The sequence below is a fragment of the Geodermatophilus sp. Leaf369 genome (assembly GCF_001424455.1).
GTDB lineage: Bacteria > Actinomycetota > Actinomycetes > Mycobacteriales > Geodermatophilaceae > Klenkia.
Genome location: NZ_LMQA01000003.1, coordinates 55,003 through 110,696 on the forward strand (window position 1 = coordinate 55,003; position 55,694 = coordinate 110,696).

Below are 55,694 nucleotides of genomic sequence, written 5' to 3' on the forward strand. Positions count from 1 at the left end.
AGTGGACACCTCACCCTTAGACCCCTGCAAGGGCCTAGATGACGCCCCAATAGCGTCTCAAAACTTGTTCCAAAAGAATGCGTCTCAGAAGCTCATAGCTCGCCGACTTGTGAGACGCTTGCCCTATGGCCACCTTGGGGTACCTCAGAGTCAGCACCGACCGGCAGTCGCTCGACCAGCAGCGGGACGCGCTGGAGGCCGCCGGGGTCGAGAAGTTCTTCGAGGACAAGATGTCCGGCAAGGTCGACGACCGCCCGGGGCTCCTCGCGATGCTCGACTACGCCCGGGACGGGGACACCGTGGTCGTGGTTGCCCTGGACCGGCTGGGCCGCTCGCTTGGCTCGATGATCCAGACCATCGATCAGATGCAGGCTGCGGGCATCACGCTCAAGTCGCTGCGCGAGAACGTGGACTTCTCCACCATCACCGGCACGCTCATCGCCCAGATCTTCTCGGCCCTGGCCGAGTACGAGCGCAAGCTCACCAACGAGCGCGCGGCAGCCGCCCGGACAGCAGCGGCAGCCCGGGGTCAGCACACCGGCCGCCCTCGGGCTCTCACCCCCGAGCAGGTCAAGACCGCCCAGCTCATGCGCAACAGCGGCGTGACGATCTCAGAGATCAGCAAGGCCGTCGGCGCCAGCCGGGCGACCATCTACCGGGTGCTCGACACCACCAAGACCCCCGCGTAGGCCCCGAGGGCCTACGTAGAGCCCTGACAACGGCCCGACCGGGGCCTCAGCGCTCCACGGTGGCTGCGTCGGCCCAGCGGGCGACCATGCTCAAGGCCGCAAGCTGCTCCAGGGCCTCGGCTTCGGTCAGCTCACCCTCTACGTGGGCGACCGGGTTCCGGACGGCTGAGAACCACCCTTGAGCCAGCAGGTGCGCGCCCCGCTGGATGCTCTCGGCGGTCGGAGTCCCGTCGTTGGGAGGCACACGCAAGCGCGGCTCAGCAGCGCTGCCAGCCTTCGGTGAGAACGCGGACTGCACCAACGTCGAGTCCTGGATGTCGGTCCGCCCGACCTTGTTCTGCATCTCAGCGTTGACCCGCTTCCCGGCGGCCCCGACCGCGTCCCGGTAGTGCCCGGTGCTCCAGAGGGAGCGGGCGCCGTCCCACACCCAGGAGTGCATGCTGGCCGCCGAGAGATCCGGGGCGTCGTCACCCAGGTTGGCCCGCACCTCGTCCTGACGGCGCAAGACAGCCTGAGCGCGCTGTGCAGCCTCGCGGTGCTGGATCCAACGATTGACGGTCTTGTTGTCGTCCGAGGGCACATCGACCCGCCACCTGGGGAGAACCCGATCCAAGATCTGCTCGACGACCTGGGCCTGCTCCACCATCGGGGCTTGCGGCCCCCGGGTGTAGAGATGGGCCGTCAGGTTCACGATGCCGGGTGTCGCGGCTGGCCGGTGAAGCTCGGTCAGCCGCAGGAACTCATCCAACTCCCCGATAGCCCACTCGACCTTGATCCCCGCCATGGCTGCTCCCCCGCTCGCCGAACACGAAGACCGGACGGTACCGAGCCGTACGACTCGCCGACCCCGCACACCCCTTGGACTGTCGGACTCCCGGGCCACGATGCCCCCATGACCACCCCTGCGATCGACCCCAACACCGTGCTCACCGGCGTCTGGCTCAAGCTCGGCCACGGGCGCAACGTGCTCGACATCCTGCTCAAGGAGATCGGCCGCGTGGTGGAAACAGGAAGCGCGTCTCCACCCCAGATCAACGGGGACGGCACGTACTCCGCCATCTACGCACCCACCCAGGAGCCCTACCCCGAGATGGGTCTCCTCCTGGGCGACTTCGCACACTGCGCCCGGTCGGCCCTAGACAACCTGGTGACCGTCCTGGTCCTGCGCAACGGTGGGCAGCCCATCAAGGACAACGCCTTCCCGATCTACACGAGGCGAGCGGACTGGAAGAAGAACGTCATCAAGCGCCACTCGCTCGGCGAGGGCCCGTTGGCCAACGTCAGCCAGGCCGACTACGACGCGATCGAGCAACTCCAGCCCTTCAACGACACGTCAGTGGCCGACCCCGAGGACAACCTGTTGGCGATCCTGAGCCGGGTCAACAACGCTGACAAGCACGCGATGTTGCACACCGCCGTTGCCTACTCGGCACCCGTCGACCAGAAGGTGCTGCGGGTCAGCCCGCCCACCCCGGTGGAGATCATCTGGAGCCGGGAGCCGTTCGAGGCCCTGGTGCCGGGGACCGAACAGACCCGCTATCGGTTCGTCGGCCCTGCGCCCCAGGGCGACTGGGTGGTCCTCATCAACTGGCCCATGATCGTGCAGTTCACCGACCACCTGGGCCGAGCCGTCCCCTACTTCAAGCTGACCGCCATCTACAACGCCGTCGGCGAGACCATCGACACGTGCCTCGGACGTAAGACCGACGAGGGAACCGCCCCGAGCCAGTAGCCCGGGGCGGTCCGTGTCCGGTCAGCCCTTGGCGAGCCGCTTGAGACCGCGCTCGACACCGGCGAGCGTGAGGCCGCAGCCGACGAAGTTCTCGTCGTCACCGGCTTCGCGGTAGAGGACCCAGGCCCCCGACACATCCACGACGCCGTACGTGCCCTTGTTGGGCTCCCAGCGGGAGGTCACGATGCGCAGGCCCTGCTTGCGCGCCAGACGGCGCAACCGTGCGAGACGCTGCGCGTCTGCGATCTCCTTGTTTCGACGCCGGATCAACCTGACCAGCCCGGGGAAGGCTCCCTCGGGGATCTCGAAGTACCCGTTCTTGTGCTGCTGTGTGCTCATGTGGGGCTCCTTGCGACAGGTCCCCACGCCTCCTTAGGCGCGGGGTGTCTGCCCAGCCCTGATTACACGCATACGCATGAACAAGATGATGCAGAGCCTGTCAAGACGAACGGATTGACCTGCGTCAACCCTTCACCCGCAGCTCAGTGATCAACCGCTCGATGATCGCCTGGAGGTCGACCGGCGCCGGGGAGTCGCTACCCGACTGCCGACCCGGGATGGCCGGCACGGCCCCGAAGGCCCGGGACGCGAACGCCTTGCGCACCTCGGAGACGTCGGCCGTCGTCATCGGCGCCGCGAAGGCGTCCACGGTCTTGAGCTGGACCTCCAGCGACTTGGCCCACTGCGCCACGTGCCGGTGGCGCCCGCCCTCACGGGCCAAGTACGCAGCCAGCCCGAAGCCGGGGAGCGCGATGATCGCGCGCGAGATCAGCTCGGTGACCGCGACGTCGGTGTGCGGCACGAAGAAGGCGACGATCACGATGAACGCGACGACAACAGCGATGGCCGCCCCCAGGAACAGGTCGGCGCGCTTGGACTCGTTCTTAGCCAGCTCTGAGAAATGGGTCGCCAGCCCAAGCGAGCCAGACACGCCAGCAGCCTCGCGCTGCGTCTCCAGCGTGGCCTGGGCCGCCTCAACGGCGGCGTCCAAGGTGGTCTCCTTCACCCGCACCCGAGCTGCGACGCGTCGAAGGTCCTCTTCCTCCGCGATCCGCCGCCCCGTGTCGAGAAGAGCCTGGGCGTCGACGAAGAATCTTTCCCGGTTAGGTACGTCCCCGAGACCGCTCCAAGCGTTCGCGGTGGCCTTGGCCAACTCCTGCGCAGACGTGATCAGGTCGTCGGCGAAGGACTCGATGTCGAGGCTTTCCGGATCGAGTTCTTGCCGCATCAGGCTCAAGAACTCCCGCCACAGGATGACGGTGCGGTCTCCCTCGCCCGCCACCGTCAACGCCTCGTCAACACGCTTGGCGACGTACGCGCTGCGGTCCGCGCCCGTGGTGACATTGCTGGCTTCCGGCCACCAGAGGCCACGAAGCTTTGACACGACATCAAGCACCCTCTCGAGGGGCGCGTCAGTGGGGAGGCCAGGTGGCCCCACAGCGACGCTCTCCCAGAGCTTCCGGATGCTGCGGTGGAGCTCAGTGATCTCCCGGACGTACTCCGCCATGACTCCCCCGTGCTCCCCAATGAAGGGGCAGCCTCCCACGAGGTGGGTCCCACTCAGGGGTAGTTGAGCTCCTCGGCAGGCCCAGGCAAGACCTCCGGCTTGTCCTCCAGGAAGACCCCGGGTGGCCATGAGCAGCCACGCAGCTGCCGAACAGGCGGCGACGCCACATGGTGGGCGGGAAATGCCGCACATCGCGCACGATGTCTGAGGCTAGTGATCGCGTACTGAGGGCCCGCTGGGCGTCGTGAGGATCTCGGCGTCCTCGATGATCCGGGCCACTACGCTCAAGGCTGTCAACTTCTCGAGAGCCTCCTGCTCCGCCCACTCGCCCGTCTCGTGGGTCGCCGGGTTTCTGATGTACCCGTACACCCCCTGGGCCAGGTTGCCCGCCCCCTGCTGCAACCCCTTGTCGAACTTGTTCGACATGTCCGCTGCGACCCGAAGTCGAGTCTTGCCCGGTGCAGGCGCATCGACGCCGAACGCGTCTTGCATCAGCTGCTGGTCGTTGATGTCGGTCCGGTTCAAGCGTGCCTGGGTCTGCGCGGAGATGGCACCGGCCGCAGCACTGACGGCCTGTCGATGGTGACCGCTGTTCCACAGGGACCCCGCCGAGTCCCACACCCACGGATGCAGTCGCGTGGCGCTCAGAGTGGGCCCGGGCGTCTGGACCGACGCGATCAGCTGTCGGTCCCGGAGCTTGCCGAATGCGCGCATGCAGTACGGCCGGTAATCGAGGTAGGCCTGACCCGGGTGCCCACCCCACGAGCTGGGATCTGCCCTGTAGGGCAACTCCTCCAGAGACTCCAGGATGGCCTCCACGAGCGGAGCCCGTGTCATCAGCTCCTCAAGGGCATCCTCGATCTCGGACTCGGCACCCTCGTGCTGCTCAATCATGTGGATGGTGGCCGCGAACTTCTCAATCACATCCCGCATCGACCGCACACGCTGCGCATCCACTGCCGACTGCGATCGAGACCTCGGCACGCGTCTCGGCATCTACCCGCCCCCCCCGACCCCATGTAAACGCGATGACCGGACGGTACCGAGTCAGTCGACACACCTACGGAGACCCCACGGCCTGTCGATGCCTAAGGTCACGATGCCCCAGTGGACCCCGATCTTCCCTACTGGCTGGTCATCACGGCTAGCGCCCTAGGAGGTGCAGGGCTCACCGGACTCGTCACGGCAGCCACCAAGGTGGTTGACCTCCGTCATCGGCACGACGACACCAAGCGGGACCACTACGTCGCCTTGCTAGATGCCCTCGACGCCTGGCACCGGGCCACGGTGCCTGCAGCGATCGCCGCCTCCCACGGCCTGGTCCCGGAACCAGACGGGGGCTTCGACGCCGAGGACGAAGTGCACTTCAAGCTCCTCCGAGACAATGCCTCGGAGATGGCCCAGGCCGTGGAGCCCTTCTTCACTGAGGCCCGCTTGGCCTTCCAGCGTGTTTCCTTGTTCGCCCCGTTCGACGTACTCGACGCGGCCCAGGCCTTCTACAAGGCGCTAGAGCGCGACTACATGCAGCTGTTCGCCAACGTCATCCGGCCACCGGTCGAAATCTTTATGCCGACTTGGCCGGAGGACGCGTGGCGGAGATACCAGAACACGGTCCGTGGGGACCTTGGCTTCAAGGTCAGCCGCCGGGTGGACCGAAGCGGGCACCGCAGTCGACGGGAGCCGCTCACTGGGGCCAGCTAGTCGACCGAGCAGCCTACTTCTCCGGCCTTGCCTTCATCTCAACGAGCAACCGCTCTAAGACAGCCTGCACGCTGACTGGCATCGCAGCCTCTTCCTTGGCCCCGTTGCCCGAGGCCAGCATTGGGACCTCCCCGAAGGCACGGTTGGCCAGGATCATCCGGACGGATGCCGCCTCGGTGGCATCCAGAGGCTTCGTGAACAAGTCCACGGTGAGGAGCTGCACGCGAAGCGTCCCCGCCCACTGGGCGGCCTTGCGGTGCCGGGCGGACTCGGCCGCCAGGTACGCAGCTACCGCGAAGAGCGGGACTGAGAAGGCGCCTCGTTGTATCACTTCAGCAGTGGTCCGATCCCCGGGGATGAGGCGGGCCAGAGCGACGACAGTGCCCACGATGATGAGTCCTGCCAGGACGCGAAGGATCTCGGCCTGTCTGCGTTCGGATGAGCGGTACTTCTCGAAGTGCTGTGCCAGCTCGCCGGTCGCGATTTCGCCAGCATTAACCCGCGTGGCGTCTCGAACCTGCTGCACCTCCGCAGCCGCTTGACTGATCGAGCGCCGCTGCAGCTCCGTGTCGAACGCATCGCGTAGCTGTAGGAGACCGAGGCGTGCCGCCTGAAGGCGCTCAGAGTCAAAAACATCAGGCAGGCTGGAGTAGGCGTCGTGCAGCACGCCCGCGAGCTGACGTCCCAGATCTAACAGTGCGACAGCGATCCGCTCGGAGTCCGAGCCGGACGTCCCATCAGCGGCCGCAACCACCTCGTACAGCTGGCCCCATCGGACGACAGCGACGTCCGTAATCGACCTCATCTGCGCAGGCGAAAGATAGTCCGCCCACTCTTCGGACGTACCGAGCACGAGGTCGCCGCGAGGTGTCCACTCGACCAGCTGCATCCACAGGGGGAGCATCCGGTTGACGAGCTTCCACGCGCCGTCAGGAAGCGCATCGGCACCGTCGACCATTCTTCGATCGACCCGCACCACACTTGCTTCCAAGGCCTCCAAGGACGCCACGTCTTCCCCCAGTCCGCGATGAGGGGTCAGCCAACCACGGGGTGGGTCTCGCTCAGGGGTAGCTGAGCACCTCGGGCGTCTCCCCCGGCTGCAGGTCCGCCAGCCGCTTGACCACGAGCCGGTCTGGGGTGCGCCCCGGCAGCACCGTGACCCACAGGAAAGCCTTCACCAGCTCCTGCCGCTGACGCAGCTCCAGAGCGTCGAACCTCTCCCCCAGCACCCGGGTGACGTCGGCCGCGTCCATGAGGGAGACCCGGCCATCGGCCCGGCCCCACAGCTTGGCGTGCAGGTCGGCCACCAGGAAGGCGTGCGCCGACTGCGCTCGCAGGTCGCGGAGCTGGGTGTCCACGTCGTCCTGCTCGGCGGTCAGCTTCGCGATGGCGTCCCGGGTCATGGCCCTCGGGATGGCGACGTCGGCCAGGTCGTCACCCAGCTCGACCAGCCGAGCCCGGATCTGACCCCGCCGGGTCTCCAGCAGCGCCTGGAGCCGCGCAGGTGACCCGTCCGCGACGTTTCCGACGGCGGACGTCGCCGCGTCCCGGACTGCCCGCACCAGCTCATCACGCACCAGGGCATCCAGCTCGCGACACCGGGCGGTGGTGTGCCGCCCGGGCGCCCCGGTGACCTTGGTCAGGTTGCAGCGGTAGGTCGGGTGGTCACCTGAGGCTGTCTTGATGTTGCCCGTCCTCATCGTCTCCCCGCAGACGCAGCGCGCGATGCCGGACAGCAGCCACACCGGGTCGCTGAGGGGCACCAGCCGCCGCGTGGAGTCGTGCAGCCGGGCGTGCACCGCCTCCCAGGTCTCGACGTCGACCAGGGCGTCCCAGCCGCCCACGACGCCCTCACGGATGCGCCCGTGACCGTCGCTGTACCGGCCGCAGTTGTTCACCCGCAGCAGCACCTGCTGGACGTTCCTGGCCCCCCACCGGTTGCCACGCGAGGTCTTGATCCCACGGTCGTTCCACCGCCGGGCGACTGATCCGAGCGAGCCTCCGGCGACGACGTGTGCGTACGCCCAGGTCACCTCCGGCCCCTCTACCGGGTGTGCCTTGGTGCGGTCCTTCTTCTGCTTTAAGTACCCGAAGGGCCGCACACCGCCGCCCACGAGCTTGCCCGCCTCCCTGGCCGCCCGGATCCCCGACGCCTGCCGCTCGGACTTCCGGCGCACCTCCTGACGGGCCATGGCGGCCCTCAGGGTGGCCAGGAACTCCCCGGCGGCATCGGCGGGGTTCACGATGCCGTCACGCACCGTGTGCCAGGTGACGTCGGCTCCCAAGCAGGCCACCACCAGCCGCTGCTGGTCACCGACCCCACGGTGGAACCGGGACTCCTCCACGGCGAGCAGCACGTCGTACTGGCCCGCCTCCACGTCGGTGAGGAGCTGCTCCCACCCCGGCCGGGTCTTGCCCGAGGTGGCTGAGATCCCGTCGTCCTCGTAGATGGCCCCCGGCACCACCTCGTAGCCCTGACGCTCCGCCAGCTCCCGGCACTCCGCGAGCTGCCCACCGACCTTGTCGGTGCCCTTCACCGCCCGGGAGATCCGCACGTAGATCGCTGCGCGCCTGGGCGTCGGGGTGCTCATTGCCTGAGAGTAGCCAATCTGTGCCGGAGGGGCGCGCACCCCGGCGGCCACTCGCTGACCAGCAGCCCGTCCTGCAGGACCCGGTCGAACAGGGTGGCGTGCCCGGCCGGGTACGGCCGGTCCACCCCGCAGGCGAGCACCACGACGGTGGGGCCGCCGGCGGCCAGGGCGCCCCGGTGGGCGGCGGCGTCGATGCCGAACGCCCCGCCGGAAACCGTCGTCCAGCCGCGGGCGGTGAGCCCGTGGGCGAGGTCGGCAGCGACGTGCTCGCCGTAGGCGGTGCTCGCCCGCGACCCCACCAGGGCCACCGCCCGGTCCACCGTCAGGTCCAGCCGGGCCGCACCGCGTACCCAGAGGCCCAGTGGTGGCACGAGGGCCGTGGTCCGGTCCCCGGTGTGCCCCTGCGCCGCGGCGAGGGTGAGGCAGTGCAGCTCGTCGGCGGGCCACTCGTCGTCCTCGGGGACCACCAGCCGTGCTCCGAGGCGGTCGGCGCGGTCGAGGTCGGCGCCGCTGCGGTCCTCCCCGGCCCGCGTGCCGACCAGCGCCTGCAGCCGGGGCGGCGCGGCCTCCCCGTGCAGGGCGGTCGCGGCGGCCACCGGGCCGACCTGCTCCACCCAGTGCCAGAGCTCGAGGCTGCCGGGCTCGACGGCCCGGGTCAGCCAGGCCCGGGCCCGGCGGACGTCCCGCACCGCGTCACCGTCGACGCTCACGCCGCCACCCGCTGCAGCCGCAGCCCGAGTGCCTCGGCCACCTCGTCGGGGCCGGGCACGGTGCGCCCGGCCAGGTCGGCGAGCGTCCAGGCCACCCGGGTCACCCGGTCGAAGCCCCGGACCGACAGGGCGCCGCGTTCCAGCGCCCGCTCGGCCAGCGCGAGGGCGGCCCGGGGCACCGGCCAGCGCTCGCGCAGCAGCCGACCGGGCACCTGCCCGGTGGTGCTGAGCCCGGTGCCGGCCATCCGCGCCGCGGCAGCGGCCCGGGCGGTACGCACCCGGGCCGCCACGACCGCGGTGGACTCGTCGGCGGTGTCGGCGTCCAGCCAGCCGGCCCGCAGCACCGCCGGCAGCTCCACCCGCAGGTCGATCCGGTCCAGCAGCGGCCCGGAGAGCCGGGACTGGTAGCGGCGGCGTTCCAGCGAGCTGCAGGTGCAGGCGGTGTCACCCGCGGCGCTGGCGCACGGGCAGGGGTTGGCGGCCAGCACGAGCTGGGTCCGGCAGGGGAAGGTGGCCGAGCCGTGTGCCCGGTGCACGGTCACCGAGCCCCGCTCCAGCGGCTGGCGCAGGGTGTCCAGCACGACCCGGGGGAACTCCGGTGCCTCGTCGAGGAACAGCACCCCGCCGTGGGCCCGGCTCAGCGCACCGGGCCGGATCTGCCCGGAGCCCCCGCCGACCAGGGAGGCCGCGGACGCGGTGTGGTGCGGGGCGACGAAGGGCGGCCGGGTGACCAACGGGGCGCCGGGAGCCAGGGTGCCGGCCACCGAGGCGACCGCGGTGACCTCGGTCGCGGCGGTCTCGTCCAGCAGCGGGAGCAGGCCGGGCAGGCGCTCGGCCAGCATGGTCTTGCCCGCACCGGGTGGACCGGACAGGTACAGGTGGTGCCCACCGGCAGCGGCGACCTCCACCGCCCGCCGACCCGTCACCTGGCCCACGACGTCGGCGAGGTCGGGCCCCGGTGCCGGGACGTCGCCCGGGCCGCGGACGTGCCGGGGCAGCCGGTCCCCGGTGAGGTGCCCGAGCACCGCGGCCAGGTCGCTGGCGCCGACGACCTCGACCCCGGCCACCAGCGCCGCCTCGTCGGCGTTGACCTGGGCCACGACCACCCGGGTGTGCCCGGCGCGCCGGGCGGCCAGCACCGCCGGCAACACGCCCCGCACCCCGCGGACGCTGCCGTCCAGCCCGAGCTCACCGAGGAACACCAGGCCTTCGGCCACCCCCTCGGGCACCGTGCCGGCCGCGGCCAGCACGGCGACCGCGATGGCCAGGTCGAACCCGCTGCCCTGCTTGGGCATCGACGCCGGGCTCAGGCCGATGGTCACCCGGCGCTGGGGGAAGTCGTGACCGGTGTTGCCCAGCGCGGCCCGGACCCGGTCGAGCGACTGCCGGACCACCGCGTCGGGCAGGCCGACGAGCACCACGCCCGGCAGGCCCGACGCCAGGTCCACCTCGACCTCGACGAGCGCCCCGGTCACCCCGGCCAGCCCCACCGACCACGTGCGTGCCAGCATCAGAACGCCGCGCGCAGGTGGGTGACCCGGGCCGGCCGGCCCCGGGTGACGAGCACGGCGACGACGTCGAACCGGATGTCGCGGGCGTGCTCGTCGTGGGCGGCGAGCCAGGCCCGGGCGAGCAGGCGCAGCCGTTGCTGCTTCACGACCGTCACCGCGGCGGCGGGCACCCCGTAGCCGGTGCCGCGGCGGGCCTTGACCTCGCAGAAGACCAGCGCGTCGCCGTCCCGGGCGACGACGTCGAGCTCACCGCGCCGGGACCGCCAGTTGCGGTCCAGCACGGTGAGCCCGGCGTCGGTCAGGTAGCGGACCGCGATCTGCTCACCCAGGGCACCGAGCCCGGCTCGGGTGTCGGCGGGTGGGGGTCGGGAGTCGGTGGCGGCCACGTCGACGACCGTCGCCCGTCCGGGCACCGCGTGGGGTGTCCGGACCAGGTCTGTGGACAGCCGCCCCCGGTGTGGACGACGGCGGGCACGGCGGCCGCCGGTGTGCTCCTCCGGGTCAGGTGATGGTCGGGGTGTCGGGCAGCTCGAGGTCGGGCTTGTCGAGCTCCTCGACGTTGACGTCCTTGAACGTCACCACGCGGACGTTCTTGACGAACCGGGCCGGGCGGTACATGTCCCACACCCAGGCGTCGGACAGCTTCAGCTCGAAGTAGACCTCACCGGCGGCGTCACGGACCTGCAGGTCCACGCTGTTGGCCAGGTAGAACCGTCGCTCGGTCTCCACGACGTAGGAGAACTGGCGGACGATGTCCTTGTACTCGCGATAGAGCTGCAGCTCCATCTCGGTCTCGTACTTCTCGAGGTCCTCGGTGCTCATCGCAGGGTCTCCACGGGCGTCGGGGACGGGGGCACGGCGCCATCATCGTCCATCCCCGCACCGGCGGGCACCGCAGCACCGCGGGCGGCGTGCGCGTCGCGGGCGCGGGCGACGTTGACGAAGCGGGACCGGTGCTCGGGGCAGGGCCCGTGCCGGTCCAGCGCGGCGGTGTGCAGGTCGGTGGTGTAGCCCTTGTGGACGTCGAAGTCGTAGGCGGGGAACCGGTGGTGCAGGTCGACCATCATCCGGTCCCGGGTGACCTTGGCCAGCACCGATGCCGCCGCCACGCAGGCCGCCACCCGGTCGCCCTTCCACACCGCGAGGGTGGGCTGGGCCAGCCCTGCCACCGGGAAGCCGTCGGTGAGCACGTAGTCCGGGGTCACCGACAGCGTGGACACCGAGCGGCGCAGCGCCTCGATGTTGGTGACGTGCATCCCCCGCTCGTCGAGCTCGGCGACGTCGATGACGACCACCGACCAGGCGACCGCGCGGGCGACGACCTCGGCGTAGACCCGTTCGCGGGTGGCCGGGGTGAGCAGCTTGGAGTCCGCCAGGCCCGGCACCCTGCCCCGGCGGCCGGCGGGGAGCACGCAGGCGGCGGCGACGAGCGGGCCGGCGCAGGCACCGCGGCCGGCCTCGTCGGCCCCGGCGATGGTGGTGAACCCGCGTCGGCGCAGCGAGCCCTCCATCGACCACAGCGCATCGGGGCGGTCGGAGGCGGCGTTCCGGCGGGTGGGTGTCGCGGTCGGTGCGGCCATCGCCGCCGACCCTACGTCGCCGGCAGGAGCCGGTGGGCAGACCCCGGACGTGCCACGAGCCGGCCCCTGGGGAACGGGGCCGGCTCGTGGACTGGGTGCGTGCGGGTCGCCGAGGAGGCGGACGGCCCGTGCGCACGGTCAGGTGGTCAGACGGCGGCGGGTGCGTCCACGTCGGCGGTGGAGAGGACGTGGCTGCCGCACGCGCAGCCCGGGTTGCGGGCCGAGAGCACCAGGGAGACCGCGTGGGCCCGGTCGCGGGCACCCAGCTTGCGCAGGATGGCCTTGACGTGGGACTTCACGGTGTCCTCGCTGATGAACAGGTTGCGCCCGATGGCGCGGTTGCTCTGGCCCTGGATGAGCTCGTCGAGCACGTCGGACTCCCGGCGCGTCAGCGGCACCGAGGGGGTGAGCTCCTTGACCGCAGGCACCGAGGCGGCCTCGGTGCGGCGGATCTGCGGGTCGACGACGGTGCGGCCGGCACGGGCGGCGAGCACGGCCCAGCCGAGCAGGGTGGGCGAGGTGTTCATGAGCAGGTAGCCCCGGACGCCGGCGGCGAGCGCCTCGTTGACGACCGCCGGGTCCTCCGAGGTGGCCAGCGCGACGATGGCGACGCGGGGGAAGCGGCGACGCAGGTCGCGGCAGGCGTTGAGGGTGGCGGCCCGGCCGGCACCCAGTTCCACGACGACGGCGTCGGGGCGGGCGGACTCGACCAGGGTCAGGGCCCGGCGGGGCTCCCCCGGTGTCCCGACCGCCTGCATGCCGGCCGTCTCGTTGATCATGCTGATCAGCCCTCGGCGCAGGACCGGGGCGTCAGCGAGGAGGAGCACGCGGGTGACGCCGCGGGTGGTGCTGACCGTGGGGCTGGACATTGTCTTACTCTCCGTTCGAAGCCGGTGACTCTCAGCTTTCTCATCGACCGGGTGAACGAAGTACTTGAACAACTTCCGCACATGACTTTGCGCGACGCGCCCAGATCATGCCGAACGACATGTCGACACGGTCCGGTGAGGCTGTCTGCGACACGGTGTGTCGGCTGGACAGCGCCCCCTCATTCCTCCCGGAGACGACCGGGTCGGGTGCGCGGAGCCGGCCGGATGCGCCGCCAGCCGGTGCCCGGGGGACGACGGGACGGGCCGCTCGCCCGGGCCCGCCGGGACCGTCGCCGGCGCCGGGCCGCGGTGACCGGGACGGCCCCGACCAGCCCCAGCAGCAGCGGGGCCACGGCGACGACGTCGGCCTGCACGCCCTGGACGGCGGGCCCGGCAGCCTGCTGCTGCGGCTGGATGTCCGGGCTGTCCAGCAGCGAGATCCGGTCCAACGGCCAGACGATCACCGAGGCCTTGCCGATGACGTCGTCCACTGCGACGGTGCCGGCGTACTGGTCCCCGACGTGCACGCGGGAGTCCGCCGAGGCCGACCGGTGGTCGCCCATCACCCACAGCCGGCCCTCGGGCACGGTCACCGGGCCGAAGGCGCGGGACTCCAACGGGGTGTTCTCGTATATGTAGGGCTCGTCGAGCGGCTCGCCGTCCACGGTGATCCGGCCCTGCTCGTCGCAGCACTGCACGGTCTGTCCGCCGGTGGCGATGACCCGCTTGACGTAGTCGTCTTCGCTCGGCGGCGCCACGCCGATCGCCCGCCCCAGGAACAGCAGGGCCGAGGTGACCGGGTTGCTGGGCTCGGCGACCTGCACCTCGGGGGTCCAGGTGTCCGGGCCCTGGAAGACCACGATGTCCCCGGGCTGCGGGTCGGAGAACCAGTACGGGGGCTTGGTCACCAGCACGCGGTCACCGGTGCACCCGGTGCAGCCGTGCAGCGTGGTCTCCATGGAGCCCGAGGGGATGAAGAAGGCCTGCACGAGGAACGTCTTCACCAGCAGCGCGAGCACGAAGGCCACGACCAGGAGCACGGGCAGCTCTCGCAGGAGCGAGCCCTTCTTCTTCTCGGCGTCCCGGTCGCGGCGTCGGGCCCGGCGGGAGAAGCGGCCGACGGCCACGGCATCGCCGCTCTGGTCCCCGCCCTCGGCCCGGTGGGCGGCGCCGGACTCGTCGGCGTCGGCGGGCCCCGTGGGCCGGTCGGTGCTCATCGGCGTCAGCGTACGTTCCGCGCCCGGAGGCCCCGGAGACGCAGCACGGCCCGGCTGCGTGTCGCAGCCGGGCCGTGCTGGTGGAGCTGGGGAGTGCGTCAGCGGGAGACGACGTCCCGCTTCTCCTTGATCTTGGCGGCCTTGCCGCGCAGGTCGCGGAGGTAGTACAGCTTCGCCCGGCGGACGTCACCGCGGGTGAGGACCTCGATCTGCTCGACCACGGGGGTGTGCACCGGGAAGGTGCGCTCCACGCCGACGCCGAAGCTGACCTTGCGCACGGTGAAGGTCTCGCGGATGCCGCCACCCTGGCGACGGATGACCGCGCCCTGGAAGACCTGGATGCGCGAGCGGGTGCCCTCGATGACCCGCACGTGCACCTTCACGGTGTCCCCGGGGCGGAAGTCGGGGATGTCGTTGCGCAACGACTCGGCGTCGAGGGCGTCCAGGGTGTTCATCGCAGCAGTCCTCAGTCCTAGCGGTGTCGGTACTCGGGCTGCGCTCACGCGGTGGGCGCAGCAGTCCCGGCGGGTGTCCTGCCGGGAGGCCGCGCTCGATGTCCGAGCGGCGGCAGCAGCCCCCTACTGTGCCACAGCAGGGATCCCGGTGACGCACCGGCTCTGTGATCTCAGGCGTCGACGACCCGGGGCGGCCCGGACCAGGGTTCGGTGAGCAGCTGGGGCAGCAGGCCGGCGAGCTCCCGCGGGGCGAAGGCGACGTCCCCGGCAGCCACCTCGTCGGCCGACCACCAGCGGTGCGGCTCGTCGCCGAGCAGCTCCAGTGCCGTCCGGCCGCCGGCGTCGACCTCGTGGACGACGTCCCGGAGCACGAAGAACGTCTCCCGGCTGTCGATCTCGCGACCGCCGAACTCCCCGACGTGCCGACGGAGCCAGACCGGCCCCTCGAGGACGGCGGGGTCGACGACGAGTCCGACCTCCTCGGCGAGCTCCCGGGCCGCGGCGACCCTCAGGGACTCCCCGTCCTCCACTCCCCCGCCGGGGGTGTACCAGAACAGCACGTCGCCGGGCGGGGTGTCCGGGCCGGTCAGCCGGGCGCCCAGGAGCAGCACCCGGTGGTCCGGGGAGAGCACGAGCACCCGGGCGGTCGGCCGGACCCAGCTCACGCGTCGGCGTCCAGCGCCGCCCGGTCGGCGGGGGTCAGCTCCACCGCGGCCAGCAGGTCCGGACGGCGGTCGGCGGTCCGGCGCAGCGACTCGGCCCGCCGCCAGCGGGCGATGGCGGCGTGGTCGCCGGACAGCAGCACGGGCGGCACGTCGTGGCCCTCCCAGGAGGCGGGCCGGGTGTAGCTGGGGCCCTCGAGGAGGCCGTCGGCGTGCGAGTCGAACTCGACGGACTCGGCGTTGCCGACCACCCCGGGGATCAGCCGGGTGACGGCCTCGACCATGACCAGGACGGCGGACTCACCGCCGGCGAGCACGTAATCCCCGATCGAGACCTCGGAGACCGGGCCGTCGTCGGCGGCGCGGTCGGCGACCCGCTGGTCGATGCCCTCGTACCGGCCGCAGGCGAAGACCAGCCCGGGCTCGGTGGCCCACTGCGCGGCGACGGCCTGGGTGAAGGGCCGGCCGGCCGGCGTCGGGACGACGAGCCGGGTGCCCGGGGGGCGCACCTCGGCCAGCGCGCGGCCCCACGGCTCGGGGCGCAGGACCATGCCGGGCCCCCCGCCGTACGGGGAGTCGTCGACGGTGCGGTGCACGTCGTCGGTCCACCGGCGCAGGTCGTGCACGCCGACGGAGACCAGCCCGCGGGCGGCGGCCTTGCCCAGCAGCGACTGCCCCAGCGGGGCGAGGTACTCGGGGAAGATCGTGACCACGTCGACCCGGAAGGGGGCGCTCACAGCTCGAGCAGGCCCTCGGGCGGGGTGATCACCGCGTGGCCGGCGGCGACGTCCACGGTCGGCACGATCGCCGCGACGAACGGGACGAGCAGCTCCGAGGCCCCGGGACGCCGGACGACGAGCAGCTCGGTGCCCTCGTGCCGCACCCCGGTGACGGTGCCGACGACGGTGCCGTCGGTGAGCTGGACGGTGAGACCGACCAGCTGGTGGTCGTAGAAGGAGTCGGGGTCCTCGAGCTCGGGGAGGTCGGCGACCTCGACCACGAGCAGGGTGTTGCGGACGGCGTCGGCGGCCTCGCGGTCGGTCAGCTCGACGCCGTCGGGTCCGGCCAGCCGGAGCAGCAGCGTGCCGGAGTGCCAGCGCAGGCCGGTGACGGTCAGCGGGCCGCGCTCGGCCGGCTCGGTCCGCAGCGTCGTCCCGGCGGCGAACCGCAGGTCCGGGTCGTCGGTGCGCACGTCGACGGTGACCTCACCACGGACACCGTGGGGTCGGCCGATGCGGCCGACCACCACGGTGTCCGGGGGTGCGCTGTGAGGCTGGGAGCCCGTCGGACGCGGGGTGGTGCTCAGCGCCCGTCGGTGTCGACGACGTCGACCCGCAGGCCGCGCCCCCCGACACCGGTCATGACCTGGCGGAGGGCCTTGGCGGTGCGTCCGCCGCGGCCGATGACCTTGCCGAGGTCCTCGGGGGCGACCCGGACCTCGAGGGTCTTGCCACGACGACCGTTGACCAGGTCGACCGCGACGTCGTCGGGGTTGTCGACGATGCCCTTGACCAGGTGCTCGAGCGCTTCTTCGAGCACGACTTACTCGGCGGCAGGCGTCTCGGCGGCGGTGTCGCCGGCGGGCGCGGTGTCGTCAGCGGGCTTCTCGTCGGCCTTGGGAGCGGCCTTCTTCTTCGGGGTGGTCGCACCGGCGGCCGGCTCGTCGGCGGCAGCGCGGGCGGCCTCCTCGTAAGCGGCCTTCTTGTCCGGCTTGGGCTCGGCGACGCGCATGGGGGCCGGAGCCGGCTCGCCCTTGAACTTCTGCCAGTCACCGGTCACCCGCAGGATGGCGGCGACGGCCTCGGTCGGTTGGGCGCCGACACCGAGCCAGTAGGCGGCGCGCTCGGCGTCGACCTCGATGAAGGAGGGGTCCTCCTTGGGGTGGTACTTGCCGATGGTCTCGATGGACCGGCCGTCCCGCTTGGTGCGGGCGTCGGCGACGACGATGCGGTAGTAGGGCGCGCGCATCTTGCCGAGACGCATGAGCTTGATCTTGGTGGCCACGGTGTGTGGTGTGCTCCTCGTACGAGATCGTGGGTGCCCGCCCGGAGGACGCGTGGGGATACGCCTGGGCGGTGCGATGGACACGGACGACGACGGTGAGAGGGCCGCCTGCCGACGTGTTCGACCGCTCATCATGCCAGACGACGAGGGAGCCCCGGGTCGCCCGCCCCCAGGCCCACGGCACCCCCGGCGTCGATCAGCTCCGACGAGCAGCGTGCGTCCTCAGCCACCGGGGTCGGTGGAGGAGGACGCACGGTGGTCGTCCCAGCTGATCGACGCCGGGGTGGGCGGGGCGGTTACGCCCGGACGGCGGCCAGCACCGCGGCGGCGGCACCGTCCACCGGGATCTCCTGGCGGTCCCCGGTGGCCCGGTCGCGCAGCTCGAGGACGCCGTCGACCAGGCCGCGGCCGACGGTGACGATGGTCGGCATCCCGAGCAGCTCGGCGTCCTTGAACTTCACGCCGGGGCTGACCTTCGGCCGGTCGTCGTACAGCACGGTGAGCCCGGCGGCGACGAGCTCCTCGGACAACGCCTGGGCGGCCTCGAAGACCGCGGCGTCCTTGCCGGTGGCGACCACGTGCACGTCGGCCGGGGCGATCGCCCGCGGCCAGACCAGGCCGAGCTCGTCGTGCAGCGACTCGGCGATGGCGGCGACGGCGCGGGAGACCCCGATGCCGTAGGAGCCCATCGTGACGGTGACGAGCTTGCCGTTCTCGTCGAGGACCTTGAGGTCGAGGGCCTCGGCGTACTTGCGGCCGAGCTGGAACACGTGGCCCATCTCGACGCCGCGGGCGAGCTCCAGCGGGCCGGAGCCGTCGGGCGCGGGGTCGCCGGCGCGCACCTCGGCGGCCTCGACGACGCCGTCCCAGGTGAAGTCCCGGCCGGCGACGAGGTCGAACACGTGCTTGCCGGCCTCGTTGGCGCCGGTGATCCAGGCGGTGCCCGGGACGACGCGGGGGTCGACCAGGTACCGGATGCCCGAGGCGGAGTCGCTGCCCAGCACCTGCGGCCCGATGTAGCCCTTGACCAGTGCCGGGTTGCCGGCGAAGTCGGTGAAGGGCTCGACCTCGGCGGGGGCGACCTGGGCCTCCAGGCGCTTGGTGTCGACGTCCCGGTCACCGGGCAGGCCGATGACGACGGGCTCGAGGGTGCCGTCGGGGTGCCGCAGGGTCACCACGACGTTCTTCAGGGTGTGCGCCGCGGTGTACCCGGCGTCGGGGAACCGCTCGGTCGCCACGGCCACCAGGGTGTCGATGGTCGGGGTGTCGGGGGTGTCCTCGACGTGCGCGGCCGGCAGGCCCTCGAGCGGGACGGAGTCGGGGACGACGGTGGTGACCGCCTCGACGTTGGCCGCGTAGCCGCCGGCCGAGCGGACGAAGGTGTCCTCACCGACCGGGGTCGGGTGCAGGAACTCCTCGGAGCGGGAGCCGCCCATCGCCCCCGAGGTGGCCGACACGATCACGACCTCCAGGCCCAGCCGGTCGAACACCCGGGTGTAGGCCTCGCGGTGCGCGGCGTAGGAGCGCTCCAGCCCGGCGTCGGAGACGTCGAAGCTGTAGCTGTCCTTCATCACGAACTCGCGGGTGCGGAACAGCCCGGCCCGGGGCCGCGCCTCGTCCCGGTACTTGGTCTGGATCTGGTACAGCGAGACCGGGAGGTCCTTGTAGGAGCCGTAGAGGTCCTTCACCAGGAGGGTGAACATCTCCTCGTGGGTGGGCCCGAGGAGGAAGTCCGCGCCCTTGCGGTCCTGCAGCCGGAAGAGGTTGTCGCCGTACTCGGTCCAGCGGCCGGTGCGCTCGTAGGGCTCGCGGGGCAGCAGCGCCGGGAAGTGGACCTCCTGGGCGCCCATCGCGTCCATCTCCTCGCGGACGATCCGCTCCACGTTGCGGAACACCCGCCAGCCCAGCGGCAGCCAGGTGAAGCCACCGGGCGCCGAGCGGCGGATGTATCCGCCGCGGGCCAGCAGCCGGTGGCTGGGCACCTCGGCGTCGGCGGGGTCGTCGCGCAGCGTGCGCAGGAACAGGGAGGACATCCGGAGGAGCACGACCGGAGTCTCCCAGGCGCCCCCGAACGGGTTTCGATCAGGCGACGACGCGGCCGCGCAGCACGGTCAGCTGCGGTCGCTGCAGCACGTCGAGGTCGGCGCGCGGGTCGGCGTCGTAGACGACCAGGTCGGCGGGGGCGCCCTCGACCAGGCCCGGCAGGCCCAGCCACTCCCGGGCCGCCCAGGAACCGGCGGCCAGCGCGGCCTCGGCGGGCAGGCCCGCGGTCTGCAGCGCCCGGATCTCGTCGGCGATGACCCCGTGGTCGATGCCGCCCCCGGCGTCGGTGCCGGCGAACACCGGCACCCCCGCCTCGTACGCGGCCCGCACGACGGCGCCGGACGAGGCGTACAGCCGCCGCATCGTGGAGGCGTAGGCGGGGAACTTGGCCTGCCCGGCCTCGGCGAAGCCGGGGAAGTTCTCCACGTTCACCAGCGTGGGGACGACGGCGGTGCCGCGGGCCGCCATCTCGGCGACCAGGTCCTCGGTGAGGCCGGTGCCGTGCTCGATGCAGTCGATGCCCGCGGCGATCAGGTCGGGCAGCGCGTCGGTGCCGAAGGCGTGCGCGGTGACCCGGGCGCCCTCCTCGTGGGCGGCGGCGATCGCGGCGACGAGCGCCTCGGCCGGCCACAGCGGGCCCAGGTCGCCGGCGCCGCGGTCGATCCAGTCCCCCACCAGCTTGACCCAGCCGTCCCCGGCGCGGGCCTGGGTGCGCACCTCGGCGACCAGGTCCGCCGGCTCCACCTCGACGCCGAGCCCGGGGAGGTAGCGGCGGGGGCGGGCGACGTGGCGGCCGGCCCGCAGGATGCGCGGGAGGTCCTCGTCGTCGTCCAGGGCCCGGGTGTCGACCGGGGACCCGCAGTCGCGCAGCAGCAGCACCCCGGCGTCCCGCTCGGTGACCGCCTGGGCCCGGGCGTCGGCCAGGTCGGTCAGGTGCCCGCCCCCGCGCGCGATGCCGACGTGGCAGTGCGCGTCGACCAGGCCGGGCAGCACGAACCCGCCGCGGGAGACCGTCTCGGCCCCGGGGACGCGCTCGAACGTGATCCGACCGTCCCGCACCCACAGGTCGCGCTGCTCGCCCTCGGGCAGCAGCACCCCCGACAGGTGCAGCACGGCGGTCAGCGGTCCTTGAACTGGCTGAAGTCCAGCTTGCTGAGGTCCGGCACGCCCTGGCCCGGGGGCAGCCCGGGGATGCCGCCCGGCAGACCCCCGCCCGCCCCGCCGCCGCCGATCGCCCGGCGGGCGGGGGCCTTCTTGCCCTTCTTGCCCTTGCGGGCCGCCGCCTGCTGCTGGCGACCACGGGCCTTCTTCGACATCGGGCCCATGCCGGGCATGCCCATGCTGCCGGCCATCTGGCCCATCATCTTCTGGGCCTGGACGAAGCGCTCCAGCAGCGAGTTCACCTCGGTGACCGTGACCCCGGAGCCGTTGGCGATCCGGACCCGGCGCGAGGCGTTGATGATCTTCGGGGTGACCCGCTCCCCCGGGGTCATCGACCGGATGATCGCCGCGGTGCGGTCGAGGTCGCGGTCGTCGACCTGCTTGAGCTGCTCCTTCATCGCCCCGGCCCCGGGCAGCATGCCCAGCAGGTTGGCGATCGGGCCCATCTTGCGGATGGCCAGCATCTGCTCGAGGAAGTCCTCGAGGGTGAAGCCCTCGCGGCTGGCCAGCTTGCCGGCCATGGCCTCGGCCTGGTCGGCGTCGAAGGCCTGTTCGGCCTGCTCGATGAGGGTGAGGACGTCGCCCATGCCGAGGATGCGCGAGGCCATCCGCTCGGGGTGGAAGACGTCGAAGTCGGTGAGCTTCTCACCGGTCGAGGCGAACATGATCGGCTGGCCGGTCACGCCCCGGACGCTCAGCGCGGCACCACCGCGGGCGTCGCCGTCGAGCTTGGTGAGCACGACGCCGGAGAACCCGACGCCCTCCTGGAAGGCGATCGCGGTGGTGACGGCGTCCTGGCCGATCATCGCGTCGACGACGAACAGCGTCTCGTCGGGCTGGACGGCGTCCCGGATGCCGGCGGCCTGGGCCATCAGCTCGGCGTCGATGCCCAGGCGACCGGCGGTGTCGACGACGACGACGTCGTGCATGGTGCGGCGGGCGTGCTCGATGGACTCCCGGGCCACGGCGACCGGATCACCGACGCCGTTGCCCGGCTGCGGGGCGTAGACGTCCACCCCGGCCTGCCCCGCGACGATGGACAGCTGGTTCACCGCGTTGGGGCGCTGCAGGTCGCAGGCCACCAGCAGCGGGGTGTGGCCCTGGGCCTTGAGCCAGCGGCCCAGCTTGCCGGCCAGGGTGGTCTTGCCGGCGCCCTGGAGGCCGGCCAGCATGATCACCGTCGGGGAGTTCTTGGCGTAGCGGATCCGCCGGGTCTCCCCGCCGAGGACGCCGACGAGCTCCTCGTTGACGATCTTGATGATCTGCTGGGCCGGGTTCAGCGCCTGGCTGACCTCGGCGCCGCGGGCCCGGTCCTTGACCGAGGTGATGAACGTGCGGACCACCGGCAGCGCGACGTCGGCCTCGAGCAGCGCGATCCGGATCTCCCGGGCGGTGGCGTCGATGTCGGCGTCGGAGAGCCGGCCCTTGCCACGCAGCCCGGTGAAGACCGCTTCGAGCCGGTCGGAGAGGGTCTCGAACACAACACGTCCTCACGCAGGTGGATCAGGGGTGGGCGGGCCGACTCGCGGCGCGACCGGTGCCCAGCGTATCGACCGCGGGGCGCGCTCAGCGGGGCACGGGATCCGGGGCGACCCCGGCCGCGGCGGCGAGCAGGGCCTGCTCGGCCCGGGAGCGCTGGTCGGCGTCCACCGGGGTGCCGGAGGGGTCGGCCAGGTAGAACGCGTCCACCGCGTCGGCCCCGAGCGTCTCCACGGTCGCCGAGGTGACGTCCAGCCCCTCGGCGGCCAGGGCCGCGGTGAGCCGGTAGAGCAACCCGGCCCGGTCGGCGGCGCGCACCTCCACCAGGCTCGCCGCGGCGCCGGTGGCCTCGGCGTCGAACCAGGCCACCCGCGGCGGGGCGCCCCGCTTCCCGTCCTGGCTGTAGTCCTTCTCCCGCTGCGCCAGCCGGTCGGCCAACGGCAGGCTGCCCTCGAGGGCCGCGCGCACCGAGTCAGCCAGGATCTCGGGCACCGGGGCCCGCCCGAACCGCGGCCGGACGGCGAAGACCGCCGTGGTGTGCCCGCCCTCGACGGTCACCCGGGCGGCCCGGACGTCGAGCTGGTTGAGCGCCAGCACCCCCGAGCACAGGCTGAACAGGCCCGGCCGGTCCGGCGCCCCGAAGGTGACCTGCTGCCCGTCGGGCACGTCCTCGATGCCGACGGTGACCGGCTGGGTCTGCCCGGGGATGGCCGGGGCGGGGGCGGTGGCCTGCGGGTCGCTGGGCTCCAGCACCGGCTCGGGCACGGTGGTGCTGCCCAGCCGTGCCGCCACCCGGCCGACCAGGGCGGCGACCAGGTGGGCCTTCCACGGCGACCAGGCCGACGTCGAGGTGGCCGCACCGTCGGCCTGGGCCAGGGCGTGCAGCAGCTGCAGCAGCGCGGGGTCGGCGCCGATGGCGTCCACCACCCGGTCGATGGTCGCCGGGTCGTCGATGTCGCGGTGGGTGGCCACGTCGGGCAGCAGCAGGTGGCAGCGCACCATCGCCACCAGCACGTCGACGTCGTCGGGGGTGAAGCCCATCCGGGTCGCGGTCTCCCGGATCACGACCACGCCGACGTCGGTGTGGTCACCCGGCCAGCCCTTGCCGATGTCGTGCAGCAGCGCACCGACCAGCAGCAGGTCGGGCCGGTCGACGTCGCGGGTCAGCTCGGCGGCGGCCGCCGCGGCCTCCACGAGGTGCCGGTCGACGGTGAACCGGTGCCAGGGGTGGCGCTGGGGCAGGGACCGCACCCGGTCCCACTCCGGCAGCATCCGGGACAGCAGCCCCTCCTGGTCCAGCTGCTCGATCACCGGGACGGCGCTGCGCCCGCTGGCCAGCAGCCGCAGGAAGGACCAGCGCACCTCCGAGGGCCAGGGCTCGGGCAACGGCGGGGCGTGCACGGCGAGCACCTTGAGCGTGTACGGGGAGAGCAGCAGGTCCGCGCGCGCGGCGGCGGCGGCCCCGCGGAGCACCAGCCCGGCGTCCACGGCGGGGCGGGCGTCCCGGGCCAGCACCACCTCGTCGCCCTGCCGGACGACGCCCTCGGCCAGCGGCTCGCGGCGGACCCGGCGGTAGCGGGTGCGCGGACGCCGGACCAGGGCGGCCTCGACCCGGCGCCAGGTCTCGTCGGCGACGAAGGCCAGCCGTCGTCCGGCCAGGCTGACCTGCCGGAGCAGCACGTCGTCGTCGGCGAGACCCAGGGCCTCGGCGACCCCGCGCTGCTCCTGGCGCACCAGCACGTCCGAGGCGCGGCGGGTGCGCCGGCGCAGCTCGTCGCGGACGTCGACCAGGAACGCGTAGGCCTCCCCCGCGTCGGCGGGGGGCTCGTCGACCAGCTGGGCGGTGGACAGCGCGCGGAGCACCTGCCCCTCGCGCAGGCCGCCGTAGGCCTCCTTGAGGTCGGGCTCGAGCAGGAAGCCCAGCTCCCCCACGGTGCGCACCCGGCCGCGGCGGATGTCGCGGAGCTCGGGCAGCAGCCGGGCGGCGTGCTGCCGCCAGCCGGCCAGCGTGGCGGTGCGCAGCCGGGCCGACAGCTCGGCGTCCCCCGCGACGTGCCGGACGTCGAGCAGCCCCAGCCCGGCCTTCACGTCGGTGCCGGCGACCTGCACGGCCTCGGCGACGGTGCGCACGGAGTGGTCCAGCTTGTGGCCGGCGTCCCAGACGGGGTACCAGAGCGCATCGGCGACGGCGCCGATCTCGGCGCGCCCGTCGTGCACCAGGACGAGGTCGAGGTCGCCGTACGGGGCGGGCTCGCGGCGCCCCAGGCTGCCGACGGCGACGAGGGAGACCCCGGTGCCGGCCGGCGCGGGGGTCTGGCCGCGGCGGGCCTTCGGTGCCGGTGCGCCGGCCAGGGCGGCGGCGAGCAGCTCGCCCAGCCAGGTGTCGAGGGCGGCGACCCGCTCGGGGCGGCCGAGCTCGGCCAGCGTCACGGGGTCCGGGGAGTCGGGCACGCAGGGCACCTTCCACGAGGGCGGCGACGGCGCCGCGGTCGGGTGGGGGGAGGGCGGGAACGGCGTCGGCCGGGGTGGTGGGCGGACCCACCACCCCGGCCGACGTCGACGGGGCGGGAACGACTACAGGGCGTCGGCCCCGCGCTCGCCGGTACGGACCCGGACGATCTCGTCGATCGTGGTCACCCACACCTTGCCGTCACCGATCTGGCCGGTGCTGGCGGACTCGACGACCGCGTCCACCACCCGGGCGGCGTCGGTCTCGCCGACGACGACCTCGATGCGCACCTTGGGGACGAAGTCCACCTGGTACTCCGCACCGCGGTAGACCTCGGTGTGCCCGCGCTGCCGGCCGAAGCCCTGCACCTCGGAGACGGTGAGGCCGGCGATGCCGATCAGCTCGAGGGCGTTCTTGACGTCGTCGAGCTTGAACGGCTTGACGATCGCGGTGATCAGCTTCATGAGTGGGAACCCTCCACGGTCTTGGCCGTCGTCGCCTGGTGCAGGGCCGAACCGCTGCCGCCGCTCAGGCTGGTGAAGTCGTAGCCGGACTCGGCGTGCACGACGTTGTCGATGCCGGCGACCTCGTCCTCCTCGGTGATCCGGAAGCCCATCGTCTTCTCGATGATCAGGCCGATCACGTAGGTGAGGACGAAGGAGACCACGAGGACGGCGAGGGCGCCGACGACCTGGCGCCACAGCTGGTCGACGCTGCCGCCGAAGACCAGCGACTCGACACCGGCGGGGGCGTCGGGGTCGGCGACGAAGCCGATGGCAATGGTGCCCCAGAGGCCGCCGACGAGGTGCACGCCGACGACGTCGAGGGAGTCGTCGTAGCCGAAGCGGTACTTCAGGCCGACGGCCAGGGCGCAGAGCACACCGGCCAGGACGCCGATGATGATCGCCCCGATCGGCGAGACCGCGGAACAGGCCGGGGTGATCGCGACCAGACCGGCGACGACGCCGGAGGCGCCACCGAGGGAGGTCGAGTGGCCGTCGCGGATCTTCTCCGTCAGCAGCCAGCCCAGGACGGCGGCACCGGTGGCGACCAGGGTGTTGACCCAGACCACCGCGGCGGTGTTGTTGGCGGCCAGGGCGGAGCCGGCGTTGAAGCCGAACCAGCCGAACCACAGCAGCCCGGCGCCGATCATGACCAGCGGCAGGTTGTGCGGGCGCATGGCCTCCCGGCCGAAGCCGCGACGCTTGCCCAGCACCAGGGCCAGGGCGAGGCCAGCGGCACCGGCGTTGATGTGCACCGCGGTGCCACCGGCGAAGTCGACGGCGGCGAGGTTGTTGGCGATCCAGCCACCGACGTGGGTGACCGTGCCGTCCTCGTCGGTCAGGGTGAAGTCGAAGACCCAGTGCGCGATCGGGAAGTAGACGACGGTCGCCCAGACGCCGGCGAACACCATCCAGGCACCGAACTTGGCGCGGTCGGCGATGGCACCGGAGATCAGCGCGACGGTGATGATCGCGAAGACGGCCTGGAAGCCGACGAACGCCATGACCGGGTAGCCGCCGGCGTCGGTGGTGACGTCCTCCATGAGGCCCGCGAGCCCGAAGAACTCGGTGGGGTCACCCAGCAGGCCGGCGCCGACGTCGTTGCCGAAGGCGAACGAGTAGCCGTAGAGCACCCAGAGCACGCTGATCAGCGCTGCGGCTCCGAAGCTCATCATCATCATGTTGAGGACGCTCTTCGCGCGGACCATGCCGCCGTAGAAGAGCGCGAGTCCTGGGGTCATCAGCAGCACGAGGGCCGCGCTGGTGAGGATCCAGGCTGTGTCGCCGGTGTTGACCACGGCAACCTCCTGATCAGGGGTCGTCGGCCATCGGCCGCGTCGGGAGCCCGGGAGGGCGGGGGGTGGTGTGAGGGACACCGTGCCGAGGTCGTGTTCCGACGACGGTCCGCACGTGTTTCGGGACCGTGAACACCGGTCCGCGTGTCGGCCCCCGGTGTTCCGGTCGTGTTGCCGACCACCCGGGTGTGTCGACCGCCACCCACCCGGCTGTGCGTGGGGCCCTTGTTGCGAACCCTGTGCAGATGCGAGTGCGTCGCACTACGCTCCCGCCGTGACCACGGCCACCGCACACCCCGCCCCCACCGACGCGCCGACGCGGTTCACCCGGGAGGACCGCCGCAGCATCGCGGCGATGTCCGGCGTCGTCCTCGTGCTGCACGTGGTCGGCTGCGGCGTGCTGCTGCTGGCCGTGGTGCCGCGTGGCTTCGAGCTCGGCGGCGGCTCGGTGCTCGGGGTGGGCGTCGGCCTCACCGCCTACCTGCTCGGCGTCCGGCACGCCTTCGACGCCGACCACATCGCCTCGATCGACAACACCACCCGCAAGCTCGTGGGCGAGGGCCGCTCGGCGGTCAGCACCGGGTTCTGGTTCTCCCTGGGCCACTCCACCGTCGTCGTGGTGGCCTCGGCCCTGCTGGCGCTCGGGGTGCGCTCGGTCGCCGGTGTCGTGACGAACGGCGAGTCGGGCACCGCGCAGACCCTCGGCCTGGTCGGCACGCTGGTCGCCGGCACCTTCCTGCTCGTCATCGGCGCGATGAACCTGGTCTCGGTGGTGGGCATCGCGCGGGTGTTCCGCCGGATGCGCACCGGGGACTACGACGAGGCCCAGCTCGAGCACCACCTGCACACCCGTGGGTTCCTGGCGCGCCTGCTGGGCCGGGTGACGCGGCGGGTGACCAAGCCGTGGCACCTCTACCCGGTGGGCCTGCTCATGGGCCTGGGCTTCGACACCGCCACCCAGGTGGCCCTGCTCGTGCTCGCGGCGGGATCGGCGGCGTTCGTGCTGCCCTGGTACGCGATCCTCGTCCTGCCGGTGCTCTTCATGGCCGGCATGAGCCTGTTCGACACCGCCGACGGCGTGCTGATGACCCGGGCCTACGGCTGGGCGATGGTCCGCCCGGTGCGGAAGGTCTACTACAACCTCACGGTCACCGTGCTGTCGGTGGTCATCGCCCTGGTGGTCGGCCTGCTGGTCCTCGCCGGGCTGGTCGTGGAGCGCGTGGGCGTCGAGACCGGCCCGCTGGCCTGGATCGCCTCGCTGGACCTGGAGTACGTCGGCTTCGCCATCGTCGGGCTGTTCGTGCTCACCTGGCTGATCGCCCTGGCGATCTGGCGCTTCGGGCGCATCGAGGAGCGCTGGGAGCGCAGCGCCGCCCCGTCGCCGGCGAGCTAGTTCCCCACCAGGGCCTCGGCGAAGGCGCGCGGCTCGAAGGGCGCCAGGTCGTCGGCGCCCTCGCCCAGCCCGATCAGCTTCACCGGGATGCCGAGCTCGCGCTGCACCGCGACCACGATGCCGCCCTTGGCGGTGCCGTCGAGCTTGGTGAGCACGATGCCGGTGACGGTGACCGCCTCGGTGAACACCCGGGCCTGGACGACGCCGTTCTGACCGGTGGTGGCGTCGAGCACCAGCAGCACCTCGTCGACCGGGCTCTGCTTCTCCACGACCCGCTTGACCTTGCCCAGCTCGTCCATCAGGCCGCTCTTGGTGTGCAGTCGCCCGGCGGTGTCGACCAGCACGGCGTCGACGCCGGCGTCCCGGCCGGTCTTCACGGCCTCGAAGGCCACCGACGCCGGGTCGCCGCCCTCGCGGCCGCGCACGGTGGGGACGCCGACCCGCTCGCCCCAGGTCTCGAGCTGGTCGGCGGCCGCGGCCCGGAAGGTGTCGGCGGCACCGAGGACGACGCTCTTGCCGTCGCCCACCAGGACGCGGGCGATCTTGCCGCAGGTGGTGGTCTTGCCGGCGCCGTTCACGCCCACCACGAGCAGGACGGCGGGGCGGTCGGTGACCGTGTCGGTGGCCAGCGTGCGGTCCATGTCCGGGCCGAGGACGGCGGTCAGCTCGCGCACCAGCAGCTCGCGCAGCGCGCCGCCGTCGCCGGTGGCCAGCACGAGGGACTGGGTGCGCAGCCGGTCGACGATCTGGGTGGTGGCGGCCAGGCCGACGTCGGCGGCCAGCAGGGTCTCCTCGACCTCCTCCCAGTCGTCCTCGGTCAGCTTCTCCCGGGCCAGCACGGTGAGCAGGCCGCGGCCCAGCGAGGACTGCGAGCGGGCCAGCCGGGAGCGCAGCCGGACGAGCCGGCCGGCCGAGGGGGGCGGGGTGTCGAAGACCAGACCGGGCTCGGGCTCGGCCGGGGGCAGGTCGGCCGGCGGGAGCAGGTCGTCGTCCACCGGCGGTGCCGTGGTGGGACGGGGAGGTGCGGTCGTGACCGCGGTCGAGCCGGTACCGGGACGCGGGCGGGTCAGCGTGGTGCCGGACGCGGCGTCGTCGTCGAGCCGGGCGGTGCGGCGGCCCCGGCCGACGAGCAGGCCCACCCCGGCCAGCAGGGCGATGACGACGATCGCGACGGCGATCAGCACGAACTCCATGACAGGAGTCTCCCAGCCGGGCCTGGGCGGGACACGGGACGGTGCGGGAGGGTGGAGGGCGTGCCGGAATCCGCTCGCCTGCTGCTCGGCCCGCTGCTGCGCCACGTCGACCCGGTGTCGGCGACCGTCTGGGTGGAGACCACGGCCCCGTGCACGGTCCGGGTGCTCAACGCCCAGGCGCGCACCTTCTGCGTGGCCGGTCACCACTACGCCCTGGTCGTGATCGAGGGACTGGAGCCCGGGAGCACGACGCCCTACGACGTGAGCCTGGACGGCGTGCCGGTGTGGCCGCCGCGGCACAGCTCGTTCCCGCCGAGCCGGATCCGCACCCCCGGCCGGCCGGGCCCCTTCCGGATCGCCTTCGGCTCCTGCCGCTACGCCTCACCGGCCGCCGTCGACGTGCGGGACGGGATCGCCCCGGACGCGCTGGACTCCTACGCCGTGCAGCTCGCCGATCTGCCCGAGGACCAGTGGCCCGACGCCCTGGTGCTCCTCGGCGACCAGGTCTACGCCGACGAGACCACCCCGGCCACGCAGGCCTGGCTGGCCCGGCGCCGCGACCTGTCGGAGGCGCCCGGGGTCCAGGTCGCGGACTTCGAGGAGTACACCCGGCTGTACCGGGAGTCCTGGGGCGACCCCGAGGTCCGGTGGCTGCTCTCCACGATCCCGTCCTCGATGATCTTCGACGACCACGAGATGATCGACGACTGGAACACCTCGGCCGCCTGGCGCGACTCCGTGGTCGACCAGCCGTGGTGGCGCACCCGGATCACCGGCGGGCTGACCAGCTACTTCGTCTACCAGCACCTGGGCAACCTCAGCCCGGCCGAGCTGGCCGACAACGCGACCTGGCAGGCGATGCAGGGGCAGGAGGACGCCGAGCCGCTGCTCCGGGAGATGGCCGAGGGCGCCGACGGCGACCCGACCGCCTTCCGCTGGAGCTACGTGCGGCACTGGGACCACGTCCGGCTGGTGATGGTGGACAGCCGGGCCGGCCGGGTGCTGGCCGAGACCGACCGGCAGATCCTCGACGACGTCGAGTTCGGCTGGGTGGAGTCCGCGCTGGCCCGGGCCTCGGCCGACGGGGTGGACCACGTGCTGGTCGGCACGTCGCTGCCCTGGTTGCTCCCGCACGCCATCCACGACATCGAGCGGTGGGACGAGACCCTGGCCCTCCGGCACCACCGCCGTCCCCTGGGCCGGGCCGCGGAGAAGCTGCGCCAGGCCGCCGACCTCGAGCACTGGGCCGCGTTCGGCGCCTCCTTCGAGCGGCTGGGCGCCGCGCTGGTGGCCCTGGCCCGCGGCGAGCACGGGAAGCCGCCGGCGACCGCGCTGGTGCTGTCCGGCGACGTGCACCACGCCTACGCCGCCGAGCTCACGCGGCCCGGTGACCTGACCAGCCGGGTGCACCAGCTGACGGTCTCCCCGCTGCACAACAAGGCACCGCACGCCATCGAGATCGGCTTCCGCGTGGGCTGGAGCCGCTGGGCCCGCGCGCTGACCGGCTCGATCACCCGGCTGGCCCGGGTGCCGCGGACCGGCCTGGTCTGGGAGAAGCAGGCCGGTCCGTTCTTCGGCAACGAGCTCGGCGAACTGGTGCTCGACGGCGCCGACGCCCGGTTCCGGCTCTGGGCCACCAGCCGGGACGACGACGGCACCCCCCGGTTCACCCGGGTGCTGGACACCGAGCTGTCCTGAGTCAGGCCCTCGGGTCGGCCAGCACGTCGCGCCAGGAGTGCTGCGGCTGGTAACCCAGCATCGTGCGGGCCTTCTCGATCGAGTAGAAGGTCTCGTGCGGGCCCATCTCGCGGCGCAGCTCGACACCCTCGTAGAACTGCGCCCGGAGCTCGTCGGTGGTCGCGGCCACCGAGGTGTCGGCGTTGGCGACGTTGAACACCTGGTAGCCCAGCCCGTCGGTCTGCAGGCACCGCTCGACCACCTGACCGAGGTCCCGGGTGTCGATGTAGGCGAACACGTTGCGCCGCCGCAGCGCGGGGTCGGTGAGGAAGTCGGGGAACAGCTCCTCGTACTCGTGCGGCTCGATGACGTTGTTGATCCGCAGGCCGTAGACGTCGGCCCCGGTGCGGGCCTGGAAGGACCGTGCGGTCACCTCCCCGGCGACCTTGCTCATCGCGTAGGAGTCCTCGGGCACGGTCGGGTGCTCCTCGTCGACCGGCACGTACAGCGGCTTCCGCTCGCCCTGGGCGAAGCAGATGCCGTACGTGGTCTCCGAGGAGGCGAAGACCACCTTCGGGATGCCGAGGCGGGTGGCGGCCTCCAGCACGTTGTAGGTGCTCAGGGTGTTGGTGGCGTAGGTGGTGCCGTCGGCGGCGAGCATGATCGCCGGTACGGCGGCGAAGTGGACGACGGCGTCGTAGGCGGGCACGGCCGGCAGGTCCAGCTCGGCCGGTCGCGCCACGCCCGCCAGCGCGGAGTACGTCTGGCCGAGGTCGGTGAGGTCGACGCGCAGGTCGACGATGCCGTCGTGGCGCAGCGGGGTGAGGTCGGCGTTGGTGACGTCGTGGCCCTGCTCGGCGAGGTACGGGGCCACGTGGTGGCCGGCCTTGCCGGTGCCACCGGTGAAGAAGATGCGCATGGCCCCATGGTCGGGGATGGGAGTCTGGTCGGCATGGACGGAGCCGACGGCAGGACCGCTCTGCGGCTGGTCACCTTCAACACCCACCACGGCGTCGGGGACGACGGCCGGCACGACCTGGCCCGGATCGCTGCGCTGCTGCACGACACCGACGCCGACGTGATCTGCCTGCAGGAGGTCGACCGGCACTTCGGTGACCGGAGCAAGACCGTCGACCAGGCCGCCGTGCTCGCCGAGGGGCTGGGGCGGTCCCTGGCCTGGGGCCCGGCGATCGACCGGGACGGGCCCACCCGGGACGCGCCCCGCCGGCAGTACGGCAACGCCGTGCTGTCCCGGCTGCCGATGGTCGACGACTCGGTGCACCGCCTGCCCGGGGACGGCGAACCGCGGGCCGCGGTGCGCGCGGTGCTCGGCGTGGGCGACCGGACGCTGACCGTGGTGGCCACCCACCTGTCCAGCGGCTCCATGCGCGAGCGGGCCGCGCAGGCCACCGCGCTGGTCGACCTGCTGCCCGGGCCAGGCTCGGCGTCCCTGGTGGTCGGCGACCTGAACGCGACGGCCGGCGCCCCCGAGCTCGTGCCGCTGCGCACCCGGCTCGCCGACGCCTGGCAGCAGGCCGGCAGCCGGGGCGACCAGGCCCGGGGCTGGCAGCTCTGGAAGCGCGACCAGGGCCTGACCCACCCCGCCCGCCGTCCCCGGGTGCGGATCGACCAGGTCTGGGTCTCCCCCGAGGTGCGGGTCACCGCGGCCCGGGTGCTCGACGGCTCGGCGTGCTCGGACCACCATCCCCTGCAGGTCGACGTCGTCGTCGGCTGACCCACCACTCCCCCGCGAGGTGCCCGTGCCCCCGTTCCACCCCGACCTGCAGCAGGTCCGGTTCCTCCCCCAGCTCTCCCTCGGCACCCGCAGCCTGCGGGTGATGCGGTTCCTCGGGCGGCTGGCCCGGCCCGACGGCAGCGTGCCGGTGGTCCCGGTGTCCCCCGACGTGTCGGTGCGGCTGTTCCGCCCCGCCGGGCCCGGCCCGTTCCCGGCCCTGCTGTGGGTGCACGGCGGCGGGCTGGTGTCGGGCACGGCCGCGATGGACGACGCGTTCTGCCGCCGGGTGAGCGAGGAGCTCGGCGCCGTGGTCGCCTCGGTGGAGTACCGGCTGGCCCCCGAGCACCCCTTCCCCACCCCGCTGGAGGACTGCTGGACGGCGCTGACCTGGCTGGCCGGCCGGGCCGACGTCGACCCCGCCCGGGTGGCCGTGGGCGGCGCGAGCGCCGGGGGCAACCTGGCCGCCGGCACCGTCCTGCTGGCCCGGGAGCGCGGCCTGGACCTGGTGTTCCAGCTGCTGGTCTACCCGATGCTCGACGACCGGACGACGGCGCACGCCGACCCGTCGGCGGTGCGGGTGTGGACCCCGGGCTCCAACCGCTTCGGCTGGTCGTCCTACCTGGGTGACACGACGGAGGTCTCCCCGCTGGCCGCCCCGGCCCGCGCCGAGGACCTGACCGGTCAGCCCCCGGCCTGGATCGGGGTCGGCACGCACGACCTCTTCCACGCCGAGGACGTCGAGCACGCCCGCCGGCTCCGGGCCGCCGGCGTCGAGGTCGAGCTGCTCGAGGTGCCCGGGGCCTACCACGGCTTCGACGCCGTCCAGGGCGCCACGGCGGTCTCCCGGGAGTTCCGGGACGCCCAGGTGGCCGCCCTGCGCCGGGCGCTGGTGGGCTGACTCAGCCCGCCGGGCGCAGGCGCTGGCTGATCACCCCGGTGATGCCGTCGCCGCGCATGGACACCCCGTAGAGGGCGTCGGCGATCTCCATCGTGCGCTTCTGGTGGGTGATGACGATGAGCTGCGAGGTGTCCCGCAGCTGCTCGACCAGGGTGAGCAGCCGGCCCAGGTTGACGTCGTCCAGGGCGGCCTCGACCTCGTCGAGCACGTAGAACGGCGAGGGGCGGGCCCGGAAGATCGCGACGAGCAGGGCGATCGCGGTCAGCGACCGCTCTCCCCCGGACAGCAGCGACAGCCGCTTGACCTTCTTGCCCGGCGGGCGGGCCTCGACCTCCACGCCGGTGGTGAGCAGGTCGTCGGGGTCGGTGAGGAAGATCCGGCCCTCCCCGCCGGGGAAGAGGGTCTGGAAGACCTGCTCGAACTCCCGGGCGGTGTCGGCGAAGGCGCTGGCGAACACCTCGTGGATCCGGTCGTCGACCTCGCGGACGACGGTGAGCAGGTCGCGGCGGGTGGCCTTGAGGTCCTCCAGCTGGGTGGCGAGGAAGGTGTGCCGCTCCTCCAGCGCCGCGAACTCCTCCAGCGCCAGCGGGTTGACCCGGCCGAGGGTGGCCAGGTCCCGTTCGGCGCGGGCCGCCCGGGCCTCCTGCTCCGCCCGCACGTAGCGCACCGGCTCCGGCGCCGCCTCCCCCGCCGCCTCGGCGGCGGCCAGCTGGGCGGGCGTGGGCGGCACCGGTGCGGCCGGTCCGTACTCGGCGACGAGGGTGTCCAGGCCGATGCCGTGCTCCTCGACGGCGCGGGCCTCCAGCGTCTCGATCCGCAGCCGCTGCTCGGCCCGGGCCACCTCGTCGCGGTGCACCTCGTCGGTGAGCCGGTCCAGCTCGGCGGTGTGCTCCCGCACCCGCGTCCGGACGACGAGCAGCTCGGCCTCCCGCCCGGTCCGGGCCGCGGCGAGGGCGTCGCGCTCGGCGACGGCGAGCTCGAGCGACCCGGCCAGCACGGTCAGCGCCGCCTCCGCCCCGGCCCGCACCTCGGCGGCGACCCGCGCCCCGGCGGCCCGGGCCACCCGGGCGGCCTCGGCCCGCTCACGCGCGGCCCGTTCCTGCCGGGCCTGCCGGCGCAGCGACTCGGCGCGTCCGTGCAGCGACCGGGCGCGCTCCTCGGCGGTGCGCACCCCCAACCGGGCCTCGGTCTCGGTGTGCGCCACGGTGGCGACCTCGGTGCGCAGCCGGTCCCGCTCGCCGGGGTCGGGTTCGTCGGCGACCGGGGCCGCCTCGGCCCCGGCCAGTCGCTCCGTGGCGGTGGCCAGGGCACTGCCCGCCTGATCCAGCGCCTCCTCGGCCCGTACCCGGGCGGCGTCGGCGCGCTCCGCCTCGGCGGCGGCGGACCGGACGTCGGCGGCCAGCCCGGCGAGCTCCCGGCCGCGGGCGGCCTGCTCGCGCTCGGCATCCCGCCGGCGCACCGCGGCCGCGGCGACGGCCTCGCCGGCGGTCTGCTGGGCCTCCCGGGCCCGGGCCAGCGCCTCCGCCAGCTCGGCGGCGCGCGCGGTGGCGGTGCCCAGCTCGCCGTCGGCGGCGTCCACCCGGGCCCGGACCTCCAGCCCGGACGGCGCGTCGGGCTGGCCCCCGCTCGCCCGGTCGGCGCCGAGCAGGTCACCCGTGGCGGTGACCGCCCGGACGTCGGGGGCGGCCCGCACCAGGGCGACGGCCGCGGTGAGGTCGGCGACCACGGCCACCCGGTCCAGGGCCCGGTCCACGGCCGGGGCGAGGTCGGCCGGGGCGTCGAGGAGGTCACGCGCCCACCGGGCGCCCTCGGGCAGGGTCGGCCACCCCGACCGGTCGAGCGCCGGCCCCTGACCGGCCACCAGCAGGCGCACCCGTCCGGCCCGGTCGGCCGCCAGGTGCTGCAGGGCGTCCGCAGCCGCCCGCGGACCGGTGACCACCAGCGCGTCGGCCCACCCGGCGAGCGCGGCGGCCACCGCGACCTCGTCCCCGGGGTGCACCGCCAGCCGGTCGGTCACGGGGCCGGCGACCCCGCCGAGGGCGCCGTCGGCGGCGGCGGCCAGCACCGCGGCGGCCCCGTCGACCGGGGTGAGCCCGAGGGCCAGGGCGTCGCGGCGGGCCCGCGCGGCCCCGCGCTCGCGTTCGGCGGTGCGCTCGGCCGCGGCCAGCTCGGTGACCGCCCGGGTGGCCTCGGCCTGGGCGGCCACGGCGGTGTCGTGGTCGGCCACGGCAGCACCCAGGTCGGTGTCCTCGACGCCCGCGTCGGGGTCGACGGCGGCGAGCCGGTCGGCAGCGGCCTCGGCCCGGGACGACGCCTCGACCGCGGCGGCGGTGAGCCGCTCGACCTCGGCCTCCCCCGCTGCGGTCCGCGACCGGGCGGCGGCGACCTGCCCGGAGAGCCGGGCGATGCCCTCGCGACGGTCGGCGAGCGCCCGGGCCGCGGCGACCAGGGCGCGCTCGGCCGCGCTCAGGGCGCCGTCCAGCTCGGCGCGGGCGGCGACGGCGGCGGCCAGCCGGGCCCGTTCGGCGGCGAGCTGACCGGCGAGCTCGGCCTCGGTGGCCTCCACCCGCGCGGCCTCGTCCTCCAGCTGGTCGGGGTCGCGGCCCGAGCCCGCGGGCACCACGGCGGCGGAGAGGTGCCGGTGCCGCTCGGAGGCCAGCCCCGCCGTGCTGCGGAACCGCTCGCCCAGGGTGGACAGCCGGAACCAGGTGTCCTGGGCCGCGGCCAGCGCGGGGGCGTCCGCGGCGAGGGCGGACTCCAACCCGGCCTGCGCCGTCGTGCTCGCGGTCAGCTCCGCCTCCACCCGGGTCCGGCGCTCCCGGGCGGCGGTCTCGTCGGCCACGTCGGCGTCCAGCGCGGTGCGCAGGGCCACCAGGTCGTCGGCCAGCAACCGGAGCCGGGCGTCCCGGAGGTCGGACTGCACCCCGGCGGCCCGGCGGGCCACCTCGGCCTGCCGGCCCAGTGGCTTCAGCTGGCGACGCAGCTCGGTGGTGAGGTCGGCGAGCCGGTCCAGGTTGGCCGCCATCGCGGTCAGCTTGCGGAGCGCCTTCTCCTTGCGCTTGCGGTGCTTGAGGACCCCGGCGGCCTCCTCGATGAACCCGCGGCGGTCCTCAGGGCGCCCGGACAGCACCGCGTCGAGCTGGCCCTGCCCGACGATGACGTGCATCTCCCGGCCGATCCCGGAGTCGCTGAGCAGCTCCTGGACGTCGAGCAGCCGCACCTTGTCGCCGTTGATCTCGTACTCGCTCTCCCCGGAGCGGTACATGCGGCGGGTGATCGACACCTCGGTGTAGTCGATCGGCAGGGCGCCGTCGGCGTTGTCGATCGTCAGCGTCACCTCGGCGCGGCCCAGCGCGGCGCGGCCGGCGGTGCCGGCGAAGATGACGTCCTCCATCGTGCCGCCGCGCAGGCTCTTGGCACCCTGCTCGCCGAGCACCCAGGCGATGGCGTCGACGACGTTGGACTTGCCCGACCCGTTGGGGCCCACCACGGCGGTGATGCCGGGTTCCAGGCGCATCGTCGTGGCCGACGCGAAGGACTTGAAGCCCTTGAGCGTCAGCGCCGACAGATGCACAGCTCAGGAGGCTACCGAGAGAGCGCGGGCTCCTCGGCCGCCATGGCCAGCAGCTCGCGGGCGATCACCGCGTCGCGCTCGGCCCGCAGCTGCGCGACCTCGACCTCGAGCCGGGCCACGCGGGAGCGGAGCACCGCGATCTCCTCGGCGACCCGGAGGTCCCGGGGGGCGACGACGTGTCCGAACAGGGCCTTGGCCATGGCGCAGCGGCCTCTTTCGTGCGAAGTGGTCCCGCAGCGGCCTCGGAGCGGGGGCGCGGGTGGGTCAGGCCAGAGTGACAGCCCCCGGGAGCCGCCGTCAATGTAAGGACCCCCTCGTCCCCCACACCACGCTCCGCGCGCCGCGGGCCCCTACGAGGGGGCCGGTCTCACCCCGTCCGGAAGCCGGACTCGCTCTGCGGGTCCTCGTCGACGACGTCCGCACCGGTGGGCCGGCCGGCCGCGTCCGGTCCGGTGAGCCCGCGCAGGACGGCCAGCACGTCGTCGTCCGGACCCTCGAGGACGACCTCGACCCGCCCGTCGGCCAGGTTGGTCGCCGAGCCGCCCAGGCCGCGCTCCTGGGCCCGGCCGCGCACGAACCAGCGGTAGCCGACGCCCTGCACGTCCCCGGAGACCAGGGCGCGCACCCGACGGGTCATCTCCGGGCCCTCGGCCGCGGCTGGCACACCGGGCAGCTGTAGCTGGAGCGGTTCATGAAGGACTCCCGGCGGATCGGGGTGCCGCACCGCGGGCACGGCCGGTCGAGCTGCCCGTACACCGCCAGGGAGCGGGAGAAGTACCCGCTCTGCCCGTTGACGTCGACGTAGAGGGAGTCGAAGGAGGTGCCGCCCTGGGCCAGGGACTGGGTGAGCACGTCGCGGACGCCCTCAAGCAGGGCGGCGACCTGGGCCCGGGTGAGCTTGTCGGTGGGCCGGGCGCCGTGCAGCTGCGCCCGCCACAGCGACTCGTCGGCGTAGATGTTGCCCACCCCGCCGATGAGGGTCTGGTCCAGCAGCGCCCGCTTGACCTCGGTCTTGCGCCGGCGGATGGCCGCGGTGAAGGCCTCGGTGTCGAAGTCGGGCTCCAACGGGTCGATCGCGATGTGCGCCAGCCGGGTCGGGACGTCGTCCGGGTCCGGGGTGTCCTCCACGGCGAGCCCGCCGAAGGTGCGCTGGTCGACGAAGCGCAGCTCGCGACCGCCGTCGGTGAACACGAACCGGGCCCGCAGGTGCTTCTCGCTGGGCTCCTCGGGGAGCTCCACAAGCAGCTGGCCGCTCATCCCGAGGTGCGCGACCAGAGCGCGCCCGACCGGTGCGCCGTCGCGCTGCAGCGGCAGCCACAGGTACTTGCCCCGCCGGTGCGCCGCGGCCACCGTGGCCCCGGTCAACGCGGCGGTGAAGTCACCGACGCCCTCCAGGTGCCGACGCACCGCCCGCGGGTGGTGGACCTCCACCGAGGCGATCGTGCGCCCGGCGACCCACCGGGCCAGACCGCGCCGGACGACCTCGACCTCGGGCAGCTCGGGCACGGCTCAGCCCTGCGTGACCGCGGAGAGGGCACGCCAGGCGTCCTCGGCGGCCATCTGCTCGGCGGCCTTCTTGGTCCGCCCGTCGCCCGCCCCGCGCACCTGGCCGGCGAGCAGCACGGCGGCGGTGAAGCTCTTGGCGTGGTCGGGGCCGTCGGACTCGACCTCGTAGACCGGTGCCCCCAGGCCCTGGGCGCTGCCCAGCTCCTGCAGGCTGGTCTTCCAGTCCAGCCCCGCGCCGCGGGTGGAGGACTCCACCAGCAGCGGGTCGAACAGCCGGTGCACGATCGCACCGGCCGCGTCCAGGCCCAGCCCCACGTGCACGGCACCCAGCAGGGCCTCCAGCGCGTCGGCCAGGATCGAGTCCTTCTCCCGGCCACCGGTGCTGGTCTCCCCGCGCCCGAGCAGCAGGTGCGGGCCGACCCCGCCGTCCCCCAGGGAGCGGGCGACCCCCGCCAGGGAGGTCATGTTCACGACCGAGGCACGCAGCTTGGCCAGCTGTCCCTCGGGGAGGTCGGGCTGGCTGCGGTAGAGCTCGTCGGTGACGACGAGGCCGAGCACCGAGTCGCCCAGGAACTCCAGCCGCTCGTTGGTGGGCAGCCCGCCGTGCTCGTAGGCGAACGAGCGGTGGGTCAGCGCCAACGCCAACAGGCCGCCGGGCAGCGTGACGCCCAGGGCGTCACGCAGCCAGTCGGCGGCCCGTGCGGCGTGCTCGGCGCCACCAGGGGTGGTCGGTCCGGTCACGACGGGGTCGTGCTGGGGTGCTCGGTGGTCCGTGGTCAGACCGCGATGACCTGACGGCCGTCGTACTGGCCGCAGGTCGGGCACGCGATGTGCGGGGGCTTGAGCTCGCCGCACGCGCGGTTCGGGCAGGGCGCCAGCGTGGGGGCCGTGGCCTTCCACTGCGAGCGACGCGAGTGGGTGTTCGAGCGCGACAAGCGCCTCTTCGGGACAGCCACGGTCAGTTCTCCTTCGATGGGGTGAAACGGTCGGCGAGCCCGGCCCAACGTGGGTCGAGCACCTCGTGCGAGTGGTCCGCCGGGAGGTCGTCGAGCCGCAGGCCGCAGTCGACGCACAGACCCGAGCAGTCCGGGGTGCAGGTGGGCGAGAGCGGCAGCGTCAGGACGACGGTGTCCCGGACGAGCGGCGCGAGGTCGAGGAAGTCACCGTCGATCCGGCGCACCTCGTCCTCCTCGCTGGTGGCTTCGGTGGTGCTGCCCTCGTAGGCGTAGAGCTCCTGCACGTCGAGGGTCAGCGTGTCCTCGATCGGCTCGAGGCAGCGCGCGCACTGGCCGGTGACCGGGGCGACGACCTCGCCGGTGACGAGCACGCCCTCCATGACCGACTCCAGCCGCAGGTGCAGCTCGACGAGGGCGTCCTCGGGCACGCCGATCATCTCGACGCCCCAGCCCTCGCGGGCCGGCACCGAGCGCTCGAGCTCGCGCATGCTGCCCGGGCGGCGGCCGAGCTCGCGGAGGTCGACCTTCCACGGGTCGGCGGCAGGGCGCCGGTCCGTGGACGCGGCGCCTCGGCGGTGCGAGGAGGCAGCAGGCATGAGGTCACTCGTCGATCGGGGGCAGGGGGTGGAGCTCGGGTCACCGCGCACGGCACAGCCGTGGTGTGCGGGAGCAGCCCAGGTTACCCCAGCACGGACGACGGGGGCAGCGAGGGAGGTCAGGGCTGGCGCAGCTGGTTCCTGGCCGCGTCGACCGAGCGGACCATGTGGCCCAGGGTGGTGCCGAAGTCGGCCAGCCGGCTGTCGACGTACTCGTCGACCTCGGCGCGCATCCGGGACACCTCGGCCGCGGTCTGCTCGCCCAGCTCGTCCGAACGCGCGACCGCACCGCGGTAGACCTCGGTCTCGGCGACCAGCCGGTCGTGCTCGGCCTGCCCGGCGGCCATCAGGGCGGCGGCCTGGCGCTGGGCGTCGGCCAGCAGCGCGGCGTGCCGGGCCTCGCCGTCGGCGATCACCCGCTCGGCCTCGGCGTCGGCCCGGGCGAGGAGGTCCTCCACCTGGGCCTGGGCCTCGGTGATCAGGTCGTCGCGCTGCCGGCGGGCGGTGCCGACCAGCTCGTCGTGCTGCCGGCGCGCGGTGGCGACGGTCTGCTCGCTCTCGGCCCGGGTGCGCCCGGTGAGCCGCTCGGCCTCGGCCTGGGCCTGCTCCAGGATCTCGGTGCGCTGCTCGACGATCGTGCCGGCCTGCTGGACCTCCTCGGGGAGGCCCTCGCGCAGGTCGTCGAGCAGGTCGAGCAGGTGGTCCCGCGGGACCATGCAGGAGCTGGACATCGGGACGCTGCGGGCGTTCTCGATCACCGAGGCGAGCTCGTCGACCACCTCGTAGAGCCGGTACACGACCTCGGTCACGAGCTCTCCTTCTCGGTGCGCTTCTGGACCAGACGCGCGTTCACGGCCGGGGGCACCAGGTGCGAGACGTCGCCACCGAAGGCGGCGATCTGCTTGACCAGGCTGGAGGACAGGTGCCCCACCTGGGGGGCGGTCGGCACGAAGAGGGTCTCCACGCCGGCCAGCTCGCGGTTCATCTGCGCCATCTGCAGCTCGTACTCGAAGTCACCGACGGCCCGCAGGCCCTTGACGACCACCGGCACGTCGTTGCGCTGACACCAGTGCACGAGCAGCCCGGAGAACGAGGTGACGACGACGTTGGGCAGCTCGGCGGTCGCCTCGCGCAGCAGCGCCATCCGCTCCTCGACGTCGAAGAGCCCCGCCTTGCCCGGGTTCACCAGCACCGCGACGACCAGCTCGTCGTAGAGCGCGGAGGCCCGGCCGATGACGTCGACGTGCCCGTTGGTGACCGGGTCGAACGACCCGGGGCACACCGCCCGCCTCATGCTGCTCACGGAGCGCGACCGTACCGGAGCACGGCCTCCCCGTAGCGGCGTTCGCGCAGTCCCAGCAGGGGTGTCGGCCACTCCCAGTCGCGGTCCCGGGAGGAGCGCTCCACCACGACGACGGCCTCGGGGGCCAGCCACCCCTGGTCGTGCAGCGCCAGCAGCACGCCCTGCACCACCGGGGTCTCCACCGCGTACGGCGGGTCGGCGACGACGACGTCGAAGGGCGCGTCGGCCGGCCGGCCCACCACGGCGGGCACCGAGCCGACCACCACCCGGGCCCCCGGCAGGCCGAGCGCGGCCACGTTGGCCCGCAGCACCGGCACCACCTTCGGCCCGGACTCCACGAACACCGCATCGGCCGCCCCGCGCGACAGCGCCTCCAGCCCGATCGCCCCGGAGCCGGCGTAGAGGTCGAGCACCCGGGCCCCCTCGAGCTCGGTGAGCGTGGCCAGGGAGTTGAACATCGCCTCCCGGGCCCGGTCGCCGGTGGGGCGCACCCCGCTGGCCGGCACCTGCAGCCGGCGCCCGCGCGCGGCCCCGGCGATCACCCGGGTCACGCCCGCTCCAGCCAGTCGGCGCGGTCGGCGTTGAGCTCGGCGACCGCGGCGGCGAGCTCGGGGTGCGCGGCGACGCCGAGGTCGGCCTCCAGGATCGCCGCGGCCTCGACCCGGGCGGTGGCGATGAGCTCCTCGTCCTCGAGCAGGGAGAGCAGCCGCACCGTGGTCCGGGAGCCGGACTGGGCCGCGCCGAGCACGTCGCCCTCCCGCCGGGTCTGCAGGTCCAGCCGGGCGAGCTCGAACCCGTCGGTGGTCGCGGCGACCTGGGCCAGCCGGGTGCCGGTCGACGACGACGTCGGTGCCTCGCTGACCAGCAGGCACAACCCCGGGTGCTTCCCGCGGGCGACCCGGCCACGGAGCTGGTGCAGCTGGCTGACCCCGAACCGGTCGGCGTCCATCACGACCATCACGGTGGCGTTGGGCACGTCGACGCCGACCTCGACCACGGTGGTGGCCACCAGCACGTCCACCTCGCGGGCGGCGAAGGCCCGCATCCGGGCCTCCTTGTCCTCGGCCGACATCCGGCCGTGCAGCACCTCGACCCGCAGTCCGGCGAGCGGGCCGGCGCGCAGCTCGCGGGCCACGTCGAGCACCGCCAGCGGCGGCCGCTTCTCGTCGCCGTCCTCCGGCGGGGCGCCGTCCTCGCCGTCGGGGCCCTCGAGGTCGGCGGCGGCGTCGGGCTCCTCGCCGATCCGCGGGCACACCACGTAGGCCTGCCGGCCGGCGGCGACCTCTTCGCGCACCCGCTCCCACGCCCGCCCCAGCCAGGCCGGCTTCTCCCGCACCGGGACGACGGAGGAGGACACCCCGCCCCGACCGGCCGGGAGCTGGCGCAGCGTGAGGGTCTCCAGGTCGCCGTAGACGGTCATCGCCACGGTGCGCGGGATCGGGGTCGCGGTCATCACCAGCACGTGCGGGGCACGCTGGCCCTTGGCGCGCAGGGCGTCGCGCTGCTCGACGCCGAAGCGGTGCTGCTCGTCGACCACCACCAGGCCGAGGTCGGCGAAGTCCACGCCCTCCGACAGCAGCGCGTGCGTGCCCACGACGATCCCGGCGCTGCCGTCGGCGACCGCGGCGCGGGCGGTGCGCCGGGCGGCGGCCTTCAGCGACCCGGTGAGCAGGGTGACCCGGGTGCCGGCCGGGTCACCGTCGAGCTCCCCGGCCCGGCCCAGCGGCCCGAGCAGTGCGGCGATCCCCCGGGCGTGCTGGGCGGCGAGCACCTCGGTGGGGGCCAGCAGCGCGGCCTGTCCCCCGGCGTCGACGACCTGGGCCATGGCCCGCAGCGCGACCACGGTCTTGCCCGAGCCGACCTCGCCCTGGAGCAGGCGGTGCATCGGCTGCTCCCGGCCGATCTCGGCCGCCAGCGCCTCACCCACCTCGCGCTGGCCGTCGGTGAGCTCGAAGGGCAGCGCGGCGTCCACCGCGTCGGCCAGCGCCCCGCCACGCCGGGGCCGGGCGATGCCCGGTTCCAGGGCCGCGGCCCGGCGGCGGGCGGCCAGGGTCACCTGCAGGACCAGCGCCTCGTCCCACTTGAGCCGCTCGTCGGCGCGGACGACGTCCTCGTCGGTCTCGGGGTGGTGCTTGTCCCAGATCGCCCGGTCCTGGTCGATCAGCCCGTACCGGGCCCGCAGCTCGGCCGGCAGCGGGTCGTCGGTCAGCAGCTCGGTGAGCTGCTCCCGGGTCTCGAAGACCAGCCGCAGCGCCTTCTGCACCACCCAGCTGGAGACGTTCTTGCTGGCCGGGTAGATGGGCAGCATGGCCGTGGCCCACCGGTCGGCGTCGGTGGCCTCGTCGAGCACCTGGCAGTCGGGGTGGCTGAACTGCAGCTGCCCGTTCCACATCGACACCGTGCCGGCGAACAACCCCCAGGCGCCGACGGCGAGGTGGGCGTGCTTGTGGTTGAAGAACACCAGCCGCATCGAGCCCGCACCGTCGCCGACGGTGATCTCGGTGATGGTGCCGCGCTTCTGCTTCATCGCCCGGGTGCTCGAGGTGCGCACCTGGCCCAGCACGGTGACCCGGTCCCCCACCTGCAGGTCGGTCAGCTTCGTCATCTCCCCGCGCCGGGCGTACCGGGCCGGGTAGTGCCGCAGCAGGTCGCGCACGGTGCGCAGGCCCAGCTGCTCGGCCATCGCCTTGGCGGTGCGGGCGCCGACCACGCGGTCCAGCGGGGTCCCCAGGCTCAGCACGTCACTCCACCCCGATCAGCAGCGGGCGCGAGCCCGGGGCACCGGGGTGCCGGACCACCTCGACGGTGGGGTGGTGGGCGGCCAGGTGGGCGGCGGCCGCGTCGCCCAGCCGTCCGCCGACCAGGGACACCAGCTCCCCGCCGCCGGCCAGCAGCCGGTCGAGCAGGTCGCACGCCACCGTCACCAGCGCGGGGCCGATCACGACCACCTCGCCCTCGACCATGCCCAGCGCGTCGCCGGGGTGGCAGCGACCGGCCAGGGTGAGCGCCTCGGTCTCGGCGACGGTCACCTCGGCCCAGCGGGTCGCCGCGGCCGCCTCGGCCATGCCGATGACGTCGTCGGCGAACCGGCGCTGCGGGTCGGCGACGGCGACCGCGGCCAGCCCCTGCAGCGGCGACCGGGTCGGGACGACGGCGACGTCGCGGCCCTCCTCCCGGGCCCGGGCCGCGGCCCGTCCGGCGACCGGTGCCACCGCCCGGTCGTTGGGCAGCACCACGACGTCGGCGGCGCCGGTGCCGAGCACGGCGTCCAGCAGGGCCTCCTCGTCCAGCGGGCCCGCCCCGACCGGGACGACGACCACGCCCTCGGCGGTGAACAGCTCGGCCAGTCCGTCGGCCACCCACCCGGCCGGGACGACGGCGACGGTGGCCCGGGCGCCGGGGAGCGGGGCGGCGACCGACACCGGGGCCAGCGGGGTCACCGCGATGCGGTGCGGCCGGCCGGCCCGGATGCCGGCCTCGACGGCGGCGCCCACGTCGGAGACGTGGACGTGGACGTTCCACTGCCGGCCCTCGGGGGTGTCCACCCCGACCACGACGAGACAGTCGCCCAGCCAGCCGAGCTCGGTGCGCAACCGGTCGACGGCACGCTCGCTGGAGTCGGCCAGCAGGAACTGCACCTCGCTGCCGGGGCCGGCGTGCGGGTGGTGCGGGGCCTCGCGGGTGCCGGCCTGGGCGCGGCGGGCGCCCTCCCCGGCGACCAGGGGTGCCCGGTCGGGCTCCACCCCGGTGACGGTGGCGACCAGCGCGTCGAGCACCACGCACCAGCCGGCGCCGCCGGCGTCGACCACCCCGGCCTCGCGGAGGGCGGCCAGCTGGGCGGTGGTGCCCTGCAGGGCCTTGCGGGCGCCGTCCGCGGTCGCCCGGACCACCTCGGCCAGGGCCGTGCGCCCGGCCTGCACCGCCGCGGCGGCGGCCTCCGCCCCGGCCCGGGCCACGGTGAGGAAGGTGCCCTCCTCGGGCTCGGCGACCGCCTCGTAGGCCGACCCGGCCGCCCCGCGCAGCGCGGTGGCGAACAGCGCGCCGTCGACCGGGCCCGCGCCGGCCAGGGTGTCGGCCAGCCCGCGCAGCAGCTGGGCCAGGATCGCCCCGGAGTTGCCCCGGGCACCCAGCACGGCCCCACGGGCGAAGACCGACCAGGAGGACTCGCTGCCGTCGGCCACCGCGACCGCGTCGGCCGCGGACTCCGCGGTGAGCAGCAGGTTGGTGCCGGTGTCGCCGTCGGGGACCGGGAAGACGTTGAGGTCGTCGATGCTCCCCCGCGCCGTGCGCAGCGCGTCGACAGCGGCGCGGCTCCAGCGGCCGACCGCGGCCTCGTCCAGCGCCGTGAGCACGTCCGGGAGGCTACCGGTGGGCCGCCCGTGGGCACGGCCACCACGGGGGCGGCGGACAGCCGGTCCGTGGACGGGTTACAGTGGTCCGAGCAATCTGCGGGATGCACCCTGTCCGGAGTCTCCGGTCACGGGTCCCCGCCTCTTCGTACGTCTTTTCTCTAGGAGTGATCGACCGTGGCTGCCGTGTGCGACGTGTGTGGCAAGGGGCCCGGTTTCGGCATGTCGGTGTCTCACTCGCACCGCCGGACGCCGCGCCGTTGGAACCCGAACATCCAGGCCGTGAAGGCCGTCGTCGGTGCCGGCACCCGCCGCCGCATCAACGCCTGCACGAGCTGCATCCGGGCGGGCAAGGTCGTTCGCTGACCTCAGCCCCCCTCGTTCTCCCACCGGACCCCGGTCGCCTCACGGCGGCCGGGGTCCGGTGCGTGTGGTCCCGTCCTGCCGTTCCGACCCGGCACCCCTAGGGTTCGACGGTGCAGTTCCGCCGTGAGACCGAGACCGCCGTCCGACCAGGACGCCGCCGCGACCCCGCCGTCGACGAGGCGGTCAAGTCCGCCGTCCTGGCGCTGCTGACCGAGCGCGGCTGGGACGGCGTCTCGATGGACGGCGTGGCCGCCCGCGCCGGCGTGGGCAAGGCGAGCATCTACCGCCGCTGGTCCTCGCGGGTGCAGATGGTCGCCGAGGCGGTCACCGAGCTCAACCGCGGCGAGCTGACGGCCCCCGACACCGGCTCGCTGCGCGAGGACCTGCTGGTGCTGTTCCGGTCGATGGTCACCGCCCTGCAGGGACCGCTGGGCACCGCGTCCCGGGCGCTGATCGGGGTGCTGCCGCACGAGCCGGACCTGGCGGTGGCCTTCCGCGAGGGGGCGCTCGGCGTCTGGGCCGAGGCGTTCGCCGCCGTGTTCGCCGCCGCGGCCGCCCGCGGCGACCTGGACCGCGAGACCCTGGGCACGGTGGCCGGCGAGGCCGGACCGGCCGTGCTCATGCAGCGCTGGCTGATCACCGGCCAGCCGCTGGACGACGCGCTGGCCGTCGACGTGGTGGACCACGTCGTCCTGCCGCTGCTCACCCGCCGCTGATCCCCCGGGCCCGCGCGGCGGCCACGACCAGGTCGACGACGGTGGCGTGGTCGATCGCCGTGCTGTCCACCACCAGGTGGTAGTGCCGGGCCTCGGCGGGGTCGGTGCGGTGGTAGTGCCGCACGTAGGCGGCGCGGGTGCGGTCGGCGCCCTCCATCTCCCGGCGCACCTCGTCCTCGGGCAGGCCCAGGTGGGCCACCGCGGCCGCCAGCCGGGCCTCGGGCGGGCCGTCCAGGCGCACGTGCAGGGCGTCCGGTCGTCCGGCCAGCACCATCGCGCCGGCCCGACCGAGGACCACGCCCCCCGGCCCGTCGGCGAGCTCGGTCACCACCCGCTCGGTCTGCAGCCGGTAGGCCCGCTCGTCGGGCAGCGTGGAGCCGGGGAGCACGCCCCCGACCGGGTCGGGCATCGACCCCAGCGAGGCGACGAGGCGCCACAGGCCGCGGACGACGCTCTCGTCGTTGGCCTCGGCCTCCTCCACGGTCACCCCCAGCCGACCGGCGACCTGGGCGGGGATGACCCGGTCGTGGAACACCAGGCCCAGCCGCTCGGCGACCGCGGGGGCGATGTCCGCCCCGCCCGCGCCGAACGTGGCCGACACCGTGACGACGCCCATCAGGACACCTCGTTCTCGTCCGTCGGGAGGTCCCGACCCAGGAAGACCGCCTCGGGGGCACCGTCGTACACGCCGTACCCGGCGACCGGTGTGTACCCGGCCCGGGCGTAGAGCGCCAGTGCCTCGGGTTGCCGGTCCCCGGAGTTGAGCACCACCCGGGTGTGCCCGGCGGCGGCCGCGGTGCGCTCCAGCTCGGCGAGCACCGCCGCCGCCACGCCCCGGCGGCGGGCCCACGGCTCGACGTACATCCGCTTGAGCTCGACCACGCCGGCGGCGTGCACCCGCCAGCCCCCGCAGCCGGCGGGACGGCCGCCGAGCTCGGCGACCAGGAACAGCCCGCGCGGGGGCAGCACCTCCCCCGGGTCGACGGTCATCGCGTCGCGGCCGCCGTAGCGGACGACGTACTCCTGCTGGACCGCCTCGACCAGCCGCGCCGCGACCGGGTCGTCGTAGCCGGTGGCCCGCAGCCGCAGCGCCTCAGCGGAAGTGCACATGACCACCCCCGGACAGCCCCAGGCCGGCGACCACGTCGGCGGCGGCGACGCCGTCGACCCGCACCCCCGCGGGCCCGGCCTCGACCACGCCGATCGCGACGAAGGGCTCGGGCAGGTCGGCCGCGGCCGGGAACGTGGCCAGCAGGGCGTGGTCCTCCCCACCGGTGAGCACCCAGGCCATCGGGTCCCCGCCCAGCGCGGCCGCCACCTGGGGCAGCGGGCCCGCCGGGTCGACGAGCGCGGCCAGGGACCCCCGGTCCAGGTCGACCACGACGCCGCTGGCGTCGGCGAGGTGCCCCGCGTCGGCGAGCAGGCCGTCGCTGACGTCGCACATCGCCGTCGCGCCGGCGTCGGCCGCGGCCGGGCCGGCGGCGTAGGGCGGGGTGGGCCGGCGGTGGGCGGTCACCGCGGCCAGCGGTGCGGTGAACCCGCGGCGCAGCACCGCCCACCCGCACGCCGACCAGCCCAGCCGGCCGGCGACCGCGACGACGTCCCCGGGGCGCGCGCCGCCGCGGGTCACCGGCGCCCGGCCCTGCAGGTCGCCGAGCGCGGTCACCGAGAGCACCACCGAGGAGCTGTCCGGGGCGCACGCCACGGTGTCCCCGCCGACCACCGCGGCGCCGTGCGGGGCGCACTCGGCCGCCAGCCCGGTGGCCACGCCCTCCAGCCAGCCGGTGGGCGTGCTCGCGGGGCAGGCCAGTCCCACCAGCAGCGCGGTGGGCACCGCGCCCATCGCCGCGACGTCGGCCAGGTTCGCCGCCGCCGCCTTGTGCCCGACGTCCTCGGCCGAGGACCAGTCGCGGCGGAAGTGCCGGCCCTCGACGAGCACGTCGGTGCTGGCCACCACCCGGGCGTCGGGGGTGCGGACGACGGCGGCGTCGTCACCGGGGCCGACGTCGGCCAGCGCGGCGGTGCCGGCCCGCGCCAGCACCCGGTCGATCACCCCGAACTCGCCCACCACCGCGACGCTGTCCGCGGCGTCCACCGGGGGCACCAGGGGCCGGGGACGCGTCACCGGGCACCCCCCGCCGCTGGGGTACGTTGCCGATCAGCCCGCCGTCCGGCGGGGCGCACGTCCGTGCACCAGCTGCACTGCCCGAGGGGGGCTCTCCCGTGGTCCACGCGTACATCCTGATCCAGACCGAAGTCGGCAAGGCAGCCGCCGTCGCCACGACCATCGCCGGGATCTCCGGGGTGACCAAGGCCGAGGACGTCACCGGCCCCTACGACGTCATCGTCCGCGCCGAGGCCGGCTCGGTCGACGAGCTCGGTCGTCTGGTCGTCGCGCGGGTGCAGTCGGTGGACGGGATCACCCGCACGCTGACCTGCCCGGTCGTCAACCTCTGAGCAGGACCGACCTGAGCGCGGACGACGCGCCCGCGGAGGCCGAGGAGGCCCCCGCGCCGGCGGCCGACCCCACCCGCCGGGCGGCGCTGATCGCCACCGCCGTCGCCGTCCCGGTGGTGGTGGCCCTGCTGGTCGTGGTGAACGTGTTCGGCCCGGGGTCCGAGGACACCTCGGGGGACGACGGCGGCGCGGTGGCCGAGGTCGACGGGCAGCCGGTCTCCCCCCGCGACGAGAGCCCGGTCGAGGTCGACACCCCGCCGATCACCCCCGAGGCCGACGCCGCCTGCCCGGCGCTGATGAGCCAGCTGCCGCTGGAGATCGCCGGGGAGACGTCCCGCCGGGTGGACTCGGACTCCCCGTACGCCTACGCCTGGGGCGACCCGGCCCAGGTGCTGGTCTGCGGTGCGGACGTCCCCGCCGGGTTCGTCGTGGGCGGCCCCCAGGCCCTCGGCATCAACGGGGTGACCTGGTTCGTCGACACCACCGACCCGACCGTCAACGTCTGGACCACCGTGGACCGCACGGTCCCGGTGCAGATCAGCATCCCGGCGAGCACCGACGGCTCGGTGGCGATCGCGCTGAGCCCGGTCATCGCCGGCGCGATCCCCTTCACCGAGCCCCAGCCGGGCGGGTGACCCTCCCCCGCCGGTGCCCGTGCGGCACGGGGCTGCCGTACGGCGAGTGCTGCGGGCGGCTGCACTCCGGCACGGCCCACGCGGCCACCGCCGAGCAGCTGATGCGCTCCCGGTACAGCGCCTTCGTCGTCGGCGACCCGGCGTACCTGCTGGCCACCTGGCACCCCGACACCCGCCCGGCCGACCTCGAGCTGGACGGCGACACCCGCTGGACCGGCCTGGACGTGCTGGCCACCACCGGCGGGGCGATGCTCGCGGTCGAGGGCACCGTGGAGTTCCGGGCCTCCTACGTGCGGGACCGCACGCGGGGGGCCCAGCATGAGGACAGCCGCTTCACCCGGGTCGCCGGGCGCTGGGTCTACCTCGACGGCGTCTCCCTCCCCTGATCAGCCGCGGGGCAGCAGCTCCAGCTGGGCGAGGGTGGCGGCGTGCGCCTCGGCGAGGGCGGCATCCGGGTCGGCGGCGACCGCGGCCACCGCGACGGTGAACGGTCCGTGGGCGCACCAGACGAAGGCGGCCGGCCCGCCTAGACCGGTGTCGGCCGCCGGGGCGTCCACGGTGAGCACCGAGCAGCCGGCCGGCAGGTCGTCGGGGTCCCGGTCGGGGCTGCCGCCGTAGTACTCGGTGTCGTTGCGGGCCAGGTCGGCTGCGTAGGCAGCGGCACCGGACACCCCGGCGAACTGGTCGACGAACACCGACGTCAGGGCCGGGTCGTCCTTCCAGAACCGCTCCCAGCCCCACCGGTAGCCGTAGTCGGCGAGCACCTCGGCCTCCCGCTCGGGGTCCTCGGCGTACCCGGCGACGTCCTGGACGGTCTTCGGGCCCGCCGGGGGCTCCAGCTCCTCGTCGGGCACCCGGGGCAACCCGGAGGGCACGTCGGCCAGCACCAGGTCCCCCAGGTCGTCGGCGGTGGCCGGCAGCCCGGCCGGCCGGGACGTGCCGGCGGCCGCGGTGGCGGCACCGGGCACCGCGTCCGCGCAGCCGGTGGCCAGGACCAGCAGCAGTGCGACCGCGGTGCCGCCGAGCAGCTGCCGCGTCACCCGGCGAGCGCGCTCGCGACGAGCCGGTCGACCAGCTCGGGGTAGTCCACGCCGCTGGCGCCCCACATCCGCGGGTACATCGAGATCGGGGTGAACCCGGGCATGGTGTTGACCTCGTTGACCACCAGCCGGTCGGCGCCGGTGTCGGGGTCGGTGCCGAGGAAGAAGTCGACCCGGGCCAGGCCGCGGCAGTCCATCGCCAGGTAGGCCCGGCGGGACACCTCCTGCACCGCGGCGGTCTGCTCGGGGGTCAGCAGGGCGGGCACGTCGAAGTCGACGGAGTCCTCGAGGTACTTGGCGTCGAAGTCGTACCAGTCGACGCCGGCGCGCAGCTTGATCTCCGCCGGGAGGCTGGTCTCGGGCAGCCCGCCCCCGGGCCGCGCCAGCACCCCGCACTCGACCTCCCGGCCGGGCACCGAGGCCTCCACCACGATCTTGGTGTCGATCTCGGCGGCGGTGGCCACGGCGGCGTCGAACTGGGCCCAGTCGGTGACCCGGGTGATGCCGATGCTCGACCCGGCCCGGGAGGGCTTGACGAACACCGGCAGGCCCAGCCGCTCGCGGGCGGCCGGGTCCAGCGCCGCCGGGTCGGTGGTGAGCGCGCCGTCGGCGTCCCGGAGCACCACGTGGTCGCCCTGGTCGATGCCGGCCGACGTCAGCAGCTTCTTGGTGAACTCCTTGTCCATCGAGGCCGCGGAGGCGAACACGCCGGAGCCCACGTAGGGCAGCCCGCTCATCTCCAGCAGGCCCTGGACGGTGCCGTCCTCGCCGTAGGCGCCGTGCAGCACCGGGAAGACGACGTCGACCCCGATCAGCGGGGCGTCCTCACCGAGCCGGGCCAGCCCGCGGCCGGCCGGGTCGCCGACGAGGGTCACCGGCGTCCCCCCGGTGACCTCGGGCAGCCGGCCGTCGACGATCGCCAGCGGACCGCCGTCGTGCAGCACCCACCCGCCCTCGCGGGTGATCCCCACCGGGACCACCTCGTAGCGGTCGGGGTCCAGGGCGGCCATCACGCTGCCGGCCGAGACGCAGGAGATCGCGTGCTCCGCGCTCCGCCCCCCGAAGACGACGGCGACCCTGGTCTTGGCTGTCTCGACGGTCATCGGGTCGGACACTATCGGCCCCCGGTCACCGCAGGGCGTCCAGCGCGGCCGTCAGGTCGGCCACGAGGTCGGCGGTGTCCTCGATGCCGCAGGAGAAGCGCACGAACCCGTCGGGGACGGCGTCCCCGCCCCACTGCGCGCGCCGGTCCACGGTGGAGTGCACGCCCCCGAAGCTCGTCGCGGCCAGCCACAGCTCGCTGTGCCGCACCAGGGCGTGCACCGCGGCCTCGTCGGCCAGCGTCGCGGACACCACGCCGTTCATCCGCAGCATCTGCCGGGAGGCGAGCTCGTGGGAGGGGTCACCGGGACGCCCGGGCCAGCGGACCCCGGTGGCCGCCGGGTGGGCGGCCAGCAGCTCGGCGACGGCGGCCGCGGTGGTGGCCTGGCGGGTGAGCCGCAGGTCCAGCGTGCTCATCGACCGGTGCGCCAGCCAGGCGTCGAAGGCCCCGGGGCCGTTGCCGGTGCGGTCGCGCCAGGCCTTGAGCCGGGTCTGCAGCTCCCGGCCCCGCTCGGTGCGCGCGGTGGACACGTGGCCCATCAACAGGTCGCTGTGGCCGGTGAGCGCCTTGGTGTCGGCGCCGAGGGTGATGTCGGCGCCCAGCTCCAGCGGCCGCTGGCCCAGCGGGGTGGCGGTGGTGTTGTCCACCGCGAGCACCGCGCCGGCCGCCTGCGTCGCCGCGGCGACCGCGGCGATGTCGCAGACGTCCAGCTCGGGGTTGGACGGGGTCTCCAGGAGCACGAACGCCGCGCCTTCGAGATCGCCGCGGGCGGCCACCTCGGCGATCTCCAGGGTGGGCACCTGGTCGACCTGCACGCCGAAGCGGGCCAGCTCGCCGGTGCTCAGCGCCCGGGTCTGGTAGTAGCCGTCGCTGGGGATGACGATCCGGTCGCCGGCCCCCACCACGGCGAACACCGCGGCGCTGATCGCGGCCATGCCGGTGGCGAAGGCCAGGCAGTCCCCGCCGTCGAGGTCGCCGACGGCCTCCTCGAACACCCGCAGCGTGGGGTGTCCCGGCCGGGCGTAGAAGTCGGCGGCGTAGGGGTCCTCGCCGAGGTGGTAGGGCGCCGCGAAGACCGGGCTCGGGCGCAACGGGGCCCCCGGCACGACCGGACCGTCCCCGCCCCGCACCACCCGGGTGCCGTCGGACCAGCTGCTCACTCGCTCTTCGCCTCTCGTCCCATGATCTCGCGCACCATGTCGGCGGCGGTCTCGCCCTCGTGGCAGACCCGCACCACGGCCTCGGTGATCGGCACGTCGACGCCGTGCGCCCGGGCCAGGTCCAGCACCGACCGGCAGGACTTCACGCCCTCGGCGGTCTGCCGGGTCCCGGCGACCACCTCGGCCACGCTCGCCCCCCGCCCGATCTGCTCGCCGAACGTGCGGTTGCGCGACAGCGGCGAGGAGCAGGTGGCCACCAGGTCGCCCAGCCCGGCGAGCCCGGCGAAGGTCAGCGGGTCGGCCCCGAGCGCCAGGCCCAGCCGGGAGGTCTCGGCGAGCCCGCGGGTGATGAGCGAGGCCCGGGTGTTGTCCCCGAACCCCAGCCCCTCGGCCATGCCGGCCGCCAGCGCGATCACGTTCTTCACCGCGCCACCCAGCTCGCAGCCGACCACGTCGGGGTTGGTGTACGGGCGGAAGTACCGGGTGTGGCAGGCGGCCTGCAGGGCCGCCGCGCGGGCGGTGTCGGTGCAGGCGATCACGGTGGCCGCGGGCTGCTGGTCGGCGATCTCCCGGGCCAGGTTGGGGCCCGACAGCACCGCCACCCGGTCGGGGCCGGCGCCGGTGACGTCGCAGACCACCTCGCTCATCCGCCGGGTCGAGCCCAGCTCGATCCCCTTTATCAGCGACAGCAGCGTGGCGTCGGGTGGCAGCAGCGGGGTCCAGGCGGTCAGGTTCTCCCGCAGCGTCTGCGACGGGATGCTGAGGACGACGACGTCGGCCCCCGCGAGCGCCTCGGCCGGGTCGGCGGTGGCCCGGACCCGGTCGGGCAGCCGCACCCCGGGCAGGTAGTCGGCGTTCTCCCGGTCGGCGGTGATCGAGGCGGCCAGCTCGGGGCGGCGGGCGTACAGCGCGACGTCGGTGCCGGCGTCGGCCAGCACCTTGGCGAACGTCGTCCCCCAGCTGCCCGCGCTCAGCACCGCGGCGCGGGTCACGCGACCCCGGTCTCGGGGCCGCCGGGGAGGTCCCCCGACGTCCGCCGGGTGGGGCGGGGGTGCACGAGGGCCGGCGGCTGCTCGCCGCGGACCTCCCCCAGCTGGTCGCGGACGCGGGCCATCAGCAGGTCGGTCACCTCTCGGAGCAGGTCGGCGGTCAGCGGGCGCCCGTCGCGCACCTGGGCCCGCAGCGCGGACAGGTCGACGGGCTCGCCCACCAGGTACTCGGCCGGGGCGCGGAAGCGCAGCCGCAGCTGCTTCGCGTGGTAGTCGTGCACCCGGTGCGGCCCCCACTGGGCCAGCGGGACCACGGCGGCGTCGGTGGTCAGCGCCAGGCGGGCCACGCCGGTGCGGGCCTGCATGGGCCACCAGTCGGGGTCGCGGGTCACCGAGCCCTCGGGGTAGATCACCACGAGCTCGCCGTCCTCCAGGGCCTGCCGGGCGGCCCCCACCGAGGAGCGGGCGTCGGCCGAGCCCCGGGAGACCGGGATCTGGCCGGCGGCCCGCAGGATGGTGCCGGCCAGGCCGGTGAAGACCCCGTCCTTGGCCAGGAACCGCGGCACCCGGCCGGCGTCGTAGACCAGCATCGCGCAGGCCAGCGGGTCGAGCACCGAGACGTGGTTGGCCACCAGCAGCACGCCGCCGGTGGCCGGGATGCGCTCGGAGTGCCGGAACCGCAGGCCGTACAGCACGGAGGCGACCGGGCCCACGACGGTCAGGCTCAGCCGCAGCGCCCAGTTCAGCGGCGGGCGGGGGCGCCAGCGCCGCCGCGGCCACGAGCCCCCCGGGGCCGCGAGTTGGGTGCTCACCGCCCCAGTCTGCCCCGTCCCCCGAGCCGGACCGCCGATCGGTGGCCGTGTGGCAGCGTGGGAGGTGTGCAGCGCTGGTCGGTGGTGGTCCCGGTGAAGCCGCTCGGGCTCGCCAAGACCCGGCTGGGTCCGGCCACGACCCGGGCCGCCCACGAGGACCTGGTGCTGGCCCTGCTCGGCGACACCCTCGAGGCGGCACTGGCCAGCCCCGCCGTCGGCACGCTGTGGGTGGTGACCGACGACCCCCGGGTCGCCGCCGCGGCCGCCGGGGCCGGTGCCCGGGTGGCGCCCGACGTGCCCGCAGCCGGCCTGAACGCGGCACTGGTGCACGGGGCGCGGACCGCCGGCGGCTCCCGGGTGGCCGCCATGCACGCCGACCTCCCCGCGCTGCGCACGACCGAGCTGACCGGCGCCCTGGCGGCCGCGGGGCACCACCGGCGCGCCTTCGTCGCCGACGCCGAGGGCACCGGGACGACGCTGCTGGCGGTCACCTCCGGCGACCTGTCGCCGGCGTTCGGTCCGGGGTCGGCGGCCGCGCACGCCGCCGGCGGCGCGGTGCCCCTGACCGGGGACTGGCCCGGGCTGCGCCGCGACGTCGACACCCCGGCGCACCTGGTCGACGCACGCGCGCTGGGCACCGGTCCGCGCAGCCGGGCGGACGCCCGGCCCGGCGCGTGCGCGTGATCGTCTGCCGTTCACCCGCGTGCGGCACGATGACGGCGTGTCCGAGACCCAGACCCCGCCGCAGACCGACACGGTGCTGCACGCCGACCGCTTCCTGAACCGCGAGCTGTCCTGGCTCGACTTCAACGCCCGGGTCCTGGAGCTGGCCGAGGACGACGGGGCGCCGCTGCTGGAGCGGGTCAAGTTCCTCTCGATCTTCGCGAGCAACCTCGACGAGTTCTTCATGGTCCGCATCGCCGGTCTCAAGCGCCGGCAGAACACCGGCCTCACCGTGCGCTCCCCCGACGGGCTCACCATCCGGGAGCAGCTGCACCGGATCGCCGAGCGCACCCAGGACCTCGTCGCCCGGCACGCCGCGGTGTTCGTGGAGGACGTCGGGCCGCGCCTGGAGGAGC

Annotated in this window: 61 protein-coding genes (1 of these 61 running past the window's edge); 14 read left to right on the plus strand and 47 right to left on the minus strand. The window is 74.2% G+C overall.

Annotated features, from left to right (window positions below):
* The first annotated feature begins 125 nt into the window (after positions 1–125).
* Positions 126–689 (plus strand): recombinase family protein, encoded by a 564-nt coding sequence (locus ASG36_RS14640; RefSeq protein WP_055765372.1) that lies wholly within the window; start codon positions 126–128, stop codon positions 687–689.
* A 46-nt stretch (positions 690–735) separates the two neighbouring features.
* Here ASG36_RS14640 and ASG36_RS14645 read toward each other — a convergent pair whose 3' ends face one another.
* Positions 736–1,473: a TIGR02391 family protein gene (locus ASG36_RS14645; RefSeq protein ID WP_055765374.1), complete on the minus strand. Its 738-nt coding sequence runs from the start codon at positions 1,471–1,473 to the stop codon at positions 736–738.
* A gap of 108 nt (positions 1,474–1,581) precedes the next feature.
* Here ASG36_RS14645 and ASG36_RS14650 point away from each other — a divergent pair, with 108 nt between their 5' ends.
* Positions 1,582–2,421 carry a hypothetical protein gene (locus ASG36_RS14650; RefSeq protein ID WP_055765379.1) on the plus strand — a complete coding sequence of 280 codons (840 nt, stop codon included), beginning with the start codon at positions 1,582–1,584 and terminating at the stop codon, positions 2,419–2,421.
* A gap of 21 nt (positions 2,422–2,442) precedes the next feature.
* On the opposite strand, the gene ASG36_RS14655 is transcribed toward ASG36_RS14650, so the two are convergent.
* The 3 genes from ASG36_RS14655 to ASG36_RS14665 all read right to left on the minus strand — a co-directional run bounded on the left by ASG36_RS14655 (position 2,443) and on the right by ASG36_RS14665 (position 4,852).
* Positions 2,443–2,760: a hypothetical protein gene (locus tag ASG36_RS14655; RefSeq protein WP_055765382.1), complete on the minus strand. Its 318-nt coding sequence runs from the start codon at positions 2,758–2,760 to the stop codon at positions 2,443–2,445.
* Between the two features lie 124 nt (positions 2,761–2,884).
* Complete coding sequence (locus tag ASG36_RS14660; protein ID WP_157498835.1) at positions 2,885–3,928, minus strand: hypothetical protein; 1,044 nt, start codon at positions 3,926–3,928, stop codon at positions 2,885–2,887.
* Positions 3,929–4,138: 210 nt separating this feature from the next.
* Positions 4,139–4,852: a TIGR02391 family protein gene (locus ASG36_RS14665; RefSeq protein ID WP_162245198.1), complete on the minus strand. Its 714-nt coding sequence runs from the start codon at positions 4,850–4,852 to the stop codon at positions 4,139–4,141.
* Positions 4,853–5,035: 183 nt separating this feature from the next.
* On the opposite strand from ASG36_RS14665, the gene ASG36_RS14670 reads away from it, so the two are divergent.
* Complete coding sequence (locus tag ASG36_RS14670) at positions 5,036–5,629, plus strand: hypothetical protein (protein ID WP_055765392.1); 594 nt, start codon at positions 5,036–5,038, stop codon at positions 5,627–5,629.
* Between the two features lie 13 nt (positions 5,630–5,642).
* Here the strand turns inward: ASG36_RS14670 and ASG36_RS14675 are convergent, their stop codons facing one another.
* From ASG36_RS14675 to ASG36_RS14775, 21 genes are all read right to left on the minus strand, one after another.
* Positions 5,643–6,638, minus strand: coding sequence for a hypothetical protein (locus ASG36_RS14675; RefSeq protein ID WP_157498836.1), 996 nt, complete (start codon positions 6,636–6,638; stop codon positions 5,643–5,645).
* A gap of 52 nt (positions 6,639–6,690) precedes the next feature.
* Entirely contained in the window at positions 6,691–8,220 is a 1,530-nt protein-coding gene (locus ASG36_RS14680; RefSeq protein ID WP_082523167.1) for a recombinase family protein, read from the minus strand.
* Positions 8,217–8,930, minus strand: a complete 714-nt coding sequence (locus ASG36_RS14685; RefSeq protein WP_055765401.1) for a DNA-processing protein DprA — start codon at positions 8,928–8,930, stop codon at positions 8,217–8,219. The genes ASG36_RS14680 and ASG36_RS14685 overlap by 4 nt, the downstream gene beginning before the upstream one ends.
* Positions 8,927–10,441, minus strand: a complete 1,515-nt coding sequence (locus tag ASG36_RS14690) for a YifB family Mg chelatase-like AAA ATPase (RefSeq protein ID WP_055765404.1) — start codon at positions 10,439–10,441, stop codon at positions 8,927–8,929. The genes ASG36_RS14685 and ASG36_RS14690 overlap by 4 nt, the downstream gene beginning before the upstream one ends.
* Positions 10,441–10,827: a YraN family protein gene (locus tag ASG36_RS14695; RefSeq protein WP_055766223.1), complete on the minus strand. Its 387-nt coding sequence runs from the start codon at positions 10,825–10,827 to the stop codon at positions 10,441–10,443. Before ASG36_RS14695 ends, ASG36_RS14690 begins: the two co-directional genes overlap by 1 nt.
* Before the next feature lie 115 nt (positions 10,828–10,942).
* Positions 10,943–11,263: a DUF2469 domain-containing protein gene (locus tag ASG36_RS14700; protein ID WP_055765407.1), complete on the minus strand. Its 321-nt coding sequence runs from the start codon at positions 11,261–11,263 to the stop codon at positions 10,943–10,945.
* Complete coding sequence (locus ASG36_RS14705; RefSeq protein ID WP_055765409.1) at positions 11,260–12,021, minus strand: ribonuclease HII; 762 nt, start codon at positions 12,019–12,021, stop codon at positions 11,260–11,262. The genes ASG36_RS14700 and ASG36_RS14705 overlap by 4 nt, the downstream gene beginning before the upstream one ends.
* 146 nt (positions 12,022–12,167) lie before the next feature.
* On the minus strand, positions 12,168–12,890 hold the full coding sequence (locus tag ASG36_RS14710) for a response regulator transcription factor (RefSeq protein WP_055765412.1): 723 nt from the start codon (positions 12,888–12,890) through the stop codon (positions 12,168–12,170).
* Positions 12,891–13,069: 179 nt separating this feature from the next.
* On the minus strand, positions 13,070–14,107 hold the full coding sequence (gene lepB / locus ASG36_RS14715) for a signal peptidase I (RefSeq protein WP_055765415.1): 1,038 nt from the start codon (positions 14,105–14,107) through the stop codon (positions 13,070–13,072).
* Positions 14,108–14,205: 98 nt separating this feature from the next.
* Complete coding sequence (gene rplS, locus ASG36_RS14720; protein ID WP_055765419.1) at positions 14,206–14,562, minus strand: 50S ribosomal protein L19; 357 nt, start codon at positions 14,560–14,562, stop codon at positions 14,206–14,208.
* A gap of 170 nt (positions 14,563–14,732) precedes the next feature.
* Positions 14,733–15,227: an NUDIX hydrolase gene (locus tag ASG36_RS14725; protein ID WP_055765422.1), complete on the minus strand. Its 495-nt coding sequence runs from the start codon at positions 15,225–15,227 to the stop codon at positions 14,733–14,735.
* The gene (gene trmD, locus ASG36_RS14730; RefSeq protein ID WP_055765426.1) at positions 15,224–15,961 is read right to left on the minus strand and encodes a tRNA (guanosine(37)-N1)-methyltransferase TrmD; all 738 of its coding nucleotides are present in this window, start codon (positions 15,959–15,961) and stop codon (positions 15,224–15,226) included. The genes ASG36_RS14725 and trmD overlap by 4 nt, the downstream gene beginning before the upstream one ends.
* On the minus strand, positions 15,958–16,473 hold the full coding sequence (gene rimM, locus ASG36_RS14735) for a ribosome maturation factor RimM (protein WP_055765430.1): 516 nt from the start codon (positions 16,471–16,473) through the stop codon (positions 15,958–15,960). Before rimM ends, trmD begins: the two co-directional genes overlap by 4 nt.
* A 53-nt stretch (positions 16,474–16,526) precedes the next feature.
* Entirely contained in the window at positions 16,527–16,763 is a 237-nt protein-coding gene (locus ASG36_RS14740) for an RNA-binding protein (protein ID WP_055765433.1), read from the minus strand.
* 3 nt (positions 16,764–16,766) lie between these two features.
* Positions 16,767–17,228: a 30S ribosomal protein S16 gene (gene rpsP, locus ASG36_RS14745; protein ID WP_055765437.1), complete on the minus strand. Its 462-nt coding sequence runs from the start codon at positions 17,226–17,228 to the stop codon at positions 16,767–16,769.
* A 296-nt stretch (positions 17,229–17,524) separates the two neighbouring features.
* The gene (locus tag ASG36_RS14750) at positions 17,525–19,261 is read right to left on the minus strand and encodes a proline--tRNA ligase (RefSeq protein WP_235495049.1); all 1,737 of its coding nucleotides are present in this window, start codon (positions 19,259–19,261) and stop codon (positions 17,525–17,527) included.
* A gap of 49 nt (positions 19,262–19,310) precedes the next feature.
* Entirely contained in the window at positions 19,311–20,384 is a 1,074-nt protein-coding gene (locus tag ASG36_RS14755) for an amidohydrolase family protein (RefSeq protein ID WP_235495051.1), read from the minus strand.
* Between the two features lie 5 nt (positions 20,385–20,389).
* A complete protein-coding gene (ffh, locus tag ASG36_RS14760; protein WP_055765443.1) occupies positions 20,390–21,913 on the minus strand; it encodes a signal recognition particle protein in 1,524 nt (507 codons plus the stop codon).
* A gap of 85 nt (positions 21,914–21,998) precedes the next feature.
* On the minus strand, positions 21,999–24,362 hold the full coding sequence (locus ASG36_RS14765; protein ID WP_235495053.1) for a [protein-PII] uridylyltransferase: 2,364 nt from the start codon (positions 24,360–24,362) through the stop codon (positions 21,999–22,001).
* A gap of 123 nt (positions 24,363–24,485) precedes the next feature.
* Positions 24,486–24,824, minus strand: coding sequence for a P-II family nitrogen regulator (locus tag ASG36_RS14770; RefSeq protein WP_055765447.1), 339 nt, complete (start codon positions 24,822–24,824; stop codon positions 24,486–24,488).
* Positions 24,821–26,161 (minus strand): ammonium transporter, encoded by a 1,341-nt coding sequence (locus tag ASG36_RS14775; protein ID WP_082523168.1) that lies wholly within the window; start codon positions 26,159–26,161, stop codon positions 24,821–24,823. The genes ASG36_RS14770 and ASG36_RS14775 overlap by 4 nt, the downstream gene beginning before the upstream one ends.
* A gap of 271 nt (positions 26,162–26,432) precedes the next feature.
* Here ASG36_RS14775 and ASG36_RS14780 point away from each other — a divergent pair, with 271 nt between their 5' ends.
* Positions 26,433–27,551, plus strand: a complete 1,119-nt coding sequence (locus ASG36_RS14780) for a HoxN/HupN/NixA family nickel/cobalt transporter (protein ID WP_055765450.1) — start codon at positions 26,433–26,435, stop codon at positions 27,549–27,551.
* On the opposite strand, the gene ftsY is transcribed toward ASG36_RS14780, so the two are convergent.
* Positions 27,548–28,744, minus strand: coding sequence for a signal recognition particle-docking protein FtsY (ftsY, locus tag ASG36_RS14785; RefSeq protein WP_055765453.1), 1,197 nt, complete (start codon positions 28,742–28,744; stop codon positions 27,548–27,550). The two genes, ASG36_RS14780 and ftsY, sit on opposite strands and share 4 nt — an antisense overlap.
* A gap of 60 nt (positions 28,745–28,804) precedes the next feature.
* On the opposite strand from ftsY, the gene ASG36_RS14790 reads away from it, so the two are divergent.
* A complete protein-coding gene (locus ASG36_RS14790; RefSeq protein WP_055765456.1) occupies positions 28,805–30,442 on the plus strand; it encodes an alkaline phosphatase D family protein in 1,638 nt (545 codons plus the stop codon).
* A 1-nt stretch (position 30,443) separates the two neighbouring features.
* Here the strand turns inward: ASG36_RS14790 and ASG36_RS14795 are convergent, their stop codons facing one another.
* Positions 30,444–31,340: an NAD(P)-dependent oxidoreductase gene (locus ASG36_RS14795; RefSeq protein ID WP_055765460.1), complete on the minus strand. Its 897-nt coding sequence runs from the start codon at positions 31,338–31,340 to the stop codon at positions 30,444–30,446.
* A 33-nt stretch (positions 31,341–31,373) separates the two neighbouring features.
* On the opposite strand from ASG36_RS14795, the gene ASG36_RS14800 reads away from it, so the two are divergent.
* Together ASG36_RS14800 and ASG36_RS14805 are read left to right on the plus strand one after the other, a co-directional pair.
* Positions 31,374–32,156: an endonuclease/exonuclease/phosphatase family protein gene (locus tag ASG36_RS14800; RefSeq protein ID WP_055765463.1), complete on the plus strand. Its 783-nt coding sequence runs from the start codon at positions 31,374–31,376 to the stop codon at positions 32,154–32,156.
* Between the two features lie 25 nt (positions 32,157–32,181).
* Complete coding sequence (locus ASG36_RS14805; protein WP_200944509.1) at positions 32,182–33,054, plus strand: alpha/beta hydrolase; 873 nt, start codon at positions 32,182–32,184, stop codon at positions 33,052–33,054.
* Between the two features lies 1 nt (position 33,055).
* On the opposite strand, the gene smc is transcribed toward ASG36_RS14805, so the two are convergent.
* The 12 genes from smc to ASG36_RS14865 all read right to left on the minus strand — a co-directional run bounded on the left by smc (position 33,056) and on the right by ASG36_RS14865 (position 45,341).
* Entirely contained in the window at positions 33,056–36,628 is a 3,573-nt protein-coding gene (gene smc / locus ASG36_RS14810; RefSeq protein WP_055765467.1) for a chromosome segregation protein SMC, read from the minus strand.
* Between the two features lie 11 nt (positions 36,629–36,639).
* Positions 36,640–36,828 carry a hypothetical protein gene (locus tag ASG36_RS14815; protein ID WP_055765470.1) on the minus strand — a complete coding sequence of 63 codons (189 nt, stop codon included), beginning with the start codon at positions 36,826–36,828 and terminating at the stop codon, positions 36,640–36,642.
* 167 nt (positions 36,829–36,995) lie between these two features.
* Positions 36,996–37,265, minus strand: a complete 270-nt coding sequence (locus tag ASG36_RS14820; protein WP_055766234.1) for an acylphosphatase — start codon at positions 37,263–37,265, stop codon at positions 36,996–36,998.
* Positions 37,262–38,134, minus strand: a complete 873-nt coding sequence (mutM, locus tag ASG36_RS14825) for a bifunctional DNA-formamidopyrimidine glycosylase/DNA-(apurinic or apyrimidinic site) lyase (RefSeq protein ID WP_055765471.1) — start codon at positions 38,132–38,134, stop codon at positions 37,262–37,264. The genes ASG36_RS14820 and mutM overlap by 4 nt, the downstream gene beginning before the upstream one ends.
* Before the next feature lie 3 nt (positions 38,135–38,137).
* Complete coding sequence (rnc, locus tag ASG36_RS14830) at positions 38,138–38,875, minus strand: ribonuclease III (protein WP_082523169.1); 738 nt, start codon at positions 38,873–38,875, stop codon at positions 38,138–38,140.
* Between the two features lie 35 nt (positions 38,876–38,910).
* Positions 38,911–39,090, minus strand: a complete 180-nt coding sequence (gene rpmF, locus ASG36_RS14835) for a 50S ribosomal protein L32 (protein ID WP_055765475.1) — start codon at positions 39,088–39,090, stop codon at positions 38,911–38,913.
* Between the two features lie 2 nt (positions 39,091–39,092).
* Positions 39,093–39,686 carry a DUF177 domain-containing protein gene (locus ASG36_RS14840; protein ID WP_055765478.1) on the minus strand — a complete coding sequence of 198 codons (594 nt, stop codon included), beginning with the start codon at positions 39,684–39,686 and terminating at the stop codon, positions 39,093–39,095.
* A 119-nt stretch (positions 39,687–39,805) separates the two neighbouring features.
* The gene (locus ASG36_RS14845; protein ID WP_055765480.1) at positions 39,806–40,495 is read right to left on the minus strand and encodes a hypothetical protein; all 690 of its coding nucleotides are present in this window, start codon (positions 40,493–40,495) and stop codon (positions 39,806–39,808) included.
* Positions 40,492–40,980, minus strand: a complete 489-nt coding sequence (gene coaD, locus ASG36_RS14850) for a pantetheine-phosphate adenylyltransferase (protein ID WP_055766240.1) — start codon at positions 40,978–40,980, stop codon at positions 40,492–40,494. The genes ASG36_RS14845 and coaD overlap by 4 nt, the downstream gene beginning before the upstream one ends.
* 5 nt (positions 40,981–40,985) lie before the next feature.
* A complete protein-coding gene (gene rsmD, locus ASG36_RS14855; RefSeq protein ID WP_055765483.1) occupies positions 40,986–41,540 on the minus strand; it encodes a 16S rRNA (guanine(966)-N(2))-methyltransferase RsmD in 555 nt (184 codons plus the stop codon).
* Positions 41,537–43,729, minus strand: a complete 2,193-nt coding sequence (gene recG / locus ASG36_RS14860) for an ATP-dependent DNA helicase RecG (RefSeq protein WP_055765486.1) — start codon at positions 43,727–43,729, stop codon at positions 41,537–41,539. Before recG ends, rsmD begins: the two co-directional genes overlap by 4 nt.
* A gap of 1 nt (position 43,730) precedes the next feature.
* Positions 43,731–45,341: a DAK2 domain-containing protein gene (locus ASG36_RS14865; protein WP_055765489.1), complete on the minus strand. Its 1,611-nt coding sequence runs from the start codon at positions 45,339–45,341 to the stop codon at positions 43,731–43,733.
* Between the two features lie 174 nt (positions 45,342–45,515).
* Here ASG36_RS14865 and rpmB point away from each other — a divergent pair, with 174 nt between their 5' ends.
* The gene (gene rpmB / locus ASG36_RS21590; RefSeq protein ID WP_082523170.1) at positions 45,516–45,704 is read left to right on the plus strand and encodes a 50S ribosomal protein L28; all 189 of its coding nucleotides are present in this window, start codon (positions 45,516–45,518) and stop codon (positions 45,702–45,704) included.
* Positions 45,705–45,814: 110 nt separating this feature from the next.
* Positions 45,815–46,420 carry a TetR/AcrR family transcriptional regulator gene (locus ASG36_RS14875; RefSeq protein WP_055765492.1) on the plus strand — a complete coding sequence of 202 codons (606 nt, stop codon included), beginning with the start codon at positions 45,815–45,817 and terminating at the stop codon, positions 46,418–46,420.
* Here ASG36_RS14875 and ASG36_RS14880 read toward each other — a convergent pair.
* The 3 genes from ASG36_RS14880 to ASG36_RS14890 are packed head-to-tail and all read right to left on the minus strand — an operon-like array spanning position 46,407 to position 48,545.
* Entirely contained in the window at positions 46,407–47,036 is a 630-nt protein-coding gene (locus ASG36_RS14880; protein WP_055765495.1) for an AAA family ATPase, read from the minus strand. The two genes, ASG36_RS14875 and ASG36_RS14880, sit on opposite strands and share 14 nt — an antisense overlap.
* Entirely contained in the window at positions 47,036–47,530 is a 495-nt protein-coding gene (locus ASG36_RS14885) for a GNAT family N-acetyltransferase (RefSeq protein WP_055766242.1), read from the minus strand. Before ASG36_RS14885 ends, ASG36_RS14880 begins: the two co-directional genes overlap by 1 nt.
* Positions 47,514–48,545 (minus strand): thiamine-phosphate kinase, encoded by a 1,032-nt coding sequence (locus ASG36_RS14890; protein ID WP_082523171.1) that lies wholly within the window; start codon positions 48,543–48,545, stop codon positions 47,514–47,516. Before ASG36_RS14890 ends, ASG36_RS14885 begins: the two co-directional genes overlap by 17 nt.
* 98 nt (positions 48,546–48,643) lie before the next feature.
* On the opposite strand from ASG36_RS14890, the gene ASG36_RS14895 reads away from it, so the two are divergent.
* The 3 genes from ASG36_RS14895 (at position 48,644) to ASG36_RS14905 (ending at position 49,898) form a co-directional block, all read left to right on the plus strand.
* Positions 48,644–48,877, plus strand: coding sequence for an Lrp/AsnC ligand binding domain-containing protein (locus ASG36_RS14895; protein ID WP_055765500.1), 234 nt, complete (start codon positions 48,644–48,646; stop codon positions 48,875–48,877).
* A 116-nt stretch (positions 48,878–48,993) separates the two neighbouring features.
* Entirely contained in the window at positions 48,994–49,512 is a 519-nt protein-coding gene (locus ASG36_RS14900; RefSeq protein WP_235495055.1) for a DUF3515 family protein, read from the plus strand.
* On the plus strand, positions 49,509–49,898 hold the full coding sequence (locus tag ASG36_RS14905; protein WP_055765503.1) for a YchJ family protein: 390 nt from the start codon (positions 49,509–49,511) through the stop codon (positions 49,896–49,898). Before ASG36_RS14900 ends, ASG36_RS14905 begins: the two co-directional genes overlap by 4 nt.
* Here ASG36_RS14905 and ASG36_RS14910 read toward each other — a convergent pair whose 3' ends face one another.
* From ASG36_RS14910 to ASG36_RS14930, 5 genes are read right to left on the minus strand one after another with little or no spacing between them, the layout of a single operon-like run.
* On the minus strand, positions 49,899–50,552 hold the full coding sequence (locus ASG36_RS14910; protein ID WP_055765506.1) for a hypothetical protein: 654 nt from the start codon (positions 50,550–50,552) through the stop codon (positions 49,899–49,901).
* On the minus strand, positions 50,549–51,655 hold the full coding sequence (locus tag ASG36_RS14915; RefSeq protein ID WP_055766248.1) for a D-alanine--D-alanine ligase family protein: 1,107 nt from the start codon (positions 51,653–51,655) through the stop codon (positions 50,549–50,551). Before ASG36_RS14915 ends, ASG36_RS14910 begins: the two co-directional genes overlap by 4 nt.
* A 25-nt stretch (positions 51,656–51,680) precedes the next feature.
* The gene (locus ASG36_RS14920) at positions 51,681–52,814 is read right to left on the minus strand and encodes a cystathionine gamma-lyase (RefSeq protein ID WP_055765509.1); all 1,134 of its coding nucleotides are present in this window, start codon (positions 52,812–52,814) and stop codon (positions 51,681–51,683) included.
* Entirely contained in the window at positions 52,811–53,806 is a 996-nt protein-coding gene (locus tag ASG36_RS14925) for an NAD(P)H-dependent glycerol-3-phosphate dehydrogenase (RefSeq protein ID WP_055765512.1), read from the minus strand. The genes ASG36_RS14920 and ASG36_RS14925 overlap by 4 nt, the downstream gene beginning before the upstream one ends.
* On the minus strand, positions 53,803–54,615 hold the full coding sequence (locus ASG36_RS14930; protein ID WP_055765515.1) for a 1-acyl-sn-glycerol-3-phosphate acyltransferase: 813 nt from the start codon (positions 54,613–54,615) through the stop codon (positions 53,803–53,805). Before ASG36_RS14930 ends, ASG36_RS14925 begins: the two co-directional genes overlap by 4 nt.
* A 66-nt stretch (positions 54,616–54,681) precedes the next feature.
* On the opposite strand from ASG36_RS14930, the gene cofC reads away from it, so the two are divergent.
* On the plus strand, positions 54,682–55,299 hold the full coding sequence (gene cofC, locus ASG36_RS14935) for a 2-phospho-L-lactate guanylyltransferase (protein WP_055765518.1): 618 nt from the start codon (positions 54,682–54,684) through the stop codon (positions 55,297–55,299).
* 37 nt (positions 55,300–55,336) lie between these two features.
* On the plus strand, positions 55,337–55,694 hold the 5' end (the start) of the coding sequence (locus ASG36_RS14940) for an RNA degradosome polyphosphate kinase (RefSeq protein ID WP_200944510.1). 1,715 nt of this gene lie beyond the right edge of the window; only the first 358 of its 2,073 coding nucleotides appear in the window; its start codon is at positions 55,337–55,339; the stop codon falls past the right edge of the window.

What these genes read in the sequence shown, in the direction of transcription:
- ASG36_RS14640 (WP_055765372.1), top strand. Translation starts at nt 126, where the DNA reads ATGGCCACCTTGGGGTACCTCAGAGTCAGCACCGACCGGCAGTCGCTC.
- ASG36_RS14645 (WP_055765374.1), bottom strand. Translation starts at nt 1,473, where the DNA reads ATGGCGGGGATCAAGGTCGAGTGGGCTATCGGGGAGTTGGATGAGTTC.
- ASG36_RS14650 (WP_055765379.1), top strand. Translation starts at nt 1,582, where the DNA reads ATGACCACCCCTGCGATCGACCCCAACACCGTGCTCACCGGCGTCTGG.
- ASG36_RS14655 (WP_055765382.1), bottom strand. Translation starts at nt 2,760, where the DNA reads ATGAGCACACAGCAGCACAAGAACGGGTACTTCGAGATCCCCGAGGGA.
- ASG36_RS14660 (WP_157498835.1), bottom strand. Translation starts at nt 3,928, where the DNA reads ATGGCGGAGTACGTCCGGGAGATCACTGAGCTCCACCGCAGCATCCGG.
- ASG36_RS14680 (WP_082523167.1), bottom strand. Translation starts at nt 8,220, where the DNA reads ATGAGCACCCCGACGCCCAGGCGCGCAGCGATCTACGTGCGGATCTCC.
- ASG36_RS14690 (WP_055765404.1), bottom strand. Translation starts at nt 10,441, where the DNA reads ATGCTGGCACGCACGTGGTCGGTGGGGCTGGCCGGGGTGACCGGGGCG.
- ASG36_RS14700 (WP_055765407.1), bottom strand. Translation starts at nt 11,263, where the DNA reads ATGAGCACCGAGGACCTCGAGAAGTACGAGACCGAGATGGAGCTGCAG.
- ASG36_RS14705 (WP_055765409.1), bottom strand. Translation starts at nt 12,021, where the DNA reads ATGGCCGCACCGACCGCGACACCCACCCGCCGGAACGCCGCCTCCGAC.
- ASG36_RS14710 (WP_055765412.1), bottom strand. Translation starts at nt 12,890, where the DNA reads ATGTCCAGCCCCACGGTCAGCACCACCCGCGGCGTCACCCGCGTGCTC.
- lepB (WP_055765415.1), bottom strand. Translation starts at nt 14,107, where the DNA reads ATGAGCACCGACCGGCCCACGGGGCCCGCCGACGCCGACGAGTCCGGC.
- rplS (WP_055765419.1), bottom strand. Translation starts at nt 14,562, where the DNA reads ATGAACACCCTGGACGCCCTCGACGCCGAGTCGTTGCGCAACGACATC.
- ASG36_RS14750 (WP_235495049.1), bottom strand. Translation starts at nt 19,261, where the DNA reads ATGTCCTCCCTGTTCCTGCGCACGCTGCGCGACGACCCCGCCGACGCC.
- ASG36_RS14770 (WP_055765447.1), bottom strand. Translation starts at nt 24,824, where the DNA reads ATGAAGCTGATCACCGCGATCGTCAAGCCGTTCAAGCTCGACGACGTC.
- ftsY (WP_055765453.1), bottom strand. Translation starts at nt 28,744, where the DNA reads ATGGAGTTCGTGCTGATCGCCGTCGCGATCGTCGTCATCGCCCTGCTG.
- ASG36_RS14795 (WP_055765460.1), bottom strand. Translation starts at nt 31,340, where the DNA reads ATGCGCATCTTCTTCACCGGTGGCACCGGCAAGGCCGGCCACCACGTG.
- ASG36_RS14800 (WP_055765463.1), top strand. Translation starts at nt 31,374, where the DNA reads ATGGACGGAGCCGACGGCAGGACCGCTCTGCGGCTGGTCACCTTCAAC.
- ASG36_RS14815 (WP_055765470.1), bottom strand. Translation starts at nt 36,828, where the DNA reads ATGGCCAAGGCCCTGTTCGGACACGTCGTCGCCCCCCGGGACCTCCGG.
- ASG36_RS14820 (WP_055766234.1), bottom strand. Translation starts at nt 37,265, where the DNA reads ATGACCCGTCGGGTGCGCGCCCTGGTCTCCGGGGACGTGCAGGGCGTC.
- ASG36_RS14840 (WP_055765478.1), bottom strand. Translation starts at nt 39,686, where the DNA reads ATGCCTGCTGCCTCCTCGCACCGCCGAGGCGCCGCGTCCACGGACCGG.
- coaD (WP_055766240.1), bottom strand. Translation starts at nt 40,980, where the DNA reads ATGAGGCGGGCGGTGTGCCCCGGGTCGTTCGACCCGGTCACCAACGGG.
- ASG36_RS14880 (WP_055765495.1), bottom strand. Translation starts at nt 47,036, where the DNA reads ATGGGCGTCGTCACGGTGTCGGCCACGTTCGGCGCGGGCGGGGCGGAC.
- ASG36_RS14885 (WP_055766242.1), bottom strand. Translation starts at nt 47,530, where the DNA reads ATGTGCACTTCCGCTGAGGCGCTGCGGCTGCGGGCCACCGGCTACGAC.
- ASG36_RS14915 (WP_055766248.1), bottom strand. Translation starts at nt 51,655, where the DNA reads ATGACCGTCGAGACAGCCAAGACCAGGGTCGCCGTCGTCTTCGGGGGG.